General features: G+C 54.6%; 54 protein-coding genes, 5 tRNA genes and 1 other RNA gene (1 of these 60 running past the window's edge). 51 read left to right on the top strand and 9 right to left on the bottom strand.

Features of this window, described 5'->3' with window-relative positions; genetic code table 11:
• Nucleotides 1-415, top strand: the 3' portion of a protein-coding gene (locus V3C63_RS08585; protein ID WP_329887379.1) for a class I SAM-dependent DNA methyltransferase. Its footprint begins 326 nt before the window's first position; 415 of the gene's 741 nt are visible here — the last part of the coding sequence; its start codon lies off the left edge, out of view; the stop codon is at nucleotides 413-415.
• Between the two features lie 56 nt (nucleotides 416-471).
• On the opposite strand, the gene V3C63_RS08580 is transcribed toward V3C63_RS08585, so the two are convergent.
• The gene (locus V3C63_RS08580) at nucleotides 472-1,071 is read right to left on the bottom strand and encodes a cytidylate kinase-like family protein (protein ID WP_329887378.1); all 600 of its coding nucleotides are present in this window, start codon (nucleotides 1,069-1,071) and stop codon (nucleotides 472-474) included.
• Between the two features lie 209 nt (nucleotides 1,072-1,280).
• Between V3C63_RS08580 and V3C63_RS08575 the strand changes: the two genes are divergently transcribed.
• From V3C63_RS08575 to scfA, 11 genes are all read left to right on the top strand, one after another.
• Nucleotides 1,281-1,356, top strand: a tRNA-Val gene (locus V3C63_RS08575).
• A gap of 6 nt (nucleotides 1,357-1,362) precedes the next feature.
• Nucleotides 1,363-1,439 (top strand) — tRNA-Asp (locus V3C63_RS08570).
• Between the two features lies 1 nt (nucleotide 1,440).
• A tRNA-Phe gene (locus V3C63_RS08565) sits at nucleotides 1,441-1,516 on the top strand.
• Nucleotides 1,517-1,526: 10 nt separating this feature from the next.
• Nucleotides 1,527-1,601, top strand: a tRNA-Gly gene (locus tag V3C63_RS08560).
• 8 nt (nucleotides 1,602-1,609) lie between these two features.
• A tRNA-Cys gene (locus V3C63_RS08555) sits at nucleotides 1,610-1,683 on the top strand.
• Nucleotides 1,684-1,771: 88 nt separating this feature from the next.
• The gene (gene ruvA / locus V3C63_RS08550) at nucleotides 1,772-2,386 is read left to right on the top strand and encodes a Holliday junction branch migration protein RuvA (RefSeq protein WP_329887377.1); all 615 of its coding nucleotides are present in this window, start codon (nucleotides 1,772-1,774) and stop codon (nucleotides 2,384-2,386) included.
• A 17-nt stretch (nucleotides 2,387-2,403) separates the two neighbouring features.
• A complete protein-coding gene (gene ruvB / locus V3C63_RS08545) occupies nucleotides 2,404-3,465 on the top strand; it encodes a Holliday junction branch migration DNA helicase RuvB (RefSeq protein ID WP_329887376.1) in 1,062 nt (353 codons plus the stop codon).
• A 14-nt stretch (nucleotides 3,466-3,479) separates the two neighbouring features.
• Complete coding sequence (gene queA / locus V3C63_RS08540; protein ID WP_329887375.1) at nucleotides 3,480-4,529, top strand: tRNA preQ1(34) S-adenosylmethionine ribosyltransferase-isomerase QueA; 1,050 nt, start codon at nucleotides 3,480-3,482, stop codon at nucleotides 4,527-4,529.
• 17 nt (nucleotides 4,530-4,546) lie between these two features.
• A complete protein-coding gene (gene tgt / locus V3C63_RS08535) occupies nucleotides 4,547-5,698 on the top strand; it encodes a tRNA guanosine(34) transglycosylase Tgt (RefSeq protein WP_329887374.1) in 1,152 nt (383 codons plus the stop codon).
• Nucleotides 5,676-6,086 (top strand): preprotein translocase subunit YajC, encoded by a 411-nt coding sequence (gene yajC / locus V3C63_RS08530; protein ID WP_329887373.1) that lies wholly within the window; start codon nucleotides 5,676-5,678, stop codon nucleotides 6,084-6,086. Before tgt ends, yajC begins: the two co-directional genes overlap by 23 nt.
• A gap of 33 nt (nucleotides 6,087-6,119) precedes the next feature.
• Nucleotides 6,120-6,260: a six-cysteine ranthipeptide SCIFF gene (gene scfA, locus V3C63_RS08525; RefSeq protein WP_329887372.1), complete on the top strand. Its 141-nt coding sequence runs from the start codon at nucleotides 6,120-6,122 to the stop codon at nucleotides 6,258-6,260.
• Here scfA and V3C63_RS08520 read toward each other — a convergent pair.
• Entirely contained in the window at nucleotides 6,204-6,389 is a 186-nt protein-coding gene (locus V3C63_RS08520; RefSeq protein WP_329887389.1) for a hypothetical protein, read from the bottom strand. The genes scfA and V3C63_RS08520 overlap by 57 nt on opposite strands.
• Between V3C63_RS08520 and scfB the strand changes: the two genes are divergently transcribed.
• The 3 genes from scfB (at nucleotide 6,381) to V3C63_RS08505 (ending at nucleotide 8,566) form a co-directional block, all read left to right on the top strand.
• On the top strand, nucleotides 6,381-7,775 hold the full coding sequence (gene scfB / locus V3C63_RS08515) for a thioether cross-link-forming SCIFF peptide maturase (RefSeq protein ID WP_329887371.1): 1,395 nt from the start codon (nucleotides 6,381-6,383) through the stop codon (nucleotides 7,773-7,775). The two genes, V3C63_RS08520 and scfB, sit on opposite strands and share 9 nt — an antisense overlap.
• 478 nt (nucleotides 7,776-8,253) lie before the next feature.
• A complete protein-coding gene (locus tag V3C63_RS08510) occupies nucleotides 8,254-8,415 on the top strand; it encodes a hypothetical protein (protein ID WP_329887370.1) in 162 nt (53 codons plus the stop codon).
• Nucleotide 8,416: 1 nt separating this feature from the next.
• Nucleotides 8,417-8,566, top strand: coding sequence for a hypothetical protein (locus V3C63_RS08505; protein WP_329887369.1), 150 nt, complete (start codon nucleotides 8,417-8,419; stop codon nucleotides 8,564-8,566).
• 120 nt (nucleotides 8,567-8,686) lie between these two features.
• On the opposite strand, the gene V3C63_RS08500 is transcribed toward V3C63_RS08505, so the two are convergent.
• Nucleotides 8,687-10,195 (bottom strand): IMP dehydrogenase, encoded by a 1,509-nt coding sequence (locus V3C63_RS08500; RefSeq protein ID WP_329887368.1) that lies wholly within the window; start codon nucleotides 10,193-10,195, stop codon nucleotides 8,687-8,689.
• Between the two features lie 164 nt (nucleotides 10,196-10,359).
• Here V3C63_RS08500 and recD2 point away from each other — a divergent pair, with 164 nt between their 5' ends.
• Genes recD2 through V3C63_RS08485 form a run of 3 tightly spaced genes read left to right on the top strand, consistent with a single transcriptional unit; the run spans nucleotide 10,360 to nucleotide 14,246 of the window.
• Nucleotides 10,360-12,681, top strand: a complete 2,322-nt coding sequence (gene recD2 / locus V3C63_RS08495) for an SF1B family DNA helicase RecD2 (RefSeq protein WP_329887367.1) — start codon at nucleotides 10,360-10,362, stop codon at nucleotides 12,679-12,681.
• Complete coding sequence (locus tag V3C63_RS08490; RefSeq protein ID WP_329887366.1) at nucleotides 12,678-13,424, top strand: ComFC family protein; 747 nt, start codon at nucleotides 12,678-12,680, stop codon at nucleotides 13,422-13,424. The genes recD2 and V3C63_RS08490 overlap by 4 nt, the downstream gene beginning before the upstream one ends.
• A 27-nt stretch (nucleotides 13,425-13,451) precedes the next feature.
• The gene (locus V3C63_RS08485) at nucleotides 13,452-14,246 is read left to right on the top strand and encodes a tyrosine-protein phosphatase (RefSeq protein ID WP_329887365.1); all 795 of its coding nucleotides are present in this window, start codon (nucleotides 13,452-13,454) and stop codon (nucleotides 14,244-14,246) included.
• A 67-nt stretch (nucleotides 14,247-14,313) separates the two neighbouring features.
• On the opposite strand, the gene V3C63_RS08480 is transcribed toward V3C63_RS08485, so the two are convergent.
• A complete protein-coding gene (locus V3C63_RS08480; protein WP_329887364.1) occupies nucleotides 14,314-15,213 on the bottom strand; it encodes a LysR family transcriptional regulator in 900 nt (299 codons plus the stop codon).
• Between the two features lie 210 nt (nucleotides 15,214-15,423).
• On the opposite strand from V3C63_RS08480, the gene V3C63_RS08475 reads away from it, so the two are divergent.
• From V3C63_RS08475 to whiA, 14 genes are all read left to right on the top strand, one after another.
• A complete protein-coding gene (locus V3C63_RS08475; protein ID WP_329887363.1) occupies nucleotides 15,424-16,110 on the top strand; it encodes a dihydrodipicolinate synthase family protein in 687 nt (228 codons plus the stop codon).
• Nucleotides 16,107-16,811: an FAD-dependent oxidoreductase gene (locus V3C63_RS08470; protein WP_329887362.1), complete on the top strand. Its 705-nt coding sequence runs from the start codon at nucleotides 16,107-16,109 to the stop codon at nucleotides 16,809-16,811. The genes V3C63_RS08475 and V3C63_RS08470 overlap by 4 nt, the downstream gene beginning before the upstream one ends.
• Complete coding sequence (locus V3C63_RS08465) at nucleotides 16,801-17,397, top strand: 4Fe-4S dicluster domain-containing protein (protein ID WP_329887361.1); 597 nt, start codon at nucleotides 16,801-16,803, stop codon at nucleotides 17,395-17,397. Before V3C63_RS08470 ends, V3C63_RS08465 begins: the two co-directional genes overlap by 11 nt.
• Nucleotides 17,348-17,650 carry a (2Fe-2S)-binding protein gene (locus V3C63_RS08460; RefSeq protein ID WP_329887360.1) on the top strand — a complete coding sequence of 101 codons (303 nt, stop codon included), beginning with the start codon at nucleotides 17,348-17,350 and terminating at the stop codon, nucleotides 17,648-17,650. The genes V3C63_RS08465 and V3C63_RS08460 overlap by 50 nt, the downstream gene beginning before the upstream one ends.
• A 73-nt stretch (nucleotides 17,651-17,723) precedes the next feature.
• A complete protein-coding gene (locus V3C63_RS08455) occupies nucleotides 17,724-19,292 on the top strand; it encodes an alanine/glycine:cation symporter family protein (protein WP_329887359.1) in 1,569 nt (522 codons plus the stop codon).
• Complete coding sequence (locus tag V3C63_RS08450; protein ID WP_329887358.1) at nucleotides 19,270-19,602, top strand: cupin domain-containing protein; 333 nt, start codon at nucleotides 19,270-19,272, stop codon at nucleotides 19,600-19,602. The genes V3C63_RS08455 and V3C63_RS08450 overlap by 23 nt, the downstream gene beginning before the upstream one ends.
• A gap of 15 nt (nucleotides 19,603-19,617) precedes the next feature.
• A complete protein-coding gene (locus tag V3C63_RS08445) occupies nucleotides 19,618-20,394 on the top strand; it encodes a hypothetical protein (protein ID WP_329887357.1) in 777 nt (258 codons plus the stop codon).
• Nucleotides 20,300-21,382, top strand: coding sequence for a xylulokinase (locus V3C63_RS08440; protein WP_329887356.1), 1,083 nt, complete (start codon nucleotides 20,300-20,302; stop codon nucleotides 21,380-21,382). The genes V3C63_RS08445 and V3C63_RS08440 overlap by 95 nt, the downstream gene beginning before the upstream one ends.
• Nucleotides 21,307-21,792 (top strand): xylulokinase, encoded by a 486-nt coding sequence (locus V3C63_RS08435; RefSeq protein WP_483434129.1) that lies wholly within the window; start codon nucleotides 21,307-21,309, stop codon nucleotides 21,790-21,792. The genes V3C63_RS08440 and V3C63_RS08435 overlap by 76 nt, the downstream gene beginning before the upstream one ends.
• Before the next feature lie 233 nt (nucleotides 21,793-22,025).
• Complete coding sequence (gene murB / locus V3C63_RS08430; RefSeq protein WP_425355369.1) at nucleotides 22,026-22,916, top strand: UDP-N-acetylmuramate dehydrogenase; 891 nt, start codon at nucleotides 22,026-22,028, stop codon at nucleotides 22,914-22,916.
• Nucleotides 22,913-23,683, top strand: coding sequence for a PHP domain-containing protein (locus V3C63_RS08425; RefSeq protein ID WP_329887354.1), 771 nt, complete (start codon nucleotides 22,913-22,915; stop codon nucleotides 23,681-23,683). Before murB ends, V3C63_RS08425 begins: the two co-directional genes overlap by 4 nt.
• Nucleotides 23,680-24,552: an RNase adapter RapZ gene (gene rapZ, locus V3C63_RS08420; protein ID WP_329887353.1), complete on the top strand. Its 873-nt coding sequence runs from the start codon at nucleotides 23,680-23,682 to the stop codon at nucleotides 24,550-24,552. The genes V3C63_RS08425 and rapZ overlap by 4 nt, the downstream gene beginning before the upstream one ends.
• Before the next feature lie 61 nt (nucleotides 24,553-24,613).
• Entirely contained in the window at nucleotides 24,614-25,636 is a 1,023-nt protein-coding gene (locus V3C63_RS08415) for a gluconeogenesis factor YvcK family protein (protein ID WP_329887352.1), read from the top strand.
• Entirely contained in the window at nucleotides 25,633-26,541 is a 909-nt protein-coding gene (whiA, locus tag V3C63_RS08410; protein WP_329887351.1) for a DNA-binding protein WhiA, read from the top strand. Before V3C63_RS08415 ends, whiA begins: the two co-directional genes overlap by 4 nt.
• Before the next feature lie 72 nt (nucleotides 26,542-26,613).
• On the opposite strand, the gene V3C63_RS08405 is transcribed toward whiA, so the two are convergent.
• Nucleotides 26,614-27,330, bottom strand: coding sequence for an MBL fold metallo-hydrolase (locus V3C63_RS08405; protein ID WP_329887350.1), 717 nt, complete (start codon nucleotides 27,328-27,330; stop codon nucleotides 26,614-26,616).
• Between the two features lie 315 nt (nucleotides 27,331-27,645).
• Between V3C63_RS08405 and V3C63_RS08400 the strand changes: the two genes are divergently transcribed.
• The 7 genes from V3C63_RS08400 to purD all read left to right on the top strand — a co-directional run bounded on the left by V3C63_RS08400 (nucleotide 27,646) and on the right by purD (nucleotide 38,087).
• Nucleotides 27,646-31,362, top strand: coding sequence for a phosphoribosylformylglycinamidine synthase (locus tag V3C63_RS08400; protein ID WP_329887349.1), 3,717 nt, complete (start codon nucleotides 27,646-27,648; stop codon nucleotides 31,360-31,362).
• Between the two features lie 83 nt (nucleotides 31,363-31,445).
• The gene (purE, locus tag V3C63_RS08395; RefSeq protein WP_329887348.1) at nucleotides 31,446-31,940 is read left to right on the top strand and encodes a 5-(carboxyamino)imidazole ribonucleotide mutase; all 495 of its coding nucleotides are present in this window, start codon (nucleotides 31,446-31,448) and stop codon (nucleotides 31,938-31,940) included.
• Between the two features lie 62 nt (nucleotides 31,941-32,002).
• Nucleotides 32,003-33,436, top strand: coding sequence for an amidophosphoribosyltransferase (gene purF, locus V3C63_RS08390; RefSeq protein WP_329887347.1), 1,434 nt, complete (start codon nucleotides 32,003-32,005; stop codon nucleotides 33,434-33,436).
• Nucleotides 33,437-33,495: 59 nt separating this feature from the next.
• Entirely contained in the window at nucleotides 33,496-34,530 is a 1,035-nt protein-coding gene (gene purM / locus V3C63_RS08385) for a phosphoribosylformylglycinamidine cyclo-ligase (protein ID WP_329887346.1), read from the top strand.
• A gap of 8 nt (nucleotides 34,531-34,538) precedes the next feature.
• Nucleotides 34,539-35,171 (top strand): phosphoribosylglycinamide formyltransferase, encoded by a 633-nt coding sequence (gene purN, locus V3C63_RS08380; RefSeq protein ID WP_425355368.1) that lies wholly within the window; start codon nucleotides 34,539-34,541, stop codon nucleotides 35,169-35,171.
• Nucleotides 35,172-35,238: 67 nt separating this feature from the next.
• Complete coding sequence (gene purH / locus V3C63_RS08375) at nucleotides 35,239-36,792, top strand: bifunctional phosphoribosylaminoimidazolecarboxamide formyltransferase/IMP cyclohydrolase (protein WP_329887345.1); 1,554 nt, start codon at nucleotides 35,239-35,241, stop codon at nucleotides 36,790-36,792.
• A gap of 32 nt (nucleotides 36,793-36,824) precedes the next feature.
• Complete coding sequence (gene purD / locus V3C63_RS08370) at nucleotides 36,825-38,087, top strand: phosphoribosylamine--glycine ligase (RefSeq protein WP_329887344.1); 1,263 nt, start codon at nucleotides 36,825-36,827, stop codon at nucleotides 38,085-38,087.
• A gap of 150 nt (nucleotides 38,088-38,237) precedes the next feature.
• Here purD and V3C63_RS08365 read toward each other — a convergent pair whose 3' ends face one another.
• Nucleotides 38,238-39,581, bottom strand: a complete 1,344-nt coding sequence (locus tag V3C63_RS08365) for a glucose-6-phosphate isomerase (protein WP_329887343.1) — start codon at nucleotides 39,579-39,581, stop codon at nucleotides 38,238-38,240.
• A gap of 186 nt (nucleotides 39,582-39,767) precedes the next feature.
• On the opposite strand from V3C63_RS08365, the gene V3C63_RS08360 reads away from it, so the two are divergent.
• The gene (locus V3C63_RS08360) at nucleotides 39,768-40,112 is read left to right on the top strand and encodes a hypothetical protein (protein WP_329887342.1); all 345 of its coding nucleotides are present in this window, start codon (nucleotides 39,768-39,770) and stop codon (nucleotides 40,110-40,112) included.
• Nucleotides 40,113-40,290: 178 nt separating this feature from the next.
• Nucleotides 40,291-42,708 (top strand): homocysteine S-methyltransferase family protein, encoded by a 2,418-nt coding sequence (locus tag V3C63_RS08355; protein WP_329887341.1) that lies wholly within the window; start codon nucleotides 40,291-40,293, stop codon nucleotides 42,706-42,708.
• Between the two features lie 84 nt (nucleotides 42,709-42,792).
• On the opposite strand, the gene V3C63_RS08350 is transcribed toward V3C63_RS08355, so the two are convergent.
• Nucleotides 42,793-43,272, bottom strand: coding sequence for a deoxycytidylate deaminase (locus V3C63_RS08350; RefSeq protein WP_329887340.1), 480 nt, complete (start codon nucleotides 43,270-43,272; stop codon nucleotides 42,793-42,795).
• Nucleotides 43,273-43,400: 128 nt separating this feature from the next.
• Here V3C63_RS08350 and V3C63_RS08345 point away from each other — a divergent pair, with 128 nt between their 5' ends.
• The 10 genes from V3C63_RS08345 (at nucleotide 43,401) to V3C63_RS08300 (ending at nucleotide 55,004) form a co-directional block, all read left to right on the top strand.
• Nucleotides 43,401-43,907, top strand: a complete 507-nt coding sequence (locus V3C63_RS08345; protein ID WP_329887339.1) for a phosphate-starvation-inducible PsiE family protein — start codon at nucleotides 43,401-43,403, stop codon at nucleotides 43,905-43,907.
• 121 nt (nucleotides 43,908-44,028) lie between these two features.
• On the top strand, nucleotides 44,029-45,408 hold the full coding sequence (locus V3C63_RS08340; protein ID WP_329887338.1) for a sigma-54 interaction domain-containing protein: 1,380 nt from the start codon (nucleotides 44,029-44,031) through the stop codon (nucleotides 45,406-45,408).
• Between the two features lie 211 nt (nucleotides 45,409-45,619).
• Nucleotides 45,620-46,747: an acyl-CoA dehydrogenase family protein gene (locus V3C63_RS08335; RefSeq protein WP_329887337.1), complete on the top strand. Its 1,128-nt coding sequence runs from the start codon at nucleotides 45,620-45,622 to the stop codon at nucleotides 46,745-46,747.
• A 28-nt stretch (nucleotides 46,748-46,775) separates the two neighbouring features.
• Nucleotides 46,776-48,344, top strand: coding sequence for a class I adenylate-forming enzyme family protein (locus tag V3C63_RS08330; RefSeq protein ID WP_329887336.1), 1,569 nt, complete (start codon nucleotides 46,776-46,778; stop codon nucleotides 48,342-48,344).
• Nucleotides 48,337-49,575, top strand: a complete 1,239-nt coding sequence (locus tag V3C63_RS08325) for a CaiB/BaiF CoA transferase family protein (RefSeq protein ID WP_329887335.1) — start codon at nucleotides 48,337-48,339, stop codon at nucleotides 49,573-49,575. The genes V3C63_RS08330 and V3C63_RS08325 overlap by 8 nt, the downstream gene beginning before the upstream one ends.
• Before the next feature lie 3 nt (nucleotides 49,576-49,578).
• Nucleotides 49,579-50,766: a YkvI family membrane protein gene (locus V3C63_RS08320; protein WP_329887334.1), complete on the top strand. Its 1,188-nt coding sequence runs from the start codon at nucleotides 49,579-49,581 to the stop codon at nucleotides 50,764-50,766.
• Complete coding sequence (locus V3C63_RS08315) at nucleotides 50,766-51,578, top strand: acyl-CoA dehydratase activase (protein WP_329887333.1); 813 nt, start codon at nucleotides 50,766-50,768, stop codon at nucleotides 51,576-51,578. The genes V3C63_RS08320 and V3C63_RS08315 overlap by 1 nt, the downstream gene beginning before the upstream one ends.
• A complete protein-coding gene (locus tag V3C63_RS08310) occupies nucleotides 51,575-52,813 on the top strand; it encodes a 2-hydroxyacyl-CoA dehydratase subunit D (protein WP_329887332.1) in 1,239 nt (412 codons plus the stop codon). The genes V3C63_RS08315 and V3C63_RS08310 overlap by 4 nt, the downstream gene beginning before the upstream one ends.
• Nucleotides 52,814-52,824: 11 nt before the next feature.
• Entirely contained in the window at nucleotides 52,825-53,958 is a 1,134-nt protein-coding gene (locus V3C63_RS08305) for a 2-hydroxyacyl-CoA dehydratase subunit D (RefSeq protein WP_329887331.1), read from the top strand.
• Nucleotides 53,959-54,047: 89 nt separating this feature from the next.
• On the top strand, nucleotides 54,048-55,004 hold the full coding sequence (locus V3C63_RS08300) for an NAD(P)-dependent oxidoreductase (protein ID WP_329887330.1): 957 nt from the start codon (nucleotides 54,048-54,050) through the stop codon (nucleotides 55,002-55,004).
• 138 nt (nucleotides 55,005-55,142) lie between these two features.
• On the opposite strand, the gene ssrA is transcribed toward V3C63_RS08300, so the two are convergent.
• Both ssrA and smpB read right to left on the bottom strand, forming a co-directional pair.
• Nucleotides 55,143-55,533: a transfer-messenger RNA gene (gene ssrA / locus V3C63_RS08295) on the bottom strand.
• 1 nt (nucleotide 55,534) lies between these two features.
• Nucleotides 55,535-55,990 (bottom strand): SsrA-binding protein SmpB, encoded by a 456-nt coding sequence (smpB, locus tag V3C63_RS08290; RefSeq protein ID WP_329887329.1) that lies wholly within the window; start codon nucleotides 55,988-55,990, stop codon nucleotides 55,535-55,537.
• Between the last annotated feature and the right edge of the window lie 451 nt (nucleotides 55,991-56,441).

Here is a 56,441-nt window from a genome sequence, read left to right as displayed (position 1 = left end):
CGTGAATTACCTGCCGACGCTGCAGGATGTGGAAAATTTTATCATCTGTGCCGGCGAGGTGCTCGCGCCCGGCGGCATGCTGATCTTCGATATGAACACGTCGGAAAAATTCAAAAACGTGATCGGGGATAACACCTTTGTCTACAATTTCGATAACGTGTTTTGCGTTTGGGAGAATCGCCCGGATGCGGAGGCGAAGAAGGTGACTTATGATCTGTCCTTTTTTGTGAAGCGAGACGACGGCTTGTATGAGCGTTTTGAAGAAACCCAGGCGCAATACAGTTATCCGGTGGAAGATGTGTTTAAAATGCTCAAGGCACCGGCGTTTAAAAATGTGAAGATCTATGATTTCGGAACGTTCCTGGCCGGCGGCGTCCTCAACGACCGGGTGCAGTTTGTCGCTGAGAAGCGCTGATCGGACAAAACAAAAAACCTCGCAACAGGGTTGCGAGGTTTTTTGTTTCTGAAAATTTACAAGTGACGATAGACGGCGGCCAGCAAATCGACGGCCTCCTGCACACTGAAGATGGAAGCATCAAAGGCCATGTCATACTGACGCAGATCGTTCCAGTCCCGATCGGTGTAGTAGTTGTAGTATTGACGACGGCGCTTGTCCATCTTCTTCACGACGCTGGCGGCGTCCCGCTCCGAAAGCTGATCTCGTTTGCAAACCGTCTGAATGCGGAAGTTCAGCGGCGCGTAGATAAAGATATGCCGGCTGTCCGTTTTTTCCCGGAGGATATAGTCGGCGCAGCGCCCAACGATGATGCAGTTTTCATCTTCAGCGATTTGTTTGATAACCTTCGATTCAGCGCGGAATGCGGCGTCGTTCACCGTTTCGACAGAGATGTATCCCCGGCCGATATCGTAATTGGCGATTTCGTAGAACCACGGATTGGCCTTGCTTTCATCCGCCTTTTGAACCATTTCTTCCGAAAGATTGGTCTTTTCGGCCGCGAGATGGATGATCTCCTTGTCGTAAAACCCAATATTCAATACTTTGGCAAGTTTTTGAGCGATGGCACGGCCGTTGCTGCCGAACTCTCTGCCAATCGTTATTACTTTACCCATGACAATGCCTCCTTTCATGAGTTTTTACAATTAAAGTATAACATGTTTTGAAAACATTTGCATTAAGAACGGGAAAAATAAAGAGTAGTCTTAATTTTTTAAAAGAAAAGAGTGCCAGACGCTAAAAATAAACAGCAATTTTTTCGAAAAAAATAATTGACAGAAATGGTCTTTTATCGTATTATAATACCTGTGCTTTATGACAGCACGGTCGCTTAGCTCAGCTGGGAGAGCACCTGCCTTACAAGCAGGGGGTCACAGGTTCGAGCCCTGTAGCGACCACCATCAGAAGGCCAGGTAGTTCAGTTGGTTAGAATGCCAGCCTGTCACGCTGGAGGTCGAGAGTTCGAGTCTCTTCCTGGTCGCCATGCCCAGATAGCTCAGTCGGTAGAGCAGGGGACTGAAAATCCCCGTGTCGGTGGTTCGATTCCGCCTCTGGGCACCACTTAATGAATGCGGAAGTGGCTCAGTGGTAGAGCATCGCCTTGCCAAGGCGAGGGTCGCGAGTTCAAATCTCGTCTTCCGCTCCATCTCTTGCGGTGGCATAGCCAAGCGGTAAGGCACAGGTCTGCAACACCTTTATCCCCAGTTCGATTCTGGGTGCCACCTCCATTAAGAAATGAACGCTAAACCAGCATGGTTTGGCGTTTTTTGCTATCTAAAACCATTGCGCCATCGCGCAACCAAACGGAGGAACGACGTGTTTGAATATATCAAAGGACAACTGGAGGCACAATCGGCCGACACCGTGGTGATTGAGAACAACGGCATCGGCTACCGGGTGCACGTGTCGCTGACGACCATTGCCGAATTGCCGCCGCTGCATGAGAAGTTGACGCTTTTGCTTTATCCGGCCTTTCGCGAGGACGACGTCACCCTCTACGGCTTTGCGACGGAGGAAGAGCGCGGGCTTTTTGGCACGCTGATCGGTATCTCGGGCATCGGGCCCAAAGCGGCGATGGGGCTATTGTCCCAATTTGCCGAGGCCGAGCTCATCCGCCATATTGTAAACGGCGACGCCAAGGCCATCGCCCGGGCGCCGGGTATCGGCAGGAAAACCGCCGAGCGCATCATCTTAGAGCTCAAGGACAAATATAAAGACATCGCGGTGGATGATGAGGCTGTTTCGGCCGGGGGTGTCACGGTGAAACTGCGGGCGTCGGACAATCTGACCGACGAAGGCATCAATGGGCTGCTTGGGCTAGGGTACACCTATGCCGAGGCGTCGGATCTGGTGGCGCGGACACTGGCGCCGGGCATGACCATCGAGGAGCTGCTTACGGCGGCGCTGACCTTGGCCGGCTCGAGCCGCTGAGCGATTGAGGAACGGACATGAAAGATCGCATCATCACAACTGAATTTACCAAGCCGGACATCGAGATCGAAAGTTCCCTGCGCCCGACCAGCCTGGAAGAATACATCGGGCAGAGCCGAGTTAAAAAGCAGATGGGGATTTTTATTGCCGCGGCGAAAAATCGGGGAGAATCCCTCGATCATGTGCTGCTTTACGGCCCGCCGGGGTTGGGCAAGACCACCCTGGCGAATATCATCGCTGGTGAGATGGGCACCCATATTCGCATCACTTCGGGGCCAGCCATCGAAAAGCCCGGAGATCTTGCCTCTATTTTGACGGGGCTGAAAGCCGGGGACGTGCTTTTCATCGACGAGATTCACCGGATGCAGCGCCAGGTGGAGGAGGTGCTTTACCCGGCGATGGAGGATTTCGCCCTGGACATCATCATCGGCAAGGGGCCGGGGGCCAAGAGCGTGCGCTTGGATCTGCCGCGGTTCACCCTGGTGGGCGCGACCACCAGGGCGGGGCTGCTCTCGGCGCCGCTGCGCGATCGTTTCGGCGTGGTGCAGCGGCTCGAGCTTTACGACGCGGCGGATCTTTCGGCCATCGTGCGCCGCTCCGCCCGGATTTTAAACATCGACTTGGACGCGGCCGGCGCCATGGAGCTCGCGCGACGCAGCCGGGGCACCCCGCGCATTGCCAACCGCTTGCTCAAGCGGGTGCGGGACTACGCCGAAACCGAGGGCAGCGGCCACATTGATCTGGCGACGGCCCGGCGGGCGCTGGCTTTGTTTGAAGTGGACGATCAGGGCCTCGACGACATCGACCGGCTGATGCTGCGCACCATTGCCGAAAAGTTTGACGGCGGCCCGGTGGGACTTAACACCCTGGCGGCCGCCATCGGCGAAGAGCCCGGCACTATTGAGGAAGTTTACGAACCGTATTTGATGCAGTTGGGATTTTTGTCGCGAACGCCCAGCGGCCGCATCATCACCTCGGCGGGGTGCCGGCATCTGGGTATCGCGCCGCGCACCGGCAAAGGCGACGGCCAGCAGATTTCGCTGTCGGCGCTCAGTGCTGAAAACACAGAAGATGACTAAGGCAGGAACATTATTTGGAAACTTTACGAACAGAGGATTTTCATTACGATTTGCCGAAGCGGCTGATCGCTCAGACGCCGGCCGAACAGCGGGACAACGCCCGGCTGATGGCCATCAGCCGCGCGACGGACGCGATTGAGGACCGGCATTTTCATGACATTATCGACTATTTGAATTCCGGCGACCTTCTGGTGATGAACGACACCAAGGTCTTGCCGGCGCGCATCTTTGGGCAAAAGGCGGATACCGGCGCCAAGGTGGAGCTTTTGCTGCTGACGCGGCTCGGCGATCACCGCTGGAAAACCATGGTGAAGCCCGGGCGCAGGGCAAAGCCGGGAACGACGCTGGATTTTTATGATATGGCGGGCGAGCGGGTGCTGCGCGGGACCATTGAGGAAACCGTTGACGGCGGGCTGCGGGTGATCCGCTTCGAATACGACGGGGTGTTCGAGGCGATTTTAGACGCCATCGGCACGATGCCCCTTCCGCCCTATATTCACGAGACTCTCCAGGATCAGAGCCGCTATCAGACCGTTTACGCCGAGCACGACGGCTCGGCGGCGGCGCCGACGGCGGGGCTTCACTTCACCGATGCGCTGCTCGGCGCCATCGCGGCCAAGGGCATTGGCATCGCCAAGGTAACGCTTCACGTGGGGATCGGCACCTTCCGCCCGGTGAAGGCCGAGAACATCCTCGACCATTACATGCATTCGGAGCGTTATCTCGTGCCGAAGGAAACGGCTGAAGCCATTGCGGCGACCAAAGCGGCCGGCGGCCGGGTGATCGCCGTAGGGACGACGACGGTACGGACGTTGGAAAGTGTGGCTCGGGACCACGATGGAAAAATCGCGGCGGCCGGCGGCAGCACGGATATTTTTATTGTTCCGGGATTTCACTGGCAGGTGGTGGACGCGTTAATCACCAATTTTCACCTGCCCGAGTCCACGCTGCTCATGTTGGTGTCTGCCTTTTACGATCGGGAAAAAATCCTCGCGGCCTATCAGCATGCCATCGACGAAAGCTATCGTTTTTTCAGCTTTGGCGACGCCATGTTTTTGTATTAACGCAGGGGAGCCTTATCTTGTTTCGATACGAACTGATCAAAAAAGATAAATACACCGGCGCGCGGCTCGGCCGCATCATCACCGACCACGGCGAGATCGAAACGCCGATCTTTATGCCGGTGGGCACCCAGGCCACGGTCAAGTCGATGAATAATCAGGAGCTGGATGCTGTCGGGGCCCAGATCATTCTGGGCAATACCTATCACCTTTACCTGCGCCCGGGGGAGGACATCATGGCCAAGGCCGGCGGGCTGCACCGCTTCATGCATTGGGACAGGCCGATTCTCACCGATTCCGGCGGGTTTCAGGTGTTCTCCCTGGGGCCGATGCGCAAGATCACCGAGGAGGGCGTGCATTTCGTTTCCCATCTGGACGGCTCCCGCCACTTCATGACGCCGGAAAAATCCATTCACATGCAAAACATCATCGGGGCGGACATCATCATGTGCTTTGACGAATGCGCCCCGGCCGACGCGGACTATGTCTACACGAAAAAGTCGATGGAGATGACGACGCGCTGGGCGGCGCGCTGCCAGGCGGCCCACGAACGCCCGGATGCGCAGGCGCTGTTCGGCATTGTGCAGGGCGGCATGTTCGACGATCTGCGGGCAAAGAGCGTCGCGGACCTGGTGGCCATGAATTTTCCGGGCTACGCCATCGGAGGATTGAGCGTCGGAGAGAGCCACGACAAGATGTATCATCTGCTCGACGTGACGACGCCGCTTCTGCCGGAGCACAAGCCGCGCTATCTGATGGGGGTCGGATCGGTGGACGCGCTGTTTGAGGGTGTGATCCGCGGCATCGACATGTTTGACTGCGTGCTCCAGACGCGCATCGCGCGAAACGGCACCGCCATGACATCCGAGGGCAAGAAGGTTATCCGCAACGCGGCCCACCAAGAAGATTTCTCACCGCTGGATCCGGCATGCGACTGCTACGTGTGCCGCAATCACACCCGGGCCTATCTGCGCCATCTGGTTAAATGCAAGGAAATATTGGGTGCGCGGTTGTTGACATATCATAATTTATATTTTACACTTAAGCTAATGGAAAAAATTCGTGAAGCGATCCGGAACGATGCATTGTTGGAGTTGCGCGACTCGGTTTTTTGCCAATATGGAATTGAGAAGATAGGAGTTTATGAAAATGCAGGGAAATCCATTGGTTAATATTTTGCCGGTCATCATCTTGGCCGTGTTTTTATATTTTGTGATGATCCGCCCCCAGAGCAAGCGGCAGAAAAAAGTGAATGATATGCTGGCCAATATGAAAATTGGCGACGAAGTCATGACAGCCGGCGGATTTTATGGTATTATTAATGCATTGGACGACGAAAACGTCGTTTTGGAACTCTTGCCGGATTTCCACAAGGCGATGATCCGCAAGCAGTCCATTGTCAAAGTGATTACGCCGCAGGAAGAAGACGAAGCGCCCGCAGAAGCGGAAGAAGATGCCAAAGCGACTCCGGAGATTTCAGAAGCGTCCGAATCGCAGGATCAGACAGCGGCCGAACAGCCGGAGGCGGCGGACTCGACGTCGGAATCCAAAAACGCATAAACATCACAGAGGAACAAAGGAAGGGGTATCATCATGAAACACATAAAGATTATCAGCAAAGGCCGTCTTTGTGACACGAAGAACAAAGGCTGCGGCGAATGCCAGACATCCTGCCAGTCAGCTTGCAAAACTTCCTGCACCGTTGGGAATCAGCAGTGCAAAAACGTTCAGTAAAATCTGAATGACGTCAGCGCCAAACAGGCAGATGCGGATTTGTCCGGTCTGCCTGTTTTTATGTTCGACGCCCTTTGATAACGCTAACCAGGCAAACCCTAAAACGAGAAGAGGAACCCAATGATTCATCAATTTTATCTCAACGGTTATTATATTGTGCTCGATGTGGCCAGCGGCACCCTGCTCTCCGTCGACCGCATGACCTACGACCTGTTGGGCGACTACAAAGCCCTTGGCCGGGAAGAAATCATTGCCAAATGGCAGAATTGCTACAATCCTGCGGAAATTGCCGAAGGCTTGGACGAGATCGCCGAGCTTGAAGCAGGTGGCATGCTCTACGCGAAAGATGATTACGATCCGATGGTCTATCAGAATTACGATCTGATTAAATCCATGTGTCTGAACGTGGCTCACGATTGCAATCTGCGCTGTGCCTATTGCTTTGCCTCCCAGGGGGATTTTAACGGCGACCGGGATTTGATGCCGCTTTCAGTTGGCAAGAAGGCCTTCGATTTTCTGGTGAGTCAGTCCAAAAATCGGCATAACCTCGAGGTGGACTTTTTCGGCGGAGAGCCGCTGATGAATTTTGGAGTTGTCAAGGATTTGGTGGCCTATGGGCGCAGCCTCGAGAAGGCCCACGAGAAACACTTTAACTTCACGATAACCACCAACGCTGTGCTGCTGAATGATGAGAACATGCGCTGGATCGACGACAATATGAACAATGTGGTGCTCAGCCTCGACGGGCGCAGGGCCGTGAATGATCGGATGCGCAAAACGGTGAGCGGCGGCGGCTCCTTTGACGTTATCATCAAAAATATTAAAAAAATGGCTGCCCTGCGCGAGGCCAGCGGCAAAGAATATTATGTCCGCGGAACCTACACCAAAAACAATCTCGATTTCGGCAAGGATGTGGAATTCCTTGCAGAGCAGGGGTTTTGCTCGGTCTCCGTAGAGCCGGTGGTCACCGATGAAACCAAAAACTACGCGATCCTCGAGGGAGATATCGATCAGATCAAGGCGGAATACGACCGCCTGGCGCTGGCCTATCTCGATAAAGAGGCCAGGGGCCTCGACTATCTCTTTTATCATTTCATGGTGAATCTGGACGCCGGCCCCTGTGTGTATAAGCGCATTTCGGGCTGCGGCGCCGGCCGGGACTACGTAGCCGTAACGCCCCAGGGCACGATTTATCCCTGCCATCAATTTGTGGGCAACGCGGATTTTATCATGGGAAATGTAGACGACGGCATTACCAACCCGCAGATCAAGGAGACGTTTATGGGCGCCAATCTTTTGAGGAAAGAAGCCTGCAAAGATTGTTGGTGCCGGTATTTTTGCGGCGGGGGCTGCCATGCCAATGCCTGGAACTTTAACCGCACGGTGATGAAACCTTATGACGTGTCCTGCGAGATCGAAAAACGCCGGGTGGAAAATGCCCTGATGATTAAAATTGTTCAGGATGAACGCGCCGCGGCTGAATCCGAAACGGTTGCAGGCGTCAAAGAAGCATAGAAACGCAAAGGGCAAACATTTTCAAAATGTTTGCCCTTTGCGTTTGACAGAAATCATTCGGTTTTCTATAATAAAGTTATCCCGAGCTGTGGTTGTAAGTCGAAGCCAGTCGCAGGCAAAACGATCCACGTAAGTTTAACCAAAAAAGCAAATAAAACGATCATGGTGCGGTCTAGATGTAAGTCCAGCCGCGCGGCTTTGCATTTTGCGAAGCTGCGGCGAGAGAAGGGGCGTGAGATGATATCAAGCTAAGCTTCCAGCTGGCGGGTGTGGGGGCAAAGACCAGGTCAGTCGGGGTGCCGGGGATTCATTTTTCAATGGATCCTTTTTTATCTGCACAAAATTCCAGCGCGTGCTTATCAGCGGCATAATGAAGAAAAAGTTTTTGGCGGGGCAAAAAAATGGCGAAAACGCTTGCGGGGAGGGTTATTTAAGCTATAATAAAAAATATCATAAATAAGCCAAAGGAGCGTTAACGATGAAGAAAATCAGAAAAGTTCGCAGCGATTGCACCGTGGGCACTTTCGAGAAAAGAAATGATTTGCCGGCGGGCACGATTCGAAACAAAGACGGCCGGGATACCAGAAGCGATAAGAAAATCGGGACCATCCGCAAGGAGGCAGAAAAGGACGAGCGCTGAGATGGACAAGAAGTGGAAGGTCATTTTGCTGGTGGCATTGGTGATTTACGTCGTGTCGCCGGTCGATTTGGCGATCGGTCCGATTGACGACGCGATTTTCGCATTGGCAGGAATCGTCGCAGTTTCTCGTAAAAAAATCGATAAAAAATAATTTTTAAAAGCCTTAAATAGATAGGCTGCAAAAGGATGTTGCCCCATAATAGGCGGGGCAGCATCTCTTTTTTGATTTGCGTACAAAAAAAGCCCGATTTATCGGGCCGCAGAAAACAAATTAGCGGATGGGCTGAACGTTGGTGTCCTTGAGGATAACGTCGTGAGCGCCGCCCTCGGTGATGCTGGTGGCGGAGACCAGGGTGAGCTTGGCGTTTTGCTGGAAGTCGGGAATGTTGAGCGCGCCGCAATTGCACATGGTGGAGCGGATCTTGGAGAGCGTCCCGGCCACGTTGTCGTGCAGGTTGCCGGCATAGGGCACGTAGGAATCGACCCCCTCTTCAAAGGAGAGCTCCTTCTTGCCGCCCATGTCGTAGCGCTGCCAGTTGCGGGCGCGGCTGCTGCCCTCGCCCCAGTATTCCTTCATGTAGTTGCCGTTGATGGTAACGGTTCGGGTCGGGCTTTCGTCAAAGCGGGAAAAATAGCGGCCGAGCATCACGAAGTCGGCGCCCATGGCCAGAGCCAGAGTGATGTGATGGTCGTACACGATGCCGCCGTCGGAGCAGATGGGGATGTAGACTCCGGTTTCTTTGTAATAGTCATCCCGGGCGCGGGCCACCTCGATCACCGCGGTGGCCTGGCCGCGGCCGATGCCCTTTTGCTCTCGGGTGATGCAGATGGAGCCGCCGCCGATTCCGATTTTGACGAAGTCCGCCCCCGCCTCGGCCAGGAAGCGGAAGCCTTCGGCATCGACCACGTTGCCGGCTCCGACCTTGACGCTGTCGCCGTAATGTTTGCGGATCCAGCCGAGGGTCAGGCGTTGCCATTCGGAAAAACCCTCGGAGGAATCGATACAGAGCACGTCGGCTCCGGCGTCGATGAGAGCCGGTACCCGTTCGGCATAATCCCGGGTATTGATGCCGGCGCCGACAAGATAGCGCTTCTTGGCATCGAGCAATTCCAGCGGGTTAGATTTATGCACGGAATAATCTTTGCGAAAAACGAAATAAGCAAGGGAGCCGTCTTTGTTGATGATCGGCAGGGTGTTGAGTTTGTTGTCCCAGATGATGTTGTTGGCTTCTTTGAGGGTGGTGCCTTCCGGCGCGGAGACGACCTTGTCCTTGGGGGTCATAAATGCTTTGACTTTGGTGGCAGGATCCATGCGGCTGACGCGGTAGTCCCGGCTGGTGACAATGCCGAGAAACTGACCGTTGGCAGTGCCGTCGCTGGTGATGGCGACGGTGGAATGGCCGGTGCGCTGCTTGATGTCCAGGCAGTCCTGCATGGTGTCTTCCGGGGAGAGGTTGGTGTCGGAGGGAACGAAGCCGGCTTTATAAGCCTTGACCCGGGCGACCATTTCCGCTTCGTCCTCGACGGACTGGGAACCGTAGATAAAAGAGATGCCGCCTTCCTGGGCGAGGGCGATGGCCATCTTTTCGCCGGAGACCGACTGCATGATGGCGGAGACCATGGGGATATTGATGGACAGCGTCGGCGCTTCGTCTTTTTTGAACTTGACCAGCGGGGTTTTAAGGTCGACGTTGTCAGGGATGCATTCGGCGGAGGAATAGCCGGGGACAAGCAGATATTCGTTAAAAGTGCGGGACGGTTCGTCAAAAAATTGTGCCATGTTTTCTCCTTGCTTAAATGGGTTTGGGAATGTATGGAAAAACGATACGGAAACGATTGAATCCACCGGATACACAGAGAGCAATAACCTCACGATTATTGCTCTTGCGTTGGATTCTGAATATTTTTAAACAGTATATAAGTTTTGACATCGGGTGTCAAGCGATGAAACGCTTCTCAAAAGGAAATAATCACGGCGAAGGGCGGCCGGCGATTTACACGCCGGGTGACTTTGGGTATAATGAAATCACAGAAACGGAGGTCGGCATGGACAGGCTCAAAGGTTCCCTGGAACATATTGTATTTCATAACGAGAAGAACGGCTACACCGTAGCGGATTTCGACGTGGACGGCGAGATGGTTACGGTGGTCGGCACGATGGAATCGCCGCAGATGGGCATCTTTCTCGCGATGGAAGGCGACTGGAAGGATCACCCGACCTACGGTCGCCAGTTCCAGATGGAAAATTATCGCATCGACCTGCCGACCTCCGAAGAGGGACTCGTGCGCTATTTATCCAGCGGGCTGCTTCCGGGCATCGGGGAAAAAACTGCGCTCGAAATCGTTCAGACCTTCGGCGATAAAACCATGGACGTGCTCGACCACCACCCGGAGGCCCTCCTGTCGGTGCACGGCATCGGGAAGAAGACCCTGGCCCGGATGATGGCAGCCTACGAAGAACAGCGGGAAGTGCGTAATGTTTTGATGGAGCTTCAGGAATACGGCATCTCCTCGCGGACGGCGCTGAGGCTCTATGCGGTCTATAAAGAAGCGACGGTCAGTGTTTTGCTGGAGGATCCCTATCGCATTGTGAAGGATGTGCGGGGGATCGGCTTTAAAGTGGCGGATCAGCTGGCGGCGCGGCTGGGCTTTGAAGCGGAAAACGAAAAGCGGGTGCGTGCCGGTGTAGTGCAAAGCCTGCGGGAGTGCTATGCCCAGGGCAACACCTATATGACCGAGGAGGAACTTTTTGAGAGCAGCGAGCGGTTTTTAGGCGTGTCCCGAGAGGCCATCGAGGTAGCCATGGCCGATTTGGTGCTCTCCGGCGGAATGCATGCTGATGAGATCGACGGGCAGACCGTATATTATCCCGTGGGGCTTTATGAAGCGGAGGACCACACGGCGCTGATTATCACCCAGCTGGTGGCCGGCTTCAGGGAGGCACCCCCAAAAAGCGGTGTCGATCTCGACCGGGCCGTCAGCGATTACGGGCAGGCGATGCAGATCAAGCTCGATGCGGTGCAAGCCAACGCGGTGCGCACGGCCATTGACCAGGGGGTGGCGATCATCACCGGCGGACCGGGCACCGGCAAGACTACCATCATCAACGGGATTTTAACCATTTTAAAGGGGATGCGGCAATCGGTACTGCTGGCGGCGCCGACGGGCCGGGCCGCCAAGCGTATGACCGAAACCACCGGGGAGCCGGCCAAGACCATCCATCGCCTGCTGGAATACGCCTATTCCGACGATGAAACTTTTTCCAGTTTTGAGCGTAACGAAGACAACCCCATTGAGGCCGACGCGCTGATTGTCGACGAGGCTTCGATGATCGATATCACGCTGATGGACAGTCTGTTGTCGGCGATTAAAATCGGGACGCGGCTGATTCTCGTGGGCGATGCGGATCAGCTGCCCTCGGTGGGGCCGGGCAATGTACTTTCTGATTTGATCGAAAGCGGCGCGGTGCCGGTGGTGCGACTTGAACACATTTACCGCCAAAGCGAAAAGAGCATGATCTCGGTGAACGCGCGGGCGATTAACGACGGCATCGTGCCGGAGATCGATAATCATTCGGATTTTGTGTTCATGCGCAAAAGCTCCCAGGAGGGCATCGCTCAGACCATTTTGGAGTTGATGAACTGGCGGCTGCGGGACAATCTCGGCATCGAAAGCGACCGAGATGTCCAGGTGATTTCGCCCATTAAAAAAGGCATCACCGGTGTGGCGCATCTCAATCAGCAACTACAGGCGGTGCTCAATCCGCCGGGGCCGGAAAAGAACGAGCGCGCCTTGGGGCCGGCCGTCTTTCGCGAGGGCGACAAGGTGATGCAGGTGCGCAATAATTATCAGCTGCGCTGGGAAGACCGAGAGGCCATCGACGAGGGCGAAGGCATTTATAACGGCGACATCGGCCGGATCATGCATATCAGTACACAGGCCAAGATGGTGACAGTGCGTTTTAGCGACGGCAAATGGGTGCACTACGATTTTGAACAGCTGGACGAGCTGACCCACGCCTTTGCGATGACGGTGCACAAAAGTCAGGGCAGCGAATTTCCGGTGGTGATCATGCCGATGGTAGGCGGCTCGCCGATGTTTCTTAACCGCAAACTGCTCTATACCGGCGTGACCCGGGCCAAGCGCATGATCATTCTCGTGGGGCATTTCGATCACTTTGTGCGGATGATCCGCGCGGGATCCAGCCGGGAGCGGCGCACCGGGCTTAAGGCGCGCATCTCCCGCTACCAGGCGATGAAAATATGAAAACGGCAAAAACAATGGCGCGCTGGCTGAGCCGGCTGGTCTTTTCGGACAACGACAGCTGCCCGATTTGCGGGAAAGTACTCTTTGACGAGCGGCGTTTTCTTTGCAGCCGTTGTGAGGAGGATTTGCACCGGGCGACAGAACGCGTGTGCAAAAGCTGCGGCCGGGTGCTGGTGGACGATGTGGCGGTGCTTTGTCCGGAATGCCGCCGGGAGACGTCCCCGGTTTTTGACGGCGGCTTTACCTGGCTGGTATATGGCCGAAGCGCCAGCCGTCTGATGTATGGCTTTAAGTTTGACGGGCGGAGGCAGCTGGCCTTTTGGGCCGGGCGTGAAATGGGAAAAGCGGCGGCAAGCTGCGCGTGGCTGCGCGCGGCCGATGCTTTGGTGCCGGTGCCGTTGCATGTCAACCGGCTGGCCAGCCGGGGCTACAATCAAAGCGCTTTGTTGGCCGAAGGCGCGGCGGCCTCGCTGCGGGAAGCGGATATTTCCCTGCCCGTGTGGGAGCATGGTTTGCGGCGCTCGGTAGATACGCCACACCAGCTGGGGGCCGAGCGGGCCTTTCGTCTTAAAAACGTGGCCGGGGCCTTTTGGGTGAATCCGGATCAAAGGGTGGCCGGTAAACGGCTGGTGCTCGTCGACGATGTGATGACCACCGGCGCGACGCTGCGGGCCTGTGCTTCGGCGCTTAAGGCAAGCGGCGCGGCAGCGGTTTATGTGCTGACCTGCGCGGCAACGACCTGACGGTAATCAATTTAACGAGGTGAGACGATGATCGATATGCATAATCATGTGCTTTACGGCGTGGATGACGGCGCCCAAAATCTGGCGGACAGCCTCGCCATGATTAAGAAGGCGGCATCCTTGGGATTCGGCACGCTGGTGCTGACACCCCATTACATGACGTATCGCGGCTATACGGCCGCACCGGAGCTTTGCAATCAGCGCAAGGCCGAGATCGAGACGGCCCTGCTCAAAGACAAGGTGCCTGTCAGGCTGATCGTCGGCAACGAGTTGCTCTACGATTACGATCTGGTGCGGGCTTTTGGCGTGGGAAAGTTTCAGCCCATCGGCGCGACGGATTATTATCTGATCGAGACGACGCGTCAGGGCGGCTCGGCACTGGCCCTTCAGAACTTTATGCATCGGCTGCACCAGATGGGAAAAAAAACGATTTTGGCGCATCCCGAGCGCTATGACTTTGTGCAGGACGATCCCAATGTGCTCTTGGATTTTGTGGCGGCGGGCACCTTGATTCAGGGCAATTACCTGAGCCTGTTGGATTATTACGATCACGCGACGACGGCGACGCTTAAGATCATGCTCGAGCACAACATGGTGCAGCTGATGGCTAGCGACGCCCATCAGGTGGAGGGCTACGCCCTTTATCCCGAAGCGGCAGCGGTCGGCGGGCAGCTGATCGGCAAGGATGCCTGGCAGCGTCTGATGACAGGCCATCCCCGGGCGGTGTTGGCCAATGGGTGCATTGCCGCCAAGCCCATGCCTTATAAAAAACCGGCCGTCAAAACGGCAATTGGCAATCTCGGCAGTTGGCTGCCGTGGTGAGCATTTGATCGACCAAAAATAGAAAATCGGACACCTTATTACGAACTATGCCTGATAGGTGTCTTTTTTATTGCCGTAGAAAATCATCCAGCGCGTCAATAAAATGCTGCAAAGTCGGCGGCATATTTTGTGGCGGCCATGCGGCGATGATACTTTCATCGAGGTCTGTATCGATAAATGGAACCGCAACGAGATTCGGAAATCGGTCGAGATTTTGGATACAGTAGTTTGGGACGAGCGCAATTCCTTCTTCACAGGCAATCATCATGAGTACGCAGGAAAGGTTGGTGCTGTTTAGAATGATGTTTGGTTTATAACCAGCGTTTTCATAAAGTTTGATGTACTGCTTTTCGATGGACGTGCGCTCGGATGATGTCAGGAGCAAAAGCGATTCACCCTTCAAGTCACTGCGCTTGAGGGTATTTCTTTCTGCAAGCGGGTGGTTTTTATCGCAGACAACGTAGGATGTGACTCGGGTCACGGGTTTTGAAACGATCTGATCGGTTTTATTGATGTGTGTGCTTTCCCAGATGAAAATCAGATCGTAAAGCCCTTTGATGAGATCAGAGGTTAGTTGATCGGAATTGTCGCAGTAAATCTCCAGATTGATCGTGGGGAATTTTCGATGGAACGAAATGAGCCAATTTGGAAGGTCAGAGTATTCATAATTTTGGGTGAATCCGATTTTCAGGGTGCCGCTTTCACCAGTGGCCAGATTTTTTGTTTTTTTAAAAGCCAGACGCGCGTATTTCATGACGCGTTTGGCCTCCGGGTAAAAAACTTTTCCGGCATTTGTGAGCGAAACCGGGCGCGTGCTCCGATTGATGAGCATTGTGTTGAGCTGTTCTTCCAAAGCCTTGATTTGCTGGGTGATCGCTGTTTGTGTGATATAGCAGTGCTCTGCTGCTTTGGTAAAGCTTTGATAATCTGCCACAGCAACGAAGTATTCCAATTGATTTAAGTTCATGAGTTCTCCCTATTTTGATTTAAATTGAATAATGCAAGACATCATAAGATTATCTTATATTATCATGAATTTAAACGATTTACAATCGGGATAAAACGGTTTTATGATAATGATAGATTAAAGATATGGCGATAAGACCATGTCGTTCAATCCGGCCGGATTGTCAGCGATACGAAGGTTTTCTAAGTTCGGAGTAAAAGGAGATTAAAAATGAACAGAAAATATGCACATGTTTTCCCGGCGATGGTTACCCCGTTTAATGAAGATGGCACATTTAATATTGAAACGGCAAAAAAACACGCTGATTGGATGATCGACAACGGGATCGGCGGCATCGGCGTTTTGATGGCGGCCGGTGAATATCAGAGCGTCACTCTTGAACAGCACAAAGCGTACTGCCGCGAGATGATTCCATACATTAAATCCCGCGGGGCGTCCGTGATTGTCGGCTGTTCCAGAGAACGCGTGGAGGATGTCCTCGAGCTCATGCAAAATGCCTATGAAGCAGGCGGCGACGCGGCGATGGTGCTGCCGGCCTTTTATTACACACCAGATCAAAACGAAATTTATTTGCATTATAAGTATTTAAATGATCATTTTAAGCAGATTCATAAATTTTTCGGATTGAAACGGCACCACGCTGGAGTGCGCGGCGTTGATATCGGCAATGAATTGTTGGAAGAAGTCAAAAATCTGGGGGTTGATGTCAGCCTGAATACAGTAGCTTACGGCTTTTATCCCAACGATGAAGGCGTCGCCCTCATTGTCGATGGCAAAAAAGGCGAAATCGTCCATCCACAAAAGATCATCATGGCGACAGGGGCTTCAGAAAATCCATTGGCATTTCCCGGTTGGACCCTGCCGGAGTGGCGGGGGCTGGCGCCATTCAAACGATGATCAACGTCAACCGCGTGTCGGTCGGCAAACGCATTTTAATGATCGGCTCGGGCAATGTCGGCCTCATTGTGACCTATCAGCTGCTGCAGTCCGGTGCCGATGTGGTCGGCATCGTTGAAGCGGCGCCGATCATCGGGGGTTATGCGGTGCATTCGGGAAAAGTCTGCAGGGCCGGTGTGCCGATTTTAACCAGCCACACCGTGCTTGAAGCCATCCCGAACAAAGATAAGAGCGGTGTCGTTGGGGCGATCATCGCCGAAGTGGATGCTCAATTTAAGCCGATTGCGGGCACGGAACAATTCGTCGAATGCGACACGATCGGCATCGCGGTCGGATTAAGTCCGGACATCGCGCTGGGATCCATGGCGCGCGTCGATTTTACGAACGGCGGCCGGCTTGGCGGCCGTGTTCCGATGCACGACCACGACATGATGACGACCAAAGACGGCATTTATGTCGCGGGGGACGCGTCCGGCGTCGAGGAGTCGTCGTCGGCCATTGAAGAAGGGAAACTTGCCGGTGTGGCCGCTGCAGAAGCTCTCGGGAGAGTCGATCCGGCCCAGGCGGCGGCAGATAAAGCCGGTATTTGGGAATCGCTCAATCAGCTGCGGACCGGCCCCTTTGGCGACGGTCGGGCCGAGAGCAAAGAAACAATTATGAACGCGATGGACCAATGGAAGGTGGAAAATCATGTTAGATAAAGACGGTTACTTGGCTCTCGAAGAGATCACCGCCATTCCGGGATATCCGGGCGAGGCGGCCCTGGCCGACAAAAAATGCGTGGTGATCGAATGCGCCCAGAACATTCCCTGCAATCCCTGCGAGGTGCTCTGCCCGCACGGGGCGATCAAGGTGGGGACGCCGATCACCCATCTGCCGGCGGTCGATCCGGAAAAATGCATCGGCTGCGGTCTTTGCGTTGCAGGATGTCCGGGGCAGGCGATTTTTCTGGTCGACCAGACACATGAAGACTACGATGCGATTACACTGCCCTACGAATATTATCCGATTCCAAAGAAGTCGGATAAAGTGTGCGCCCTCAGTCGGGACGGCCGAAAGATTGCGGATGGTGAAGTTCTGAAAGTCATCACGACGAAGCGAAACGACCGAACGAGCGTCATCGAAGTGAAGGTTCCAAAGGGGTATGGCATGCTCGTGCGCGGCATCGCGACGGATGAAAACCATATGATGACGGGCGAGGCCGTTCGTGACGCTGAACCGGCCATGGTGGCGGCCATTGACGACAGCACCATATGTCTGCCGCTGCGAAGAGATCACCAAGAATGAAGTGCTCGAAGCGGTGAGAAACGGCGCGACCAGTGTCAACGAGGTCAAGCGGATTTTGCGCCCGGGCATGGGACTTTGCCAGGGACGCAACTGCGCCAAGACCATCGAAGGGTTAATCGCGAGAGAACTGAATGTGCCGCCGGCAAAGGTCGCTCCGGCGACGAAGCGCGGCCCGGTTCGTCCGATCAAGATGAGCGGCTACACCACGCTGGATGTCGAGGCGTCGGCCGAATTTTACGAACACGATTGGTGAGCCGGTTCAGACGCAAAAGCGCGGGATGCCGTTTTCACAGAGGCACCTTGCCAACATAAAAGAAGGGCTGTGAATGCGGAGAAATGGAGAAAACAGCTTGGAAAAACTCATTGTGACCGTCGACGGATGGATTTGGGCGCTGCCGTTAATCGTTTTGATTTTCGGTTCGGCGATTTATTTCACCATTTGCATGCGGTTTGTGCAGCTGCGGGATTTGAAGCATCAAGTCCACGTGTTGTTTAGAAAACGGGAATCGGAGGTCGGTGTCACGCCGATCGAATCGTTTATGAGCATCGTCGGCTATCGCGTCGGCACCGCGAACATCGCCGGCGTTTGTGTGGCGGTGTTGTGGGGCGGCCCGGGCGCCATTGTCTGGATGTTGATCTGCTCGCTGCTCGATGCGGCGATCTCCTATGCGGAGTGTGCGCTGGGCAATATTTACAAAGTGGAGCAGGACGGGGAATACCGCGGCGGCTCCTACTATTATCTGTCTCGCGGGCTCGGACTTAAGAAACTGGCGGCGATCTTTGCCGTGCTGACCATCATTTGTGTGCCGGTTTTAACCGTCGGTCCTCACGCCAATTCGATCGCGCTGGCCTTTAATGCGGCGACCGGGGTGCCGAAATGGATTTTCGGGCTCATCATCGCCCTCATTTTGCTCTGGACCGTCTTTGGCGGCATCAAGCGAATCAGCAAGGTGGCGACGGTTGTGGTCCCGATCATAACCATTGGTTATATCGTTTGCACCATCATCGTGATCGTTTGTAACATTACGAGCCTCCCGAGCCTGTTCGCGACGATATTCACCAGTGCCTTCGGCGCCAACGCGGTGTTCGGCGGCTTGATGGGGAAAGCCATCAGCTGGGGCGTCAAACGCAGCGTCAATTCTTCCGGGGCCGGCATGGGCGAAGCCGTTCCGACGGCTTGTGCGGCAGAAGCGGCGCATCCCGGGGAAAGTGGTCTGGTGAACTCCTTTTCGGTTTTTATCGACGTTTCGGTCTGTTTCTGCACCGGACTGATGATTTTGCTGACAGATTGTTTTAACGTTGTCGCGGCAAATGGCAAAACTTATATTCACATTGGCAATGGGGCGATCAGTATGCGCGAAATGGCAAAGACGTTTACGGCGGGCATTCCATGGACGCAGAATGCGGTTGGCACCCTTTTCGGAAGAGGTGGATCCATTTTCATCGCTTGCTGTATCCTGATGTTTGGGTTCACCACCGTTTTAAATTATTATTATCAAGGGGAAACCGCCTTCGTCTATTTGCTCAAGGGAACGAGCGCGGGCGTTCGGAAAATGGCGATTCTCATTTTGCGATTGGTTGTGCCGGCCGTGTTCTTCATCTTTGCCGTTTCGACGGCAAACGCGACGTGGTCGATTGGGGAAATCGGCGTCGGCATCATGGTTTGGACCAATGTGATCGTCTTGCTCGTCATGTCGCCGTCTATTTTGAAGGTTTATCGCGATTATCAGGCACAGCGGGATTTGGGCATTGAAGAACCGCTTTTCGATCCGGATAAAGTTGGAATCAAAAATGCGGATATTTGGAAAAAGATCAACGCGGAGCGTTTTGCAGCGCGCGCGGCTGAAATGAAAAAAATAATAAGGAGTGACAATGATGCAGACAAAGGTTGTTAAAGCAGAAGAAGCCAATATCTTTTTGGAAGGGTTGGAAGTGTGCAGAGAATATTTTCATTCGGAAAAAATTACCTTTGGGACCTCAGAACTGATGCCGGGACAGACCGGCGCGATCGATCAAGGCCATCCGGATTCCCACGAAGTCTTTTATGTGGTGCGCGGGGAAGTGCTGCTGCGCTGCGGCGAAAAATTGTATGACTTGACAGAAGGCATGGCGCAGATCATTCCGCCGGGAGAACCGCACCAGTTGACCAATATCGGAGACGAAAAATGCATCGTCAGCTGGAGCTTGGCGCCGAGCGAATTTTAAGGAAGAGGACTTGCCATGAAACCAGAATTAATCGTGATGCTCACCTGCAACGATGTGACGGTCTCGAATGCGGCCGAGGTGTTCGCGTCCTGCGCGGATTTGCCGGCGAAGCGATGGGGCTTTAAAGACGTCGGCCTGGATAAGGACGCGATGATCGCTCTCAATCAACAAATGAAGGCGGCGGGAAAAGAAACCTATCTGGAGGTGGTCATCTACACCGAAGCAGGCTGCCTTGAAGGGGCAAAGCTTGCGGGCGAATGCGGCTTCGATTATTTGACCGGCACCGTTTATTATCCGGCGGTGATGGAAGTGCTTGCCAAATACGACATGAAGTATCTGCCGTTTCCGGGGAAGGTCGACGGCAGCCCGGTGGCACTGACCGGGACGGTCGATGAAATCGTCGCGGACAGCAAGCGGCTCATCGAAGCCGGCGCGGACGGCGTCGACCTGACCGCCTATCGCTATACCGACGGGGATCCGATGGCGCTGGCCCGGGCGGTCGGTGAGGCCATCGGCCTCGACAAGCTGACCATTGCCGGCAGTGTGAGCGACGAAAAACGCATGGACGAAATGAAAGCCCTCGGCTGCAAAGCTTACACGATGGGCAGCGCGTTATTTGGCGGGAACTTTGTCCAAGGGGGAACCTTCCGGGAGAACCTCATCTATGTGCTCGATTATTTAGATAAGGAGCAATCAGATGAAGCATTTTGTCGGCATCGACATGGGCACGCAGAGCATGCGCGGCTATCTCTTCGATCCGGAAGGCAAATTTGTCGCGGATGCGAGCAGTGAATACCTGCCGGTTTACCCCAAGCCGGGATGGGCGGAATGCGACGCCAATTTATGGATTGAGGCGTTAAAGGCCATCATTGCAAGCCTCAAGCGGGCGGCAAAGATCACAGCGGAGGACATCGGCACGATGGCGTTTGCCTGCATCGACGCTTCAATTGTGCCGGTGGATGAAAATGGTGATCCCATCGATCACTGCATCATTTGGATGGATGGTCGAACAGGTGCGCAGGCAGATGCATTGAGCCAAAAAATATCGGAAGAAGAGGCTTTGACGATTTCCGGGTCGCCCATCACGCCCTTCCAGGAAGTGACCAAAATCATGTGGATCAAGGAAAATAAACCGGGCGTTTATGAACGGACAAACTGTTTTTGCGAAGCGACGTCGTTTTTTGTCGGTTATCTGACCGGCACGCCGGTCAATGGCTATTGCGGCGCTTCTTATACTCAGCTGTTCGACGTTCAGACAAAAACCTGGTCGCAGACGATTTTTGATGCGGCGGGCCTCGATCCTTCAAAAATGTTTGAAGTGAAAAGCGGCTACGATATCGCAGGTAGTGTGCGCCCACAGCGCGCAGAGGAACTGGGACTTTCTGAACAGACGAAAGTGGCGGTCGGCGACAGTGATCATCAACTTGCAATGTTAGGATCAGGAATGTCAAAACCAGGGCAGGTGATGGACATCAGCGGGACGTCGACCTCGATTTCGACCTACATGACGAAACCAGCTTATGACCCGGCGGGCACGATGCTGACGCATTTATCGGCTGACGGCAAATACTGGACACTTGAAAACGCCTCGCTGATCACCGGCGGCAATCTGCGCTGCGCTGGTACAAAGACACGATCGCTCGCTGCAGCTATGATGAAATGGATGCTGCGGCCATTGCTCTCGCGCCGGGCTCGGACGGACTTTTGTTCCTGCCGTTTTTGCAGGGGCAGATTACGCCGAAAGCGAACAGCGACGCACGGGGTGTTTTCTCTGGCCTGAGAATGAATCATGGTGTGGCGCATATGACGCACGCCGTTTACGAAGCAAATGTGTTCACGATCCGTGACTGCATTGAAGTCATTAATCGGACAGTGGGCAGACCGGAAAGCATCATTGCGACCGGCGGCGGAACTCGTTCCGTTCTTTGCAATCAGATGAAGGCGGACTGTCTGGATATTCCGCTGCAAATGATGGCATCGGAAAATGCCACCGGCTTTGGTGCGGCGATGATTGCCGGTGCGGCTGAAGGTCTTTTTAAAACGCCGGAAGACGCCATAGATCGATATGTTGAACGAGGCAAAAAATACATGCCAAATCCGAGAAATAAACAGACATACGACGAAGCGTATAAAGTTTATTTAAACTGTCAAGTGGTCTGCCAGGATTTATTCAAAAAATATCACTCATAGCTGAATCCCCCATACTCCCCCTTATAGCAGATGCTTAACCGCATCTGCTTTTTCTTTTTGTCTGAATTCAACGGATAGAAAGCGCGCGGCTGATTTTCTCAGCGGAAAGACAAAACCGGCGCAACCCCAATCGGATCCTGTTTAATTTTCCATTAAACTCACGATGCTATAATACCTAACTAATCATCCAGAGGAGAAGAACCTTGAATAAACAAACCATCCGCGATCGTCTGATGACCCTCTTGGGCAGCGATCACGTTTTAACCGATACACTCATGAAAGATCACACTTCGTTTCGCGTCGGCGGGCCGGCGGATTTTCTGGTGCGGCCGGAGACCATCGAGCAATTTGTCGATGTGATGTGCTTTTGCCGGACCGAAAGAATTCCGTCCTATCTCATCGGCAACGGCTCCAATTTACTGGTGCGGGACGGCGGCTTCCGGGGCGTCATCATTCAGACCCGGGGGATGGACCAGATTGTCACCAACGGGGATCGGGTCACGGTTTATGCCGGGGCGCTTCTGCGCAGGGTCGCGGCCGAAGCGCTGGCGCATGGGCTTTCAGGTATGGAGTTTGCTGCGGGCATTCCCGGCTCGATGGGTGGCGCCATCGTGATGAATGCCGGGGCTTACGGCGGCGAAATGAAGGACATTGTCGAATCGATCACCGTGCTCACGGAGACAGGCGAGCTCAGGACCATCACCGGCGCGGACTGCGATTTCGGTTATCGGCACAGTGTGGTGCAGGATCACGATTGGATCGTGGTGAGCACGATTCTGAAGCTTGCGGCGGGGGATCCGGAAGCGATTGCGGCCAGGATGAAGGATTTCAATCAGCGGCGGCGGGATAAACAGCCGCTGAATTTCCCCAGCGCGGGGAGCACCTTCAGGCGGCCAGAAGGGTATTTTGCCGGCAAACTCATCCAGGATGCAGGCATGAAGGGGTATCGCGTCGGCGGCGCCCAGGTCAGCGAAAAGCACAGCGGTTTTGTGATCAATGCCGGGGGCGCCACGGCGGCGGATATCCTCGCGTTGATCGGCCAGGTGCAGGCGGCGGTGCGCGATCAGTTCGGCGTTGAGCTCAAAACCGAGGTGATCACCATCGGGGAAGAGACTGCGCTGTGAGAATCACGGCCGATTGGCACACCCACACGACTTTCAGTCACGGCAAGAACACCATCGAAGAGATGGTGGATCGGGCCAGAGCCCTGGGACTGGCGGCCATTGTGATCTCGGATCACGGGCGCTCTCACCCGCTTTACGGGGTCAAGCCCCGGCATTTCAGGAAAATGCGCGCCATCATTGACGATCTGAACGCAAAGTATGACGATATTCAGATTTATCTTTCGGTGGAGGCGAACATTATCGGGGCGGACGGGACCATCGATATCGGCGAGGAAGAGCGGCATTACTGCGATTTTATTTATGCCGGGTACCACTGGGTGTATGTCCCTAAGGGTTTTCGCGATTTTTTTACCTTGAAACTGCGCAATTATCTGACGCGGATTTGTCCCTGGATGACAAAGCGCACCCGCGCGGCAAACACGCGGTGTTATCTCGCGATGTTAAACCGCTACGACCTGAAGATGATCACCCATCCCGGGGACAAGTGCCCTATCGATGTGGCGGCGGTGGCGAAAAAAGCCGCCGAGAAGCACGTAATTTTGGAAATTAATCCCCGGCATCATCATTTGAATGCACAAGAGCTGCGGCAGGTGATGGGCTTCGGCGGGCGATTTGCCATCAATTCCGACGCGCATAGCGTCGATCGGGTGGCCGATGTGGCTCCGGCGATTGACGCGGCGACGGCAGCCGGTGTGCCGGTGGCGCAGATTGTCAATGCGGAAGCGTCTGGCTGCGCTGCTAAAAAATCAGAAAGAAAACCAATATGAAAACTTTAATTGTGACCGGATTGTCCGGTGCCGGCAAATCCATGGCCATCGATATTATCGAAGATGCCGGTTTTTTTTGTGTCGACAACGTACCGGTGCATTTGGTGGCAACCTTTGTGGGGCTTTGCCGGTCCGGCGATTCAGAGATTGAGAAACTCGCGGTGGTCACTGATATTCGCAGCAGCATGAACAGCGCGGATTTTCAGGGGCTCTTTGGACGGATGCACCGCGATCTGTCCGAGGTGGAGGTGCTCTTTTTCGAAGCCGACGCCGAGGTGCTCGTGCGCCGCTATCAGGAATCCCGGCGCAGACATCCGCTGCTTACCCGAGCGGGCGGGCTTTTGGCGGCGATCCAATTGGAAAAGGAATACCTGACATCGATTCGCGAACAGGCGGATTATATTATCGATACGACGGGTTTAAAGCTGGCCGATCTGAGGCATCGCATTTTATCACTGCTCGAGCGGGAAAAGCTGAGTGCGACCATTCAGGTCAAGCTCATGTCTTTCGGCTATAAATACGGGGTGCCGATTTCGGCGGATTTCATCTTTGATGCGCGGTTTCTGCCCAATCCCTTCTATAAAAAGGAACTGCGTCATCTGACCGGCGAGGACCGGGCGGTGCGGGATTATGTGATGGGATTTCCGGCGGCCCAGGATTATTTTGAACGGCTGAAAGCGCTGATCGCCAGCGTGATTCCCCATTACGAGGATGTGAACAAGGGCTACGTCGAGATTGCCGTGGGCTGCACCGGCGGCCAACACCGCTCGGTGACCTTTGCCTGCCTGCTTGCGGCCGCATTGCGGGAGCAGGGCTTCGATACGCAAATCACCCATCGGGATATCGGGAAGGATCGGGAAAAGAAATAGGGAATGTCCGGTTTTAAAGGGACACATTGGGCTATTCTGCAATGGAGAAAAGGAGAGGCCTATGGAAATTAAGGAATACATCCGCGAGTTTTCGCTGAAAGATGTGGTGCGGGTGCGCAATCCGAAGGTGGTGGCCTTCGGTGGCGGCACCGGCCTTTCGGTGATTCTGCGCGGGCTTAAAAAATACACGAACCGGCTGACGGCGGTGGTTACCGTCGGCGACGACGGCGGCAGCTCCGGCATGCTGCGCGAAGATTTGGGGATTCTGCCACCGGGAGACATCCGCAACTGCATTCTGGCCCTGGCCGACGACGAAGGTGTCATGAACGATCTCTTTAACTATCGATTCGATAAAGGCGGTCTGGCAGGACACAGCTTCGGCAATTTGTTTCTTGCGGCGATGACGGGTATCAGCAGCGACTTTTACGACGCGATTGTCCGCACGTCGGACGTCCTGCAGATCACCGGGACGGTGCTGCCGGTTACCCTGGATGAGATGGTGCTGATGGGCGAGCTTAAGGACGGCACCTTGGTGGAGGGCGAATCGGAAATTCCCCGGGCATCGGCCAAATCGGGCAGTCCCATCGCCAAGATGCACCTGAAGCATTCGGCGGCGGCATTGCCGGAGACGCTGGATGCCATCAAGGCGGCGGACATCATCATCATGGGACCGGGCAGCCTTTACACCAGCATCATTCCCCATTTGCTGGTGGATGGCATCGAGGAAACCATTCTCGCCAGCACGGCCAAGAAATTTTATGTGGGCAATATCATGATGCAGCCGGGGGAAACCCTGGGCTATACGCAGGCCGATCACCTGCTGGCTATCGAGCATCAGCAGCGCTACGGTGGACAGGGGGCGCTCTTTGATTATGTGATTGCCAACGACGGTGTGCTCGACAAAGCCATGGCGGTACGCTATCAGAAGATCGGCTCGCGCCAGGTGCTGGTGGGTGAGCATCTGCCGGCCTATGAATACATCTGTGACAATTTTGTGATTCAAAAGGACTGGAAGGTGCGCCACGACGCGGATCGGTTGGCCAAGCAGATTTTTGAAATTTATATGGGGCGGAGGCAGCCATGAGTTTTTCCACGGAGGTCAAGGGAGAATTGTGTCATTTGCCGATGACGGATCCGGGTGAGAACCGGGCGGAGCTCGCCGGTCTTTTGGCGACGGCGGCGATCGCGAATGCGGGACTCAAGTTCGCGACGGAGAGCGCGTTTGTGGCCGGTCGGCTGCGCAAGCTCAGCCGCACGCTTTATGGCGACGGCGGCTTGACCCTGGATTTTGACGGGGAGCGGCCGGGCGGCCGCCGCCGGTTGTACCGCATCGGTTGCGAGGACGCGGCACAGGTCAAACGGATCTGCCGGGACTGCCGCCTTGGCGAAGACGGGTGTATCGCGAAGGTGCCGCCGTATTTTCTCGCGCATCAAAAACATCTGAAGGCTTATCTGCGGGGGGTGTTTCTGGGCTCGGGCTCCATCACCGATCCGAAAAAGGATTACCATTTGGAGATCGTCCACAAGCGTGCGTCCCTGCTCGAATCGATGGCGGCAATTTTAACGGGTTACGACATTAAGGCGAAACTGCACAGGCGCGGCGGCGATCGTGTGCTCTATTTGAAGGAGAGCGGGAGCATCGCCGATTTTCTCGGGCTCATCGGGGCGCATAAGGCCATGCTGCGTCTCGAGAATCTGAAGATCGTGCGGGGGATGCGCAATGATGTGAATCGCCAGGTGAACTGCGACGTGGCCAACCTGCACAAGACGACGACGGCGGCCCAGTCTCAGATCGATGTGATCCGCCGGATCGACGACGCGGTGGGCATCGCCCAGCTGCCGCCGGATTTGAAACAACTGGCGGCTCTGCGATTGGAGAATCCGGATTATTCACTTAAAGAATTAGGTGAGCAGATGGATCCGCCCATGCCGAAGTCGGCGGTGAATTATCGCCTGAATAAACTTAAAAAAATGGCCCTGGAGATTTGACTCCGGGCTTTTTCAGCGCTTCAAGGCGCGCGCAAAAAACGACCTGCCGGCGGGCGGGTCGTTTTTTAATGCTTAATCTTCGTAGATGATTTCGTTGCGGCCGTGGATGTCGCACACGGCAACAGCTTTGCCAAAGAGGGCGTTTTTCGTGTCGTTAATCACGTCGTATTGGTCCCAGAAATGCATGGGCGCGAGCAGTTTGGGAGCAAGCGCCTCGGCAAAATAAACGGCGGCCTTGGTAGCCGAGCGGCCCAGCCGGGAGTCGACGGGGACAAAAGCGACGTCAATCTGAAGCCCCTCTTTTTCGCAGTGGGCCTTGATTTTGGCGATTTCGGCCTTGTAATCTGTTTCTTCGACCGCGGGATTGATCTCCGGGCGCGCTTCCGTGCTCCAGTCCCACCAGTTGAGATCGCCGGCGTGGAAAATGGCTTTGCCCTCCGCTTGAACGAGGAAGGACACGCCCAGATCGGTGGAGCCGAAGGTATCGATGACCACGTCGCCGCCTTTGGCGTCGGTGTAGGTCAGGTGATCGTAGGGCTTCACAAAGGTGGTGCGTTTGCCGCCGCGTTTGGTGATATCGTCACTCAGAATATAGTGGCCGTTGTAGTCGTTGTCGTAGTTGTAGATAATTTGTGAAAAATGGTCGGTGTGGCTGTGGGTCGCGAAGAAATAGTTCTGGTGGCCCTTGTGCAGAAACTGCGGCTGAATATAGGTGATGGCGTCGAAGACGAAGGTGTTTTTGTTCAGTTCGACAACAAACCCCGAATGATGCAGATAAATGATTTTCATAGGATCCTCCCGTTGGCTACTGTATAGATAAATTATCATCATTATATCAGCTTTTGCCCTGAAATAAAGGCAGAAATTTTGGCAATGGGCGCAATAATTCAGCAAGAGGACTAAAAAGTGCAGGCGGCATTCAGCGAACGCGCGGAATGGCCTTGCAAATGGGCCGGAACCGGGCATCAAGGACTGAAAATCGGCATTTGGCATGGTGATTTGCACGAGCGCAGCCTGTGTTTATAATTTTGAAAATGGTTGAAAAAAATCGCAAAAAGAGATACAATAAAAAAATCAAAAATCCTTCAAAAAGGCGGTAAAGCAGTGATCAGACGATTCTACGTTGAAAAAAAGCCCGGATTTAACACGAAATCAGAGGCTTTGGCAGTGACTTTCCGAAGAATTCTCGAATTGAAAAAACTTGAAAATCTTCGGATTGTCTACCGTTATGATATCGAAGACCTCTCGGAAGAAATCATGGAAAAGGTTATCAACATGATTCTTTCCGAACCCAATGTCGACAATGTGACTGAACAGGCATTGCCGGTGGCGGCCGACGAACAGGTTTTTGCCATTGAGTTCCTGCCGGGTCAATACGATCAGCAGGGGGATTTTGCGGCGCAGTGCGTCCAGCTGCTGACCGGCGGCCGCCCCGCGATCAAAGTGGCGCAATGCGTGGTGTTAAAGGGGGCGCTGACTGCCGATGATGTTGACAAAATCAAACAATATATGATCAACCCTGTGGATTCGCGGGAAGCCGATCTGTCGCCGCGCACGAGCTTAACGGATGCGCTCAAGACACCGGCATCAGTTGCGACGATACGGGGCTTTATTGATTACGATAGCGTTGCCCTCGAAGCGTATCGCGGGGATATGGGCTTTGCCATGAGCCCGGCGGACATCCAAATGGTGCAGGCCTATTTTCGCGATGACGAAAAGCGCGACCCCACGGTGACAGAGCTGCGCGTGATCGATACCTATTGGTCGGATCACTGCCGGCACACCACCTTTGCGACCCATCTGAACGAAATTACTTTCGAAAAAGGTGAGATCAACGACGCGGTGGAAGCGGCCTTCGCCGATTACGACGTGACCCGGGACATGCTTTATGGCGAGGCATCTACCCGGCCCGTCACCCTCATGGATTTGGGGACCATCGGTACCAAGGATGTGCGGGCGCGGGGGCTTTTGCCGGATCTGGACGTGTCGGAAGAAATCAACGCCTGCTCGGTGAATATCCAGGTGGATCATGACAGCCAGGACGAAGACTGGCTTTTGATGTTTAAAAACGAAACCCACAACCATCCGACGGAAATTGAGCCCTACGGCGGTGCGGCAACCTGCCTTGGCGGGGCTATCCGGGATCCGCTGTCTGGGCGCAGCTATGTATATCAGGCCATGCGCCTGACGGGGGCTGGCGACGTGACGGCGCCCCTTTCCGAGACGCTGCCGGGCAAACTGCCCCAGCGCAAAATCTCCCAGGAAGCGGCCGAAGGCTATTCTTCCTATGGCAACCAGATCGGCCTGGCCACGGGCCAGGTGGTGGAGGTGCATGATCCGGGTTTTCTGGCTAAGCGCATGGAAGTCGGCGCGGTGATCGCCGCGGTGCCGAAAGAAAATGTGCGCCGGGAAACCCCGGAACCGGGCGACGCGATTTTGCTCGTCGGCGGGCGCACCGGCCGTGACGGCTGCGGCGGTGCCACCGGCTCCTCCAAGGCCCACACCGTAGAGTCCGTCCACGAAAGCGGCGCCGAGGTGCAGAAGGGCAATCCCGTTGAAGAACGCAAGATCCAGCGGCTATTCCGAAATCCGGAGCTCGCGCGGATGATCACCCGCTGCAACGATTTTGGCGCCGGCGGGGTGTCGGTGGCTATTGGCGAGCTGGCGGATTCGCTGGATATCGATCTCGACCGCGTGCCCAAGAAATACGAAGGGCTCGACGGGACGGAACTCGCTATTTCCGAATCCCAGGAGCGCATGGCCGTGGTGGTCGCGCCCCAGGATGTGGACCGCTTTATCGAACTCGGCCACGCGGAAAATCTCGAGGTGACCCGGGTCGCCACGGTGACGGATACCGGGCGGCTGCGGATGCGCTGGCGCGGTGATGAAATCCTCAGCCTCTCCCGGGATTTCCTGAACACCAACGGGGCCGTCCAGCATGCGGATGTTTATGTGGCCGAGCCCGAAGCGCGGCCGGCCTTTGTGCCGACGGGCGATATCGCGGCGCGCACCCTCGATTTGATGGGCGACCTGAACGTGGCGAGCCAGAAGGGGCTGGCCGAAATGTTCGACGCCACCATTGGCGCCGGCACGGTGACCATGCCCTTCGGCGGACGCTACGCCTTGACCCCTCAGGACGGGATGGCCGCCAAGATTCCGGTGGAACACGGCGACACCACCACCTGCTCGATCATGACCTATGGTTATAATCCCAGGCTGGCGGAATGGAGCCCCTTTCACGGGGCGGCCTCCGCGGTGATCGAATCCCTGGCGAAGGTGGTGGCCATGGGCGGCGACTACCACAAAACGCGCTTGTCCTTCCAGGAATATTTTGAACGCCTGGGAAAGGATCCGAAAAAATGGGGGCGGCCTTTCGCGGCGCTCCTCGGCGCCTTCGAGGCCCAAAAGGCTATGGGGGTTTCGGCCATCGGCGGCAAAGACTCCATGTCTGGGACTTTTGAAGATCTCACGGTGCCACCGACGCTCATCTCCTTCGCGGTGACCGCGGACAAGGTGGCGCACGTGGTGACCAACGAGCTCAAACAGGTCAAAAGCAATCTTTATCTCTTTGATATCCCGCGAGACGATAAAGGCCTGATCGACTACAAGGCGGCGGGCGGCATCTTCGACCGCGTCCGAAGCTTGGTCGAAAAGGAAGCGGTGCTTGCCGCAAAGGCCGTCGGGGAATACGGCTTGATGGAAGCGCTGACCAAGATGGCCTTCGGCAACAAGATCGGCATTGAGCTGGCCGAAGATTTGTCGGAAGCGGCGCTCTTTGCGCCCAATCCCGGCAGCATCGTTGTCGAGACGGCGGAAATCCTGCCCGGCGTTAAGAGAATCGGGAAGACCATCGCGAGACCGGCCATTGTGCAGAGCGCGACGGCCATGGCTCTCGACGATTTAATTGCCGCCTATCAGAAGCCGCTGTGGAACGTGTATCCGGAAACCGTGAGCGCCGAGGGTCCGGTACAGGATGTACTTTACGACCGCGGGCCGGTGATTGCCAGCGGTAGTGAATTTGCGAAGCCGCGGGTATTCATTCCGGTATTCCCGGGCAATAACTGCGAATATGATTCGGCGCGCGCCTTTGAACGGGCGGGCGCCGTGGCGCAGACGTTGGTCTTCCGCAATCAATCCGAGCAGGATATCGAAGCGTCTATCACGGAAATGGCGGCGGCCATCGATCAGTCGCAGATGATCATGATTCCCGGCGGCTTCTCGGCGGGGGACCAGCCCGACGGTTCCGGCAAATTCATCGCGGCGGTGTTCCGCAACCCGGCGATGACCGATGCGGTGATGAATCTACTCAAAAAGCGCGACGGCCTGATCCTGGGCATCTGCAACGGATTCCAGGCGCTGATCAAGCTGGGGCTGCTGCCGGACGGCGAGATCAAAGCCCTGACGCCGGACATGCCGACTTTAACCTACAACACCATCGGCCGCCATATTTCGGCGATCCCGATGACCAAGGTCGTCTCGAATCTTTCGCCCTGGCTGGCTCAGGCGGAGCTTGGCAAGAGCTACCGCATTCCGGTTTCCCACGGGGAGGGGCGTTTTGTGGCAAGCGACGCGGTGATCGCTCGGCTGATACAAAACGGGCAAATCGCGACCCAATACGTCGATTTCGACGGCCACGCCACGATGGACGGCGCGTTCAATCTCAACGGTTCGGTGTGCGCCATTGAAGGCATTACCTCGGCCGACGGGCGCGTTCTCGGCAAAATGGGCCATTCGGAACGCATCGGTGCCGGCCTTTACAAAAACATTCCCGGCGATAAAGATCAGAAGATCTTCGAATCTGGCGTGGCGTATTTCAAATAAGTCAATATCCGCCGCGAAGGATTCGCGGTCGGTTATTTATTTTAATTTGTGTGGTTCCGTGAAGGATCAGAGGAGGACAATCAATGCCTAAAGTTGCTGTGGTGATCGGGAGCGATTCCGATTTTGACGTGGTTCAAAAAAGCTTGACCACTTTGGACAAGTTCGGTGTGGATTATGATGCGATGGTGATTTCAGCCCACCGCAATCCGGAAAAGATTTTTAAATTTGCCGCTGAGGCGGAAGCCAACGGCTACGAGGTGATTGTCACCGCGGCGGGGAAAGCCGCACATCTGGCCGGTGTGATCGCGGGCATTACCCCGCTGCCGGTGATCGGTATTCCGATCAAAACGTCTTTCCAGGGCGGTCTGGATTCGCTGCTTTCCATTGTGCAGATGCCCAGCGGGGTGCCGGTGGCCACGGTTGCGGTGGACGGCGCAGAGAATGCAGCGGTGCTTGCCGTGCAGATACTTTCCGTCAAATATCCGGCGCTGAGGGACAAAATGAAGGCCTATAAGGTCGAATTAAACGACGCGGTGATCGCTAAAAACGACAATTTGCAAAAGCGCCTGAACCGATAAGGTCGGGCGCACCGGGCCGGCTGAGTTGCATCCCTTGCGAAAAGGCGGCGGCACATTTTCAGATGGTTCATCAATTCATAGAAAAGGCAGAAAATTTGAACATCAGTTACTTTGATCGAGACGATCACTTTCATGACGAATGTGGTGTGTTCGGCGTGCTTTCGCCGGATTCGCGTGAAAATGTGGCAAACTATATTTACTACGGTTTGTTTGCGCTTCAGCATCGGGGGCAGGAAAGCGCGGGCATGGCCATCAACGACGACGGCAAAATTGCCGTTCACAAGGATGTGGGCATGGTGGCGGACGTCTTTACGGATCGGATCTTAAAGGAGGTGCAGGGATCGATCGGTATCGGCCATGTGCGCTATTCCACCACCGGAGCCGGCGGTCCTGTCAATGCCCAGCCGCTGTCGGTCAATATGCGAAACTGCCATATTGCCCTGGCTCACAACGGGAATCTGGTCAATCACGAGGCCCTTCGGGAAATGCTCGAGGACAGCGGTGTGGTGTTTCAGACGAGCATTGATACCGAGGCCATGGTGAATATCTTTGCGCGGGGGCTGCGCCACGGGCTCGTGGAGTCCATCCAGCGAATGGTGGAGATTATCAAAGGCGCCTACGCCCTGGTGATTACCACCGAGGATAAACTCATCGGCGTTCGGGATCCCTTTGGCCTGCGGCCGTTGGTCATCGGCAAGAAAGGGGCGGATTATTTTCTGGCGAGCGAGAGCTGCGCCTTGGACGCAGTGGGCGCGACGCTCATCCGCGATGTGGAACCCGGCGAGATCATCATCATCGGCCGGAAGGGCACCCAAACTTACAGTCAAAAGCATTGGGTGGGCAAACGCTCTTGCATCTTCGAGCAGATTTATTTCGCAAGGCCGGATTCCATCATGGAAGGCCGCTCGGTTTATCTGGCGCGTCACATGGCCGGGCGCATCCTGGCCAGAGAATCCTCGGTGGAAGCAGACGTGGTGATCGGCGTGCCGGATTCCGGTCTGCCGGCGGCTATCGGCTATGCGGAAGAATCCGGAATTCCCTACGGCATCGGCCTGATCAAAAACAAATACAGCGGGCGCACCTTCATCTCGCCGACCCAGGCGCTGCGGGAACAAGGCGTTCGGCTGAAGCTCAACCCGCTGCGGGAAACGATTCGCGATAAGCGAGTCGTGGTGATCGACGACTCCATCGTCCGAGGAACCACCAGCAAACGACTCGTCAACACGCTGCGGGACGGCGGCGCGAAGGAAGTGCATTTTCGGGTGAGCTCGCCGCCGGTCAAGCACACCTGCCACTTCGGCATCGATACGCCGGAGCGCCGGGAACTGATTGCGTCGAAGAAATCCGTCGAAGAAATCCGGGATCTGATCGGCGCGGACACGTTGGCCTTCTTATCGTTGGAAGGGCTCAATCTGTCGGCCGGTGGAGGCGATGCCTTCTGCCGGGCCTGCTTTGACGGGGTTTATCCGATGGAAGTGCCGGTTTTGGACGATTGATGCGGCGGCAAAGAACTGTGAATACGCAACGCGAAGTTGCAAGGTTGAAAGGAAATAGCATGACAAAAACCAATGCATACAAAGCGGCCGGCGTCGACGTGGAGGCCGGCTACGAATCGGTCCGGCTCATTAAAGACGACGTGAAGCGCACCTTTAATCAATACGTGCTGTCTGAGCTGGGCGGCTTCGGCGGTGTGGTGGCGCTGCCGGAGGGCTATCAAAAGCCCTGCCTGGTTTCCGGGACGGACGGGGTCGGCACCAAGCTGATGATCGCCTTTATGATGGACAAGCACGACACCGTGGGCATTGACTGTGTGGCCATGTGTGTCAACGATATTCTCTGCCAGGGCGCAAAGCCCCTGCTTTTCCTGGACTATATTGCCTGCGGCAAGAACGTGCCGGAAAAGATCGCCCGGATCGTCTCCGGCGTGGCGGAGGGCTGCGTGCAGGGCGACATGGCGCTGATCGGCGGGGAAACGGCCGAGATGCCGGACATGTACACGGCGGATGATTACGATCTGGCCGGCTTTGCCGTCGGCGTGGCCGAGAAGGACCAGATTGTTACCGGGCAAAAGATTGTCGCCGGCGATGTGCTCGTCGGGCTGCCGTCCTCCGGGGTGCACTCCAACGGCTTTTCCCTGGTCCGCAAGCTGCTCTTTAAAGATAACGGCCTGAGCGTCGACACCCGTGTGGATGAACTGGGAGCGACCATCGGGGAAACCTTGCTCACCCCGACGCGCATCTATGTGCACGCGCTCTCGGATCTGATCGTGCCCTACGGCGTGCACGGCATGAGCCACGTGACCGGCGGCGGCTTTTACGAAAACATTCCGCGGATGATCCCTGACGGGCTGTGCGCGAAGATCAAACCCGAGGTTATCGACCGCCCGCCGATTTTCGATTATCTGCAAAAGCTCGGCGGCGTCAGCGATCACGATATGTATAACACCTTCAACATGGGGATCGGCCTAGTGGCGGCGCTGCCCCAGGATCAGGCGGATGCCTTTGCGGCGGCGCTGAAAGCCAAGGGCGAGGCGCCGGTGATTCTCGGCTTCGTGACGGCATCGGAAGACGGCGGCAAGATTCTGCTGTGAGTGCCGCCATGGAACGCATGAAAATCGGCGTGCTGGCCAGCGGCGGCGGCACAGATCTGCAGTCGGTGATCGACGGGGTGCACGGCAAAAGCGGCGAGATCGCCGTGGTGATTTCTAACAAGGCAGATGCTTATGCCTTGACCCGGGCCGAACGGACGGGGATTCCTGCGGTGGCCATTATCGAACAGGACTGCGGCGGCGTGGCGGCCTTTAACGCCAAAATCGTCGAGACGCTCAAAGACTATGGCTGCGAGCTGGTGGTGCTGGCGGGCTATCTGCGCATCATCACGGCGGACTTCGTGGCGGCCTTTCCCAACCGCATCGTGAATATTCACCCGGCGCTGATTCCATCCTTCTGTGGGCCGGGGTATTACGGCATGCGGGTGCACGAGGCGGTTTATCGCTATGGGTGTAAGGTGTCGGGCTGCACGGTGCATTTTGTGAACGAAGAGGCGGACGCCGGGCCGATTATTGCCCAGCGCACGGTGGCGTTGACGGATACTGACGATCCCGAGGCGATCCAGAAGAAGGTGCTGGCCCTCGAGCACGCATTGCTTCCGGAAGTGGTCGCGGCGATCTGCGAAGGCCGGGTGCACGTGGCGGGCCGGCGGGTGCGCGTCGATGCACCGGCGGCGAGATAGGTCATCATTTTGGGCAGCAGGGCGCGGGCTTTTGCTGCGAGGTTTTAAAAAGTAAATGGAGGAACCCATGAGAGCACTGATTTCTGTATCGGATAAAACCGGCATCGTCGATTTTGCGAAGCGCATTGCGGCCTGCGGCTGGGATATTCTGTCCACCGGCGGCACGGCGAAGGCCCTGCGCGAGGGCGGGCTTCGCGTGACGGACGTTTCGGATATGACGGGTTTTCCCGAATGCCTGGACGGCCGGGTCAAGACCCTGCACCCGCTGATTCACGGCGGCATTTTAAATATTCGGGGCAACGCCAAGCATCAGGAAGAATGCAAAAAACTCGGCATCGAAAACATCGATCTGCTGGTGATTAATCTCTATCCCTTCAAGCAGACGATCATGAAGCCGGGGGTTGCCTTTCAGGAATGCATCGAGAATATCGACATCGGCGGGCCGACCATGCTGCGCTCGGCGGCGAAGAACTTTAACGACGTGACGGTGGTGGTCGATCCGGCGGATTACGAAACGGTGTTGGCCGAAATTGAAGCGGATGGAAAAACGTCTTATAACACTCGCTACCGTTTGGCGCTGAAGGTGTTTGAGACCACGGCGAATTACGATACGATGATCAGCGACTTCCTGCGCCGCAAGTCCGGGGATCAGACCGACCGCGCCGAAGACCTGCTGGCTCAGGACAAGGTGAGCTTTACCTACGAAAAGGTGCAGGATCTGCGCTATGGGGAAAACCCGCATCAGCGGGCGGCCTTTTACCGGGAAATCGGCGAAGACCGGGGGACCCTGGTCGACGCGGTGCAGCTTCAGGGGAAGGAATTGTCTTACAACAACATCAACGATACCAACGGCGCGCTGGAAATCCTCAAGGAATACGGCGACGAGCCGACCATCGTGGCGGTCAAGCATGCCAATCCCTGCGGGGTGGCCAGCGCCGAATCCATCGGCGAGGCCTACCGCAAGGCCTATGAAGCAGACCCGACCTCGATTTTTGGCGGCATTGTGGCGGCCAACCGCGAAATCGACAAGGCCACGGCAGATCAGATGGTTCAAATCTTCCTCGAAGTGGTGGTGGCGCCGGGTTTTAACGACGAAGCCAAAGCCGTGCTCGCGGCCAAGCCCAATCTGCGGCTGCTGACCCTCGATGATATCCTGCATCGTGAAGAAGGTTACGAGCTTAAGAAGGTGCTCGGCGGGATGCTCGTGATGGAGCGGGACACCGAGCTTTACGACAAGCTTGAGGTGGTGACCAACCGCAAGCCCACCGATCGGGAAATGGAAGATCTGCTCTTTGCCTGGAAGGCGGTGAAGAACACCAAGTCCAACGCCATCACCATCGCGAAGGACAAATGCCTGGTGGCCAACGGCCCGGGCCAGGTCAACCGCATCTGGCCGATGGAAAGTTGCATTGCTCACGGCGGCGATCGCTGCCGGGGCGCCGTGGTGGCGTCGGATGCGTTCTTCCCTTTTGACGATTGCTGCAAAGCGGCAGCGGCGGCCGGAGTCACGGCGATCATTCAGCCGGGGGGCTCCATCCGCGACGCGGACTCCATCAAGGTCTGCAACGACAACAATATCGCCATGGTCTTCACCGGGATGCGCCACTTCAAGCATGCCTAAGGTGTGAATCGAAAGAAAATGAGGAACGACGAATGAAAGTAATGGTGGTGGGCAGCGGCGGCCGGGAGCACGTGTTGACCTGGAAAATCGCCCAGAGTCCCAAGGTGGATCAGATTTACTGTGTGCCGGGCAACGGCGGCATGGCGCAGATTGCCGAGTGTGTGGATTTGTCGGTTACGGACACGGCCGGCGTGGTGGCCTTTGCGCAGGACTGCGGCATCGATCTCGCCGTGGTGGGGCCGGAAGTTCCCCTGGTGGCCGGCATGGCCGACGCGCTGACGGCGGCGGGCATCCGCACCTTTGGACCCAACAAAAAATGCGCGCAGTTTGAAGGCTCCAAGGCCTTCACCAAGGAATTTCTGATGCGCCATCACATTCCCACGGCGCGCTATAAGGAATACACCCGCTATGAAGACATCGTGAAGGATCTGGGGATCTACGGCTACCCGATGGTCATCAAGGCCGACGGCCTGGCGGCGGGCAAGGGCGTGGCGATTCCGGAAAACGAGGCGGACGCCAAGGCGGCGATGAAGGCCATCATGGCAGACAAAACCTTCGGGGCGGCCGGAGACGCCGCGGTCATCGAAGAGTTTTTAACCGGGACCGAGGCGTCGATCCTCTGCTTTGTGGACGGCAAGACCATCGTCCCGATGGAAAGCGCCCGGGATTACAAGCGCGCCTTTAACGGCGATAAGGGGCTCAACACCGGCGGCATGGGCAATTATTCGCCCAACGCCCTCTTTGACGATCCGGCGCTCAACGCGCGCATCCAAAAAGAAATCCTCACGCCGATCATCGAGGGCTTTAAAGCCGACGGCATGGATTTTGTCGGCGTGCTCTTCATCGGCCTGATGATTAAAGACGGGGCGCCCAAGGTACTTGAATTTAACGTGCGCTTCGGCGATCCGGAAGCGCAGGTGGTGCTGCCTCGGATGGAAAGCGATCCGGTGGATATCATGGAAGCCTGCATCGACGGCCGCCTTGCCGACTGCGATATCCGCTGGAAGCCGGATGTGGCGGTGACGGTGGTGCTGGCATCCGGCGGTTATCCGGAAAGCTACCAAAAGGGTTACGAAATCACCGGTATTGACGACGTTGAAGGATGCGAAGTCTTTCATGCGGGGACGGCGATCCAAGACGGGAAGCTCGTGACCGCCGGCGGGCGCGTGCTTTGCGTCACAGGGCTTGCCCCGACCCGGGAAGAAGCCCGCCAAAAGGTCTATGCCCAGATCGATAAGATTTGGTTCAGGGATTGTTTTCACCGGGATGATATCGCCCTGGCAGAAGAAAACTGACAGGCCCGGAAGAATCCAATAAAAAGACCGTTTCCAAACGCGAATGACGTTTGGAAGCGGTTTTTTTGTGCCGGCAAAAGCGACCAATCAAAAAGAGACGGCTGCACCGTCTCTTAGAATTTAGGAAATTTGGATGGATGAGAAGGATGCTTAGAGTACTTCCTTCAGGCGGGCTTCCAGTTCTTTTTTGGCATCCTCGAAGCCGGGCTTGCCCAGTAGGGCAAACATGTTTTTCTTGTAGGATTCGACGCCGGGCTGGTTGAAGGGGTTGACGCCGATCATGTAGCCGGAGATGGCCAAAGCTTTCCAGAAGAAATAAACGATTTCGCCAAAGCTGTAATCGCTGAGTTCATCCACCGAGATGATCAGATTGGGCACGCCGCCGTCCACATGGGCGAGGAGCGTGCCGTTCATGGCCTTTTCGTTCATATACTGCATGGTTTTGCCGGAGGCGAAGTTCAGGCCGTCGCTGTTTTTCGGATCGTCCGGAACGGTGAGATCGACGCCGGTCTTGTCTACCCAGAGAATGGTTTCAAAAAGCATGCGCGGGCCGTCCTGAATGGCCTGGCCGATGGAGTGCAGATCGGTGGAAAAGTTCGCAGAGGTAGAGAAGAGCCCCTTCAGGTCTTTGCCTTCCGATTCGTTCATCAGCTGTTTATACCATTCGCCGAATTGGGTAGTCGAAGGGGCGTAGCCGGAAAGGATTTCCATTTTCTTGCCCTTCATGAGCATAAGAAAGCGCACCGCGGCGTAAAGGGCGACGTCGTTGGTCATCACATCATCGTTTTCGTAGCGGCGGGTCGCGTCGGTGAGACCCCGATAAATCGCGTCGATATCCATGCCGCCGGCCGCCATCGGCAAAAGGCCAACCGCCGTGAAGACGGAGAAACGCCCGCCGGTGGCGTCAGGCACGACAAAAGCTTCGTAACCCTTTTCTTCGGCGAGGGGACGCAGGGCCCCCTTCTGGGCGTCGGTGGTGACATAAATACGGTCTTTCGCGCCGGCCTCACCGTATTTGGCTTCGAGCAATTTCTTAAAGATCCGAAAAGCGACGGCAGGTTCGGTGGTCGTCCCGGATTTGGAGATCACATTGACGGAGAAATCCCGGTCGCCAATGATATCGATGAGGTTTTGCACATAATCGGAGCTGATGTTGTTGCCGGCAAAATAGACCTCAACGCCTTTTTTCTTCGGCAGTTGGTTGTAAAACGGGCCGAAAGCCCACTCAAGACCGGCCCGGGCGCCCAGATAGGAGCCGCCGATGCCGATGGCGACGAGCACCTCGCTTTGGTCTTGAATCTTTTGGGCCGCCGCTTTGATGCGGGCGAATTCTTCTTTGTCATAGGTGTCGCAGAGATCCATCCAGCCGAGCATCTCGCTGCCGGCGCCGGTTTTGTTGGCCAGGGTATGATAGGCTGTTTCGACGAGCGGCTTCGCCATTTCGAGTTCCCAGTCCCGCAGACCGGCGTTTTTCACATTGAGTTTAATGGTCATGATTTACCCCTTTCACGATGGTGTGGTTAGAATTATTTTGTAGTTGAAATCCATTATCATTTTATTGTAAAATCCTTAATACAAAATAAAGACGACCTAAAACTGGATGCTGTGGTCAAATGATTTTGAAGATTGTCATGGGCTGTGGTAGAATGAAATCAATTTTAATTTAGAGGCAAAATAAAGATGAATCAAGTGCCATCCATTCACAGGGTGATTCCCAAAGAAAACTATATTTTAGAAATCCATTTTCAAAATGAAGAAGTGCGGGCCTACGACATGAAGCCGCTGCTCGACACCGATCCGGAAATGGCCGTGCTCAAGGATCCGCTGGTGTTTAAAGATGTGCGGCTCTCGCCCTACGATGGCAAACGCTCCGTTATCTGGCACGGGCTTTTGCGCATCGCTGCCGGAGAGCTTTACGAAGGCAGCTGGATTGTCAAGCTGCCGAGCTCCGAATGGCTGGAGGTTGACCGCGGCGGCGAACTCTGGACACAGATTCTTTCTCAGCCACTGATCCAGCAAGCTTAGCGTTCAAAATGGAATGGGATTGAATGAAGTTGAATGAAAAATCGTCCGATGGGCGATTTTTTGATGCGCGGGATTCATGTGAGTTATTTAACAGACTTGAATTGTAGGTTTTCATTTGGTATACTGGGGCCACTTTTAAAAAGAGACGCAAGAAAGAGCAGAAAGAGATGGAAGACGAATGGATATCAAAGCAATTTTAGGAAACGAGCGCCTTTATCTGGACGGCGGTATGGGCAGCATGATCCAAAAGCGGATCGAAAACCCCGGGCCCGTGCCGGAAGCGCTCAATCTCACCCATCCTGATGTCATTGCCGAGATTCAGGCGGCCTATGTGGCGGCGGGAGCCGATATTCTGGTGGCCAACACCTTTGGCGCCAACGGGCACAAAATGGCGGGGTCGCCCTATTCGGTGGACGAGGTGGTGCGCGCGGCGGTGCGCATTGCCAAAGCCCAGCACCCCCGGTTTGTCGCGATGGATATCGGGCCGACGGGCGCGCTCATTGGGGACTTGGGGGATTTATCCTTTGAAGCGGCCAAGGCGTGCTTTGCCGAAGCGGTGAAGGCCGGAAATGCGGCCGGGGCGAATCTGATTTTTATCGAGACGATGACGGATATTTATGAAGCTCGAGCGGCGGTACTGGCCGCGAAGGAGAACTGTGACCTGCCGATCATCTGCTCAATGACCTACGAAGACAACGGTCGGACCTTGACGGGCTCGGATCCGGAAACGGTGGTGACCATTCTGGAAGGCCTCGGCGTCGATGCCATCGGTATCAACTGCTCCACCGGGCCGGATAAGATGATGCCCATTATCGACAAGCTGCTCAAGGCGGCGTCGGTGCCCATTGTGGTGGAGCCCAACGCGGGGCTGCCCCGGGTGGTGAACGGTGAGACGGTTTATGATATCGACGCGACCGCGTTTGCCGGATTTATGCGCGAGATTGCGGCAAAAGGTGCGGCGGTGCTCGGCGGGTGCTGCGGCACAACCCCGAATTATATCGCCGAGACCATCACTCGGACCCGATCGGTCGCGCTGCCGGCACGAAGCGGTGCGCGCAGGCCCATGCGCATCGCTTCATCCACACGAACGGTGACCTTGGGAACGGATATCCGCGTGATCGGTGAGGCCATCAATCCGACCACGAACCCTGAACTCAAAGCGGATTTGCGCCGGAGCAGGATGGCGGTGGTCAAACGGCTGGCCATGGAGCAAAAACAGCAGGGGGCGGATATTTTGGATGTGAATGTCGGCCTGCCGGAGGTGGATGAGGCGGCTTTGATGGTGCAGGCGGTACGCGCTATCAGCCAGGTGGTGGATCTGCCCCTGCAGATCGACAGCACCAAGCCGGAGGTGATTGAGGCCGTGCTCAAAAATTACAACGGCAAGCCGCTGGTGAACTCGGTGAATGGAGAAGCGGCATCGATGGCAGGGATCTTGCCCATTGTGGCCCATTACGGCGCGGCGGTGCTCGGCCTGACCCTGGATGATGACGGCATCCCGGCGACGGCAGCCGGCCGCGTGGCTGTGGCGGATAAAATCATCGCGGAAGCTGCAAAGCAGGGCATCGGCGTCGAGCATATCGCCATCGACTGTCTGGTGCTCACGGCCTCGGCCCAGCAGGCAGGCGTGCGTGAAACCCTGGATGCGGTGCGGGCGGTCAAGGCCAAATACGATGTGCCGACGGTGCTCGGCGTCAGCAATATTTCCTTCGGGCTGCCCAACCGCCGGCTGATCAACAAATCTTTTTTGACCATGGCGCTGGCGGCAGGCCTCGACACGCCGATCATGAAGGCAGCCGATGCCGAAATGATGAACGCCGTTTCGGCTTACCGCGCCCTTGCCGGTTTGGACGAGGGTTGTCGGGCCTATGTCGCGGCGCATAAGGACGATCAAAATATCGAAATGACCGCGGCGGGTCCCGGCCGAACGGCCGATGCCCAAAACGAAGAAAACGACGGGGCGGTCTCGGCGATCGGGGAGGCGGATGTCATCGGCATGGTGGTTGACGGCCTGAAGGACGAAATCGTGCCGGTCGTGCAGGAGATGCTGACCCGCATGCCGCCGATGGATATCGTCAACAACTACCTGATTCCCGGCCTCGACGAGATCGGGGACCTTTTTGAGACCGGCGAGGTGTTTCTGCCCAATTTAATCTTTGCAGCGGAGACGGTACAAAATGCCTTTGCCGAGATTAAAAAAGCGATTAAAAGCGACGAGCAGATGGTCAAAGGGACTGTGGTGCTCGCGACGGTCAAGGGGGATGTGCACGATATCGGCAAGAATATTCTCAAGGTGATCATGGAGAATTACGGCTATCGCGTGGTAGATCTGGGCAAGGATGTGGATCCGGAGGTGATTGTGAATGCCGCCCGGCGGGAAGAGGCCAGACTCGTGGGCTTAAGCGCGCTGATGACGACCACGGTGAAAAACATGGAAGCCACTATCGAATTGATTAGGGCCGAGCTTCCCGGCGTCAAGGTGATGGTCGGCGGCGCTGTGATGAACGAAACCTATGCGCAGTCGATCCATGCCGATTTTTATGGCAAGGACGCCCGGGCCGGCGTAGCCATCGCCGATCAGGTTTTTGGCGAATAAAGCGTTCAGGACACAAAAAAGAGAGCGGATCCGTTTTTGGATCGGCTCTCTTTTTTCGTGATCGGGAGGATCTTATCAATGGCGTTATAGATGCAGGGTGATGTCGCGGTGGGGTTCGCTATAGCGTTGATAAACCACGCCGGTCATGTCCATCATCCGTTTGGCGGCAATCACGGCGTCGCTCTCCGGATATTTGTCTTCCATATAAACGACTTTTTTAATGCCGCATTGAATGATGGCTTTGGAGCACTCGTTGCAGGGGAAAAGGGTGACATAAAGGGTGGCGCCCTGCAGGGTTTTGGCACCACTGTTTAAAATGGCGTTAAATTCGGCGTGGCATACGTAAAGATACTTGGTATCCAGTGGATCGCCCTCGCGCGCCCAGGGCATTTTGTCGTCGCTGCAGCCGGTGGGCATGCCGTTGTAGCCCATCGATAGAATTTTATTTTCCGGGCTGACGATGCAGGCCCCCACCTGGGTGCCGGGATCCTTGCTGCGCTGCGCCGAAAGCAGGGCAATGCCCATGAAATATTGGTCCCAGCTCAGATAATCGGTTCGTTTCATCAAAGCCTCCTCGCTCATAAATGCTTGATGTCAGTTTATCACATTGAGTGCGGCCTTGACAATTTTTTACTGACGCGAAAGCAGGCCTGTGATAAGATAAAGCCAAAACATCGACAGAGGTGAACAAAATGGAACGATTGAAAAACGGTGCGCTCAAATTTTATGAAGTGGTGCTGGAGATTCTGGAAATGGCTATCGCGCTCTTTTTGGTGGTGCTCATCGCGATGAATTTGTTTGAACTCTTTGCCCATATCGAGTTTAATGCATCGCTGACAGTGGCCTTTAAAACCCTCCAGACTTATCTGGGGCTGTGCATGAATTTAATCATCTGCACGGAATTTATCCGCATGGTCTATACCCACACGATGCAGGCGGTGCTCGAAGCGCTGATCTTTGCCATCGCCCGGGGGCTCATCATCGGCCATCTGAATGGCGAGCAGACCCTGCTTTATATCGTGGCGATTTTGCTGTTGATGGTGATGCGCAAATATTTGCTGCGGGATTCGGACGAAGGGGGAAAATTTTTTGAGCGCGTCAGTCGGTTGATGGAACAAACACAGATGCATGATCAGAAAGAAGACAAAGGGAAGTTGAAATCAGCCACGTCTGGTCATGATAACGAGTCATTTTTGTAAGGACAAAAAGCAAATATCGAAGCGAGATATCAGGAGAAGAAAAATGGTTGGGGATTCTCGGACAACGAAGATAACAGATGCGTGCTTAATCGCTTGTTTGGATGCGATGCAAGAAGGATGGATGGTTTCAAGCGAGCATGGTAAAATTTTGTATTTTAACGAGGCCTATCGCCGTTTGACGAAATTGGGAGATCGTCTTTTTCCGGGGGATAATATCCGTCGCTTTCAAAAAAGCGGATTTATCGAATCAGAACCGACGTGCCTGGAGGCAGTGCGGAAAAGAACGAAGGTGATTCGTCAGCACGCCCAGGACAGCAACGGCGTGTTTATCATCAGTCATTCTGAACCGATTTTTGATACGCATAAATCTATTGCCTATGTAGTGACGGAAGTGCACGACGTCACGGAATTTTTTGAGATCCGCGACGATATCGAAAATATCCGCCGCTCGCTGGAGCGCCTGGCCACCCAAAAGGACGCTCTGGATCACTACGGGCCGGGAATTGTAGCCGTCAGCCTGGAAATGCAGCGGATTTTGGATTTGGCGATCAAAATTGCAAAATTTGATATCTCCGTGGTTTTAACTGGAGAATCCGGAGCGGGAAAAGATGTGGCAGCTCGATTTATTCACGAGCATTCCGCGCGAAAAAACGGCCCTTTTATCGCTGTCAATTGTGCGGCGATTCCCGACACTCTGCTTGAAACCGAGCTTTTCGGCTATGCTGAAGGGACTTTTACAGGGCAGGTCAAAAAAGGCAAACGGGGACTATTTGAGATGGCCCGCGGCGGCACTTTGTTTTTGGACGAGATCGGCGACATGCCGCTTAATTTGCAGGCGAAGCTTTTGCGGGTGCTCGAAACGGGGACCTTCGCGCCGGTCGGCAGTCACGAACTGATAGAAGCAGATGTGCGCATTGTGTCGGCGACAAATCGCAACCTCAAGCGGATGATTCAAAACGAACAATTCCGAGAGGATTTGTTTTTTCGCCTGGCGGTGATTCAATTGGAGGTGCCGCCGCTTCGAAAGCGAAAAGAAGACATCATTCCGCTCGTCATGCTGTTCATCGATCAATTCAATCAAAAGTATCATCTGCACAAAAGCATTACGCCGGTTATGCTTCAAAAGCTGCAAGATCGCGCTTGGCCTGGGAACGTTCGCGAGTTGCGCAACACCATCGAACGCATGATGGTGGTCAGCGGCGATGCCTTTTTGGAATGGCCCTATGGTTTTGAAGCGGAGCCGCCGGAAGCCGCTACGGCGCAAAAATCGCCGTCAGAATACCGAGGGGGGGAGGTATTAGAGCCGCCGCTTGAACCTTTAAAGCAGCACGTGGCCGCTTTGGAGAAGGCCTATATCGAAAAGGCCTATCACAAACTCGGGACCACGCGAAAAGCGGCTCGCGCTCTGGGTATCGACCACTCGACCATCATCCGCAAGATGAAAAAGTATGGCATTGCCGCCACCAAAAACGATGGCAAAAACGCACCGGTCGGTGATTAAATGCCACCACGCGGCGATTTTCCAAAAGCACAAAACGTCATTTTTTAAAGCCGAAACGAATCGGCTTTATTTTTTTGTTTATTTTTTGCTCGCAGTCAAGTCGTTTTTAAGTGCGCGGCGGAAAAAGATCGCAAAGAGGGCGGGGTTTTGGCACGAAGCTTGCGAATGATATCAGACAAATCACAAAAAACATTTTCGGAGAGGAGAAAAGATGATTCCGACACAAGAACAAATGGATGTGGCCAATGCGGTGCGCGATTATTTGGAAACCGAGGTGAAGTCGGTTGCGGCGGATTACGACGCCAGTGGGGAGATCCCAACGCAGCTTTATGATGGCATGGCGGAGATGGGGCTAAACATCATGTGTGTACCCGAGGAGGCCGGCGGCCTCGGCTTGAGCAGTGTGACCCAAACCCTCATTGCCGAGCAGATGGGCCGCTATGAGGTCGGGCTGGGCTCGGCGGTGGGCGCCAACGCCTCGGCGACGCATTTGATCAACAACGCGGCGAGTGCCGAACAAAAAGAAATTTTTTACGGCGGACTGACGGCTGGTGGCTGGGCGGCCTTTGCATTAACCGAGGCGGACTCCGGCTCGGACGCCTCCAGCATTTCGACGACCGTTGAAGCGGATGGTGACGAATTAATCATTAACGGCAGCAAGTGCTTTATCACCAACGGGGGCATCGCGTCGGTTTATGTGGTGATGGCGACGGCGGACAAAAGCCTCGGCGGCAAAGGCATCGGCTGTTATTTGGTCGAGCGGGAACGCGAAGGCATTAAGATCGGCAAAGAAGAGGACAAAATGGGCATTCGCCTGTCGAACACCACCGAGGTGATTTTTGACAATGTGCGCATCCCCAAGGATCATGAGATCGCAGGGCCGGGCAAGGGCTTTAAGATCGCGCTGTCGACCTTGACGGAAAGCCGCGTCAATGTCGGTGCGATGGGCGTGGGGCTGGCGGCGCGAGCTCTGGACGAAGCCGTGGCGTATGCCAAGGTGCGCAAACAATTCGGCAAGCCGATCGGAAAACTTCAGGCCATTGGCTTCATGCTGGCGGATATCGCAACCCAGGTTGAGGCCGGGCGCCAATTGGCACTGCACACGGCTGAATTGATCGATGCCGGAAAGCCGTTTATGGCGGCGGCGTCGATGACCAAATGCTTCGGGTCCGACACGGCAATGCAATGCACCATCGATGCACTGCAGGTGTTGGGCGGTTATGGCTATATGCGGGAATACCCGATGGAGAAGATGGTCCGTGACGCCAAAATTCTCCAGATTTACGAAGGGACCAACCAGATCCAGCGCGTGATCATTGGCAATCAGCTGCTTCGATAGACAATGCCGAAAGAAAAGAGGCAGGGGCATGACTTTATCGGCCAAAACGTTGCAGGCGGGATTGGATGAGCGCGTTCTTAAAAGCGCAGACCAAACCGCATATATAGAAGACGGCCGCAAGATCAGCTGGCGGGCATGCGCCGAATGGGCGGAGGAAATGGCCGGGCGTTTGTACAAAGCGGGGGTTCGCCCCAAGGATCGTGTTGGCATTTGGGGCGTAAACAGCTTGGTGTGGGTCATTTGCTTTTGGAGCGTTCAATGCCTGGGGGCGGTGGCGGTATTGCTCAATCCGGCCTACCGGGCTCAGGAGATGCGGGAAGTTCTTCAATCGACGGATGTCGACTGGCTGGCTGTGGGCGAGCTTAAGCGCGGCTTGAACCCCCAAGTCATCCTTGAGGAAATATTGGAAGATCTCCCTTGTCTTAAAAAGTGGTTTCGCTTCGACGAGATGGCCAGGCGGGATGCCGGGGGCGATATTCTGTCACTTCCGAAGACGGCCGACCCGGAGGACACCGCGGTGATCATTTTCACCTCGGGGACGACCCGAAGCCCGAAGGGCGTCATGCTGGGCGGCGGGCAGATCATGCGGGCGATGCGCGATGTCAGCGCGCACATGGGGTGGCAGGAGACGGACCGCCTGTTGATGCCGCTGCCGATGTTTCACGGCTCAGGGCTTAACTGCGGCGTCGTCTGCGCGCTGCAAAGCGGCATGGCGATGGTCATTCAAAAAAGCTATCACTCCGAAAAAGCCATGGCGGCCATCGAAAAGGATCGCTGCACGGTTTTCAATGCCGTGCCGTCAATGCTCATTCTGATGGCCGGGCATCCGGCCTTGACCGATTATGATCTGTCGTCCCTTCGCAGCGGGATTTTATCCGGTGCGGCCATTTCGCCCAAAACGGCTTTGCGCGTCAAAAGGCAGCTGGGGTTTCGCCGGCTCGTTTTGGCCTACGGCATGACGGAAACCACGACGTTAAACACCATGGCGGCCATCGACGAGCCTGAAGAATGCCTGGCGGCGAGTGTCGGGAGACCGTTGACCGAGATGGCGCTTCGCATTTGGGCTTGCGAGGGCGAGCGCGAGGCGGCTGCCGGCGAGATGGGAGAAATTCAGTTATCGGGCTATTGCGTGATGCAAGGCTATTATGGCCTGCCGGAACTGAGCGAAAAATCCATGACAAGAGACGGCTGGTTTCGCACCGGCGACGCCGGGTTCATGGATATCAGCGGGAATTTGCATTTTAAAACAAGGCTCTCCGAGATGATCGTTCGCGGCGGCGAAAACATTTCTCCGGCAGAAATTGAAGCCGCGATTCAAGAATACGACGAAGCCATTCGCTTTGTGAAGGTGGTGGGGGTGCCGGACGACATCATGCAAGAAGAGATCGCCGCAGTGATCGGGATGAAGGCCGGCCACATCGACCGAGAGGCGTTAACCGCGTTCTTAAAAAAGCGGCTGGCCTATTTTAAAATCCCCAAATATATTTTTGAGACGAAACGCCTGGCGATGACGCAAAGCGGCAAAATTGATTTAAAAGCGGTGCGGGAGGAGGCGTCGCGAAGCGTGAAGCAACAAAAGGAGGAAGAATATGTGTGAGAATCCATATGCATTATTAAACGGCGTGAAAATCATTGAATTGACAACCTATGTGGCGGCGCCATCTGCCGGACGATTGTTGGGGGATTGGGGCGCTGATATTTTAAAAGTGGAAGCGACGCCCCGCGGCGACATCACCCGTTATGTGGTGCCGCTGCCGGGGATGCCGCCCATCGCTTATCAGTTTCACAACGCGAACAAGAAGAGCATCGCCCTGGACCTGAAAACGGCGGAGGGTAAAGCCATCATGGACAAACTCCTTGAGAACGCCAATGTGCTCTTTACCAACACGCGCACCCAATCCCTCAAAAAGCTGGGGATGGACTGGGAAACGGTGCATGAAAAATATCCGGGCTTGATCCATGCACAGATCACCGGCTTTGGCGAAGCGGGGCCGATGGCGAATGATCCGGGATTCGACAACGTTTGTTATTGGGCGCTCGGCGGGCCGATGATCGCCTCGATGGAAAAAGACACGGCGCCGATCATCCCGCCCAGTTCCTTTGGCGACAACAATCTGGCGTGCACGATGGCCGGAGCGATTTGTGCGGCGCTTTACAAACAAAAGTGCACCGGTGAGGGTTCAAAAATTGTGTCCTCGCTCTATGCCCAGGCACTTTACAACATGACCGAGCCGATTTTGTCCGTTCAGGCTTCCGACCAGGATACCTATCCCAAAAGCCGGCGCGAAAACACGCCGTTAAACAACACCTATCTGTGCAAGGACGGCAAGTGGATCATGGTTTGCTGCCATGAGTACGAACGCTACTTCCCGGATTTCATGCACATCATCGGTCGAGAGGAGTTGATCGACGACCCGGAATACAATACCTTTGCCAAGGGCAACGAAAGAAGTCGGGAGATCATCGGCATTTTGGAAGACGGCTTTGCGAAATTCACCCGGGATGCGCTGGATCAGGCGCTGATCGAGCGGGATGTTCCCCACGCGGTTGTGAACAATGTGCCCGATCTTTTGGAAAGTGAACAGGCCTGGGAGAATAAATATCTGCGGCGGTTCAAATTGCACACGGAAAAAGAAATGGTCGAAGTGGAAACGCCGGTGAAGTTCGGCGGGGTGACGGAGCCGCCGAGAGAGGATGCCCCCTATTTGGGCGAACACACGGCCGAGGTGCTGAAACAGCTCGGATACACCGATGAAGAAATTAAAGGCCTGCTGGAAGCCGGCGTGGTGGTTCGCAAGGAAGGACCCTCGGATCTGGGCGGTTGCTAATGGATGAAGGAGAGAAAAATGGATGCGAAGGTCAAGAAAGAAAAAGTGGGTTGGCTGACGATTTTTTCAGTCGTTTCGGTTTGGTTTGGCGCCCACGCCGGCGGCGGTTTTGCCAGCGGCAATCAGGAAATGAATTTCTTTGTGCAATTCGGCTGGCCAGCCGTGTTCACGCCGATTTTGTCGATGGTGGTTTTGGCGTTGGTCTACCGCGTGATCGTCGTGATGTGCAATCAGCACGGGGTGGCGGATTACAGCGCGTGGTCGCGTAAGCTGTATGAACCGCACGATAAAATTTTAAGCCCCGTTTTTGAGGTCTGCAACTTAGGCGCCGGCATGCTGGCAACCAGCGCCTCGGTGGCCGGGGCGGCGGCCATCATTGAAGAAATGCTGCACATGCCCTATATGGCAAGCGTGGTGGTGATGACGGTGTTGGTGGTGGCGCTCTCCATGTTTGGGGCGAAGCTTATTTCTCGCGCTTCCTCTGTTTTGGTGGTTTTGATCATGATCTCTGTTTTGATCATTTCTTTTGTCGGTTTGTCTAAAGGCGGTGCTCATATTTCAGTGGATCTTTATAACCACTATGCACCGAAAGGCATGATCCGCCCCGTTTGGATGGCTTTGACCTATGCCAGCTTTCAGGTATTTTCCTTATTGGGAACCTATGGCGTATGCACGCAGCTTAAGACAGAAAAGGCTTGTAACAAGGCGACGGTTCTTGGCTTTATCATCAATGCGGCCATACTGACGTTATTAACCGTTCTCTGCTTGGCTTATCGGAAGGATGTGACGGGGAATACACTGCCGATTTTAACCATTTGCAAATCGCTTCATAATCCTGTGCTAACAGCGCTTTATACAGTGTCTTTGTTCTGTGCTTTTGTGTCGACGGCCGTATCCGTTGTTTTTGGGACGGTGGTGCGCTTTGAAAAATATCATATCAAGTTTAATTTGAATAAGACTTTATGGGATGCCATCATTGGCGTGATTATTGTGGCGATTTCGATGTTTGCGGCGTCCTTCGGGCTGACGGCCATCGTCGCCGTCGGATACGGCTATCTGGGCATCGTCGGCATTTTCCTGGTGGCGCTGCCGGCGTTAATTGTCGGGACGAAGAAGATCAGAGCCTTTCGGACGTCTGGTCAGCTCATGGCCGAAGAAAAAGCAGACGCGGCATCCGGGGGAGAATCCTGATGTATGTATTGGGCGTTGACATCGGATCGACGTCGTCGAAGGCGGTCCTTTTAAAAGACGGGCAGGAAGTGGCGGCCGATGCGGTCGTTCAATCCGGCACCGGCACCAGCGGCCCCGAGCGGGTGATGGACATGATTTTTAAAAAGTCCGGGCTTAAGCGCTCGGACATCAGACGAATTGTGGCCACCGGCTACGGCCGCTTCACCTTCGACGCGGCGGACCGGCAGGTGAGCGAGATCAGTGCGCACGCCAAAGGGATTCATTACCTTTTTCCGAAAGCGCGAACGATTTTAGATATCGGCGGGCAGGATGTGAAAGCCATTGCGATCGGCGAAAACGGCAGCGTGCAAAATTTTTTTATGAATGATAAATGCGCCGCCGGAACCGGCCGATTCCTCGAGGTGATGGCGGGTATCCTCGAATTGGATGTCAGCGAGATGGCCGAATGGGACATAAAGGCCAAGCATCCTGTTTCTGTCAGCAGCACCTGCACGGTGTTTGCCGAATCCGAGGTGATTTCTCTTTTATCTCAGAAAAAAGCGAAGGAAGATATTATTCGAGGCGTGCACGAATCCGTTGTTGGCCGCTCTATGGGCCTGTTGATGCGCACGCCGATGGAAGCGGATTTTGTGATGACCGGCGGTGTCGCCCGAAATGCTGGGGTTGTCGATGCCTTAAAACGCGAGCTGAATAAAATGGTTTATGTGGCTCAAAATCCGCAGGTTACCGGCGCGCTCGGCGCGGCACTTTTCGCCTGGCAGGATCTTGAAAAGAAAAAGGGAAATCAGAAAACGAAGAAGGAGGGACAATGAGTGAATTAAATGCTGTCATCTATGAAGGAATGACATCAAAAGAAATGTTGGATACTTTGGTTGCCAAAAATATGGAAGACGCCAGACAGGCTAAAGCCAGGGGCGATCTGGTTTGCTGGGCCAGTTCCATCGCGCCCTGTGAGTTCACGGAGACTATGGGCATTTACACGGTCTATCCCGAAAATCATGTGGTGGGGATTGCCGCGCGAAAAGGCGCGCCGGAACTTTTGCAATATGCGGAGTCCAAAGGTTATGCCAACGATATCTGCGGTTATGCCAGAGCCAATTTGGCCTATATGGACGTGCAGCATTGCGTATCGGAAGAAATGCCGCTGCCGGATTTAGTACTTCTTTGCAACAATATTTGTGAAACGCTGATCAAATGGTACGAAAATATTGCTTACACATTGAATATTCCATGCTTGGTCATCGACGTACCCTATAATCACGACAACAAAGTCACACAGGAAAATGTGGATTATGTTAAGTCGCAGTTTCAGACGATTATCATGCAATTGGAAGAAATCACCGGTCGTGCATTTGATTATGATAAATTCGGAGAAGTGATGCAGGTCGCGGCGCAAAACGCCAAAGATTGGTATGAAGCGACGTCTCTTTCTGCCGCGCGTCCGTCGCCGCTTAACGGATTTAATATGTTCAACTACATGGCGCTGATTGTTTGCATGCGGGGCAAACCCGAATGCGGCAGGACCTTCAGAAAGCTCAAATCGGAGCTGAAGGCGATGGCTGAAAAGGGTGAATGCGGCCTCAAAGGCGCCGACGAAAATTATCGCATTATGTGGGACGGTATTGCCTGCTGGCCATATTTGTCCCATACCTATAAAGTATTAAAAAACTATGGCGTGAACATGGTGGGCTCCACCTATCCCTCAGCCTGGGCTTTGCAATATACGCCGGGCAATTTAGACGAATTGGCCCGCGCCTATACGAGCATGGGGAACAATCTCTCGCTGCAAGGCCAGATTGATCTGCGAAAAAATATCATTAAAGAAACCAAATGTGATGGCGTTGTGATGCATATGAACCGCAGCTGCAAAATGTGTGATTTCCTACAATATGAAGTTGGCGAGGCATTGCGGGACGATTTGGATATTCCGATCACAACCTTCGACGGCGATCAGGCGGATCCGCGCAATTATTCCAAAGCGCAATACGAGACGCGAATAGAAGCGCTGGTTGAAATGATGGCGGATAAAAAATCGGAGAATGCGTGAGGAGGGGCACCATGTCAGAAAGAAAAAATTCATTGAATGCGCAGATTGAAGCATTGTGTAAGGCTGGCGCGTCTCCCGGTAAAACCATTCGCGCAACTGTGCAAAAAACAGGCAAGCAGGTTGTGGGTTGGGTCGAGCCCTACGCGCCGGTGGAAATTATCGATGCTGCCGGATGTCTTCCCACGGGTCTTTGGGGCGGAGAAGTCGAACTCAAAAAGGCGCGAACCTATCTGCCGCCCTTTGCCTGTTCCATCATGCAGTCGATCATGGAAATGGAAAATGATGGTACCTATGATCTTTTAGATGCCGTGCTCATTCCGGCCAATTGCGATACGCTTAAATGCTTCGGCCAAAAATGGAAGGGCAAGTGCCCGGCCATTCCCTTCGTGCATCCGCAGCATCGGGATGTTCCGGACGCGGTAACTTTTTTGGCGAATGAGTATCAGATGATCCGCCAGAAATTAGAATCGATTTTAAAAGTTTCTATTACCGAAGTGGCTTTAAGTGAGAGCATTAAAGCCTATAATGCGTGCCGACAAACGGTTCGAACCTTTATGAAGGTGGCCGCCAAACATCTGGACGTGATTACGCCGGCCGTTCGGCACCAAATTATTAAGGCTTATTATTTTATGGAAGTGCGCGAATACACGGCGGCGATTCAGAGGTTGACTCGAGCCTTGCGCAGGGAAACGCCGGATCAATACGCGGGGAAAAAGGTTGTGGTGACGGGATTAACCTTGGAGCCGGAAAGCATTCTCGATATCTTTGAACAGTTTGGACTGGCGATCGCAGCAGATGATCTGGCGCACGAATCCAGGCAGTTTCGAACGGATGTGCCTTATTACGGCGATCCGATTCATTCTTTGGCGAAGCAATGGCAAAATCACAGCGGCTGTTCTTTGGCGATGGATCCCTACAAAGCGCGCATCGAGATGTTGGTCGAGATGGTGCGGGCGGCGGATGCCGACGGGCTTGTCGTCGCCCTGATGAAGTTTTGCGATCCGGAAGAATATGATGTGCCGATCATCATGGACGCTTGCAAAAAGGCGGGCATTCCCATGCTCACCATCGAAATCGATCAACAGGCACGAGCGTACGAACAGATTCGAACGAGGCTTCAAAGTTTTGCGGAGAATCTCAATTAAAAGCACTAAAATCCATTCGGGCACGGCTAATTGTCGTGCCTGTTGTCCTTTGGCGGAAGCCGGAAAATGAAGATTAATGGGGAGGTGCCATGAAGTTATTCGTTTATAATTTTAGAGATGAGGATGAAAAGCCATTTTATGAGCGGATCAGCCGCGAAACAAAGGTGGCCTTCGGCATGACGCACGAAACCCCCAATGCGCAGAATACCTGGTTGGCGAAAGGGTTTGACGCGGTGAATATCATTTATTCGCCGATCAATTGTGCCATCATCGATGGCTGGGCGCGGGCTGGTGTTAAAATGATCATCTCCCGAACCGTCGGCACGGATCATATCGATCTGGATTACGCGCGGGAGAAGGGCATGCGGGTGCACCATATCCAGTATCCGCCGGATGCGGTGGCCGATTATACCGTCATGCTCATGCTGATGGGTCTGCGAAAGGCAAAATATATTTTAAAAGAGGCGGAGCAACAACGCTATATTTTTGCGGGCAAGATGGGAAAAAGTCTTCGGGCGCAAGCCGTGGGCATTATCGGAACCGGAGCCATCGGGCGCAGTGTCATCGAGCGGCTAAAGGGGTTTGGCTGTGAAATCTTGGCCATCAAGAGGGATTCCAACGCCGATCTGGCAAATGAAGTACGCCGGGTGAATTTTGAAACCCTTTTGTGCGAAAGCGATCTGCTGAGCCTGCATCTTGCCGGGGGAATCCAAAACGAACACCTGATTGACGGTCGTGCATTTCATAAAATGAAAGCCGGTGCTGGCATTGTAAACACCGCCCGGGGAAATCTGGTGGATACGCAGGCTTTGATTGCGGCTCTCCAGCAAAAGAAGCTGAGCTTTGCCGCACTGGATGTCATCGAAGATGAAGCGGCACTTTACTACAAAGATCTGTCGGGAACGGTTCTTGATACAGATGCGTACCTGATTTTAAAATCGATGCCCAATGTGATTCTTTCCCCGCACCTGGCTTTTTATACCCAAACGACGATCGAAGCGATGGTTAGACAATCGTTTCAAAAATTGTTGGATGAAGCCGGATGAGGGCTTGGGAGGCTTGCGAGCAGCACGGACTTCACACAACACCACTTGGGCAAAAAAAACGCCGCGGCAAAGCACGGCGCTCGTGATGTTTGGAAAATTTTGAAAGATGTAAATAAATTATAGTATAGAATACAAAATTGGTGGAGGCGGTGGGAGTCGAACCCACGTCCGAAAATACATTCAAAGCGATTTCTCCGAGCGCATCTGCCAGATGATTCTCACCAATGCAGGCTCCTGACAGCTCAACTTGCATCGGCCAGCCCCTGAATTGTCAATGGATCGGGACAGCCTCCAAAGACAGATCCCTGCTTTCATGAACGTCAGCCCGGAACCGGCAGGTGAATCCCGGGGGACGTGCGGCAAGTAGTGCCGCGGGTTTACGAAACGTTACTGCCGGTTAAGCAGCAAACGCCATTTCGTAAGAAGAATTATCTTTTGCGTTTATATTTAGGTGCCTGTTTTTTACAATGACCGGCTCATTGGCTCGCTTACGCTTCTTCAATATCCCCGTCGAAACCTTTACGCCCCCATTAAATGCGGCGAATTGATTTTTGGATGCGCCGATTAGCATCGCGCTCTGCAATGCTGCGGCGCTTGTCATAAAGCTTCTTTCCCTTGGCTAAGGCAAGCTCAAGCTTCACGCGGCCATTTTTAAAATAAAGAGATAAGGGCACCAAGGTGTAACCGTCACGCTGTTTGAGGCCGATGAGCCGGCGAAGTTCGCGCTTATGCAGTAAAAGCTTGCGGACGCGCAGCGGGTCTTTATTATAAATATTACCTTGCTCATAAGGCGCGATGTTCATTTGGTAGATCCAGAGCTCTCCATCGCGAAAATCCGCAAAACTCTCTTTTAAGCTCGCCTTGCCCTGACGCAGAGATTTAACCTCCGTACCTGAGAGCACAAGACCGCATTCAAAAGTATCCTCGATGAAGTAATCGTGTCGCGCTTTCCTATTTTTCGCAATGACTTTAATAGCATCACTCATGGTCGCATTCCTCTTTATTTAGATCGATGCCATTATAGCACACAATAGGGTGAAACCAAAGAACAAAATGCGATAAAACATAAAGAAAGGCCATCACAATTGAGCAACCGAGAAAAAAGTTTTTCGCGAATAAGATTGACAGGGACGACGAATCTTCGTATAATAACATACGTTGTTTGGAGCAAAGGACAGTTAAATTGCAAAAGTTGGAGTGAAAAATGTGACAAATAACCAGCGAGCAAAGATCAAAAAACTTAAAAAAAAGCTTGACAGTCAGAATACCCGTTGCTATAATAAAATAGTTCCGTTGAGAAATGCGAACGACTTCAAGAAGGTCATAGAAAAGAGAATAGTACCATAAAACCTGGAAAAGCAGTCGAAAGACTGAACCTAAAGATTCCGAAGAATGAGATAAACATTCGGACAAACACAGAGAGAACTGTGGATAAAT

This window comes from Pseudoramibacter faecis (assembly GCF_036289405.1).
Classification (GTDB): Bacteria; Bacillota; Clostridia; order Eubacteriales; family Eubacteriaceae; genus Pseudoramibacter; species Pseudoramibacter faecis.
This window is presented reverse-complemented; position numbering and strand designations above follow the sequence as displayed.

What these genes read in the sequence shown, in the direction of transcription:
- V3C63_RS08310 (WP_329887332.1), top strand. Translation starts at nt 51,575, where the DNA reads ATGAGTGAATTAAATGCTGTCATCTATGAAGGAATGACATCAAAAGAA.
- V3C63_RS08405 (WP_329887350.1), bottom strand. Translation starts at nt 27,330, where the DNA reads ATGAAAATCATTTATCTGCATCATTCGGGGTTTGTTGTCGAACTGAAC.
- V3C63_RS08305 (WP_329887331.1), top strand. Translation starts at nt 52,825, where the DNA reads ATGTCAGAAAGAAAAAATTCATTGAATGCGCAGATTGAAGCATTGTGT.
- yajC (WP_329887373.1), top strand. Translation starts at nt 5,676, where the DNA reads ATGCAGGGAAATCCATTGGTTAATATTTTGCCGGTCATCATCTTGGCC.
- recD2 (WP_329887367.1), top strand. Translation starts at nt 10,360, where the DNA reads ATGAAACGCTTCTCAAAAGGAAATAATCACGGCGAAGGGCGGCCGGCG.
- purE (WP_329887348.1), top strand. Translation starts at nt 31,446, where the DNA reads ATGCCTAAAGTTGCTGTGGTGATCGGGAGCGATTCCGATTTTGACGTG.
- V3C63_RS08485 (WP_329887365.1), top strand. Translation starts at nt 13,452, where the DNA reads ATGATCGATATGCATAATCATGTGCTTTACGGCGTGGATGACGGCGCC.
- V3C63_RS08475 (WP_329887363.1), top strand. Translation starts at nt 15,424, where the DNA reads ATGAACAGAAAATATGCACATGTTTTCCCGGCGATGGTTACCCCGTTT.
- V3C63_RS08480 (WP_329887364.1), bottom strand. Translation starts at nt 15,213, where the DNA reads ATGAACTTAAATCAATTGGAATACTTCGTTGCTGTGGCAGATTATCAA.
- purD (WP_329887344.1), top strand. Translation starts at nt 36,825, where the DNA reads ATGAAAGTAATGGTGGTGGGCAGCGGCGGCCGGGAGCACGTGTTGACC.
- whiA (WP_329887351.1), top strand. Translation starts at nt 25,633, where the DNA reads ATGAGTTTTTCCACGGAGGTCAAGGGAGAATTGTGTCATTTGCCGATG.
- purM (WP_329887346.1), top strand. Translation starts at nt 33,496, where the DNA reads ATGACAAAAACCAATGCATACAAAGCGGCCGGCGTCGACGTGGAGGCC.
- purN (WP_425355368.1), top strand. Translation starts at nt 34,539, where the DNA reads ATGGAACGCATGAAAATCGGCGTGCTGGCCAGCGGCGGCGGCACAGAT.
- V3C63_RS08360 (WP_329887342.1), top strand. Translation starts at nt 39,768, where the DNA reads ATGAATCAAGTGCCATCCATTCACAGGGTGATTCCCAAAGAAAACTAT.
- V3C63_RS08320 (WP_329887334.1), top strand. Translation starts at nt 49,579, where the DNA reads ATGAAGGAGAGAAAAATGGATGCGAAGGTCAAGAAAGAAAAAGTGGGT.
- V3C63_RS08330 (WP_329887336.1), top strand. Translation starts at nt 46,776, where the DNA reads ATGACTTTATCGGCCAAAACGTTGCAGGCGGGATTGGATGAGCGCGTT.
- murB (WP_425355369.1), top strand. Translation starts at nt 22,026, where the DNA reads ATGACCCTCTTGGGCAGCGATCACGTTTTAACCGATACACTCATGAAA.
- V3C63_RS08470 (WP_329887362.1), top strand. Translation starts at nt 16,107, where the DNA reads ATGATCAACGTCAACCGCGTGTCGGTCGGCAAACGCATTTTAATGATC.
- V3C63_RS08315 (WP_329887333.1), top strand. Translation starts at nt 50,766, where the DNA reads ATGTATGTATTGGGCGTTGACATCGGATCGACGTCGTCGAAGGCGGTC.
- V3C63_RS08300 (WP_329887330.1), top strand. Translation starts at nt 54,048, where the DNA reads ATGAAGTTATTCGTTTATAATTTTAGAGATGAGGATGAAAAGCCATTT.
- V3C63_RS08440 (WP_329887356.1), top strand. Translation starts at nt 20,300, where the DNA reads ATGAAGCATTTTGTCGGCATCGACATGGGCACGCAGAGCATGCGCGGC.
- smpB (WP_329887329.1), bottom strand. Translation starts at nt 55,990, where the DNA reads ATGAGTGATGCTATTAAAGTCATTGCGAAAAATAGGAAAGCGCGACAC.
- V3C63_RS08350 (WP_329887340.1), bottom strand. Translation starts at nt 43,272, where the DNA reads ATGAAACGAACCGATTATCTGAGCTGGGACCAATATTTCATGGGCATT.
- V3C63_RS08580 (WP_329887378.1), bottom strand. Translation starts at nt 1,071, where the DNA reads ATGGGTAAAGTAATAACGATTGGCAGAGAGTTCGGCAGCAACGGCCGT.
- V3C63_RS08340 (WP_329887338.1), top strand. Translation starts at nt 44,029, where the DNA reads ATGGTTTCAAGCGAGCATGGTAAAATTTTGTATTTTAACGAGGCCTAT.
- purH (WP_329887345.1), top strand. Translation starts at nt 35,239, where the DNA reads ATGAGAGCACTGATTTCTGTATCGGATAAAACCGGCATCGTCGATTTT.
- V3C63_RS08355 (WP_329887341.1), top strand. Translation starts at nt 40,291, where the DNA reads ATGGATATCAAAGCAATTTTAGGAAACGAGCGCCTTTATCTGGACGGC.
- V3C63_RS08455 (WP_329887359.1), top strand. Translation starts at nt 17,724, where the DNA reads ATGCGGAGAAATGGAGAAAACAGCTTGGAAAAACTCATTGTGACCGTC.
- V3C63_RS08520 (WP_329887389.1), bottom strand. Translation starts at nt 6,389, where the DNA reads ATGAATCATTGGGTTCCTCTTCTCGTTTTAGGGTTTGCCTGGTTAGCG.
- V3C63_RS08500 (WP_329887368.1), bottom strand. Translation starts at nt 10,195, where the DNA reads ATGGCACAATTTTTTGACGAACCGTCCCGCACTTTTAACGAATATCTG.
- V3C63_RS08365 (WP_329887343.1), bottom strand. Translation starts at nt 39,581, where the DNA reads ATGACCATTAAACTCAATGTGAAAAACGCCGGTCTGCGGGACTGGGAA.
- V3C63_RS08465 (WP_329887361.1), top strand. Translation starts at nt 16,801, where the DNA reads ATGTTAGATAAAGACGGTTACTTGGCTCTCGAAGAGATCACCGCCATT.
- V3C63_RS08510 (WP_329887370.1), top strand. Translation starts at nt 8,254, where the DNA reads ATGAAGAAAATCAGAAAAGTTCGCAGCGATTGCACCGTGGGCACTTTC.
- purF (WP_329887347.1), top strand. Translation starts at nt 32,003, where the DNA reads ATGGTTCATCAATTCATAGAAAAGGCAGAAAATTTGAACATCAGTTAC.
- scfB (WP_329887371.1), top strand. Translation starts at nt 6,381, where the DNA reads ATGATTCATCAATTTTATCTCAACGGTTATTATATTGTGCTCGATGTG.
- V3C63_RS08335 (WP_329887337.1), top strand. Translation starts at nt 45,620, where the DNA reads ATGATTCCGACACAAGAACAAATGGATGTGGCCAATGCGGTGCGCGAT.
- V3C63_RS08445 (WP_329887357.1), top strand. Translation starts at nt 19,618, where the DNA reads ATGAAACCAGAATTAATCGTGATGCTCACCTGCAACGATGTGACGGTC.
- V3C63_RS08450 (WP_329887358.1), top strand. Translation starts at nt 19,270, where the DNA reads ATGATGCAGACAAAGGTTGTTAAAGCAGAAGAAGCCAATATCTTTTTG.
- V3C63_RS08325 (WP_329887335.1), top strand. Translation starts at nt 48,337, where the DNA reads ATGTGTGAGAATCCATATGCATTATTAAACGGCGTGAAAATCATTGAA.
- V3C63_RS08490 (WP_329887366.1), top strand. Translation starts at nt 12,678, where the DNA reads ATGAAAACGGCAAAAACAATGGCGCGCTGGCTGAGCCGGCTGGTCTTT.
- V3C63_RS08345 (WP_329887339.1), top strand. Translation starts at nt 43,401, where the DNA reads ATGGAACGATTGAAAAACGGTGCGCTCAAATTTTATGAAGTGGTGCTG.
- ruvB (WP_329887376.1), top strand. Translation starts at nt 2,404, where the DNA reads ATGAAAGATCGCATCATCACAACTGAATTTACCAAGCCGGACATCGAG.
- scfA (WP_329887372.1), top strand. Translation starts at nt 6,120, where the DNA reads ATGAAACACATAAAGATTATCAGCAAAGGCCGTCTTTGTGACACGAAG.
- rapZ (WP_329887353.1), top strand. Translation starts at nt 23,680, where the DNA reads ATGAAAACTTTAATTGTGACCGGATTGTCCGGTGCCGGCAAATCCATG.
- V3C63_RS08505 (WP_329887369.1), top strand. Translation starts at nt 8,417, where the DNA reads ATGGACAAGAAGTGGAAGGTCATTTTGCTGGTGGCATTGGTGATTTAC.
- V3C63_RS08415 (WP_329887352.1), top strand. Translation starts at nt 24,614, where the DNA reads ATGGAAATTAAGGAATACATCCGCGAGTTTTCGCTGAAAGATGTGGTG.